The sequence below is a fragment of the Shinella lacus genome, assembly GCF_010994755.1.
Lineage (GTDB): Bacteria > Pseudomonadota > Alphaproteobacteria > Rhizobiales > Rhizobiaceae > Shinella > Shinella lacus.
Map to the genome: position 1 here is coordinate 279,428 of NZ_WHSB02000007.1, position 55,452 is coordinate 334,879.

The window sequence follows — 55,452 nt, forward strand, 5'->3', positions numbered from 1 at the left end:
TTGCGCTTTCGGCGAACTGACGACGGGACCCAAGACATGACTGCTGATACTATCCTCGCCAGCCTTCAGCTCTCGCTCCCGGAGATCATTCTTGCCGTCGGCGCGCTCGCCTTGCTGATGATCGGTGTCTTCTCCGGCGAACGCTCGGGCACCACCGTCATCGGGCTTGCCGTCGCGCTTCTGATCATCTCCGGCCTCTGGCTGGTGCTCGCCACGGGCGAGGGCCAGGCCTATGGCGGCGCCTTCGTCTCCGATGCCTTCGCCAAGTTCATGAAGGTGCTGGCGCTGATCGGCTCCATCACCGCCATGGTGATGACCGTCGGCCATGCCCGCTCGGAACAGCTCGACCGCTTCGAGTTCCCGGTGCTCATCGTGCTGTCGACGCTCGGCATGCTGTTGATGATCTCGGCCAACAGCCTGCTGTCGCTCTACCTCGCGCTGGAACTCCAGTCGCTGGCGCTCTATGTCGTCGCCGCGATCAACCGCGACAGCCTGCGCTCGACGGAAGCGGGCCTGAAATACTTTGTGCTCGGTGCACTCTCCTCCGGCATGCTGCTTTATGGCATGTCGCTGGTCTACGGCTTCACCGGCCATATCGGCTTCCAGGAAATCGCGGCAGCGCTGACCGCCGAAGGCCGTTCGCTCGGCCTCGTGTTCGGCCTGGTCTTCATCCTCGCCGGCCTTGCCTTCAAGATCTCGGCCGTGCCGTTCCACATGTGGACACCGGACGTCTATGAAGGCGCGCCGACCCCGGTCACGGCCTTCTTCGCCGCCGCCCCCAAGGTCGCCGCCATGGCCATGCTGGTGCGCATCGTCATCGAGGCCTTCGAGCCTGTCGTTGCCGACTGGCAGCAGGTCATCGTCTTCATCTCGATCGCCTCCATGCTGCTCGGTTCGTTCGCGGCCATCGGCCAGCGCAACATCAAGCGCCTGATGGCCTATTCCTCGATCGGCCACATGGGCTATGCGCTGGTCGGCCTTGCCGCCGGCTCCATGGCCGGCGTGCGCGGCGTGGCACTCTACATGCTCATCTACATGGTCATGACGCTCGGCACCTTCGCCTGCATCCTCGCCATGCGCCGCAAGGAAGGCGGCAATGTCGAGAACATCGACGATCTCGCCGGCCTGTCCACGACCAACCCCTTCATGGCGACGGTACTGACGATCCTGATGTTCTCGCTCGCCGGCATCCCGCCGATGGCAGGCTTCTTCGCAAAGTACTTCGTCTTCATGGCGGCGATCGAAGCGCATCTCTACGCGCTCGCCATCATCGGCGTGCTCGCTTCCGTCGTCGGCGCCTACTACTACCTGCGCATCATCAAGGTCATGTGGTTCGACGAGGCGACCGGCGAGTTCGCCCGCACCGCCGGCGAGTTGAAGCTGGTCTTCGGCCTCTCCGGCCTGTTCGTCGTCGGTTATGTGCTGATCGGCGGCCCGATCGGCGCGGCGGCCGAAGCCGCGGCGCGGACCTTCTTTTGAGCGGGTCCGAAAATCCTCGCCGGATGTCGCTCGACGACTTCCGGCACGAGGCGCTCGCTGAAGTGGGCTCGACCAATACGGAATGCCTGGAGCGCGCCCGAAAGGGCGCGCTTTCCGGTCTCTGGATCACCGCGGAACGCCAGACGGGCGGGCGCGGCCGGCGCGGGCGGGCCTGGTTCTCCGAGCCCGGCAATCTCTACGCCTCGCTGATGCTGATCGACCCGGCGCCGATGGACCGGCTCGGCTCCCTGCCGCTCGCCGTCGCCGTCGCCGTGCAGGCCGCCGTCAGCCGCATCATGCCGCTCGATGCACCCGATGTGCTGGTCAAGTGGCCAAACGACATTCTGGTCGACCGCCGCAAGGTCTGCGGCATCCTCATCGAGGGGGAGACGCTGCCCGATGGCCGGCATGGACTGGTGATCGGCATCGGCATCAATGTCGCCGTGGCGCCCGATGCGGGGCTCTATCCGGTCGCCACCCTGCGCGAATTCGGCGCCTCCGCTTCCCCTGACGAATTGTTCGCCTACCTCTTCCAGTCGATGGCCGAAACGCTGTCGCTGTGGGACGCCGGACGGGGGATTTCGGCCATCATGGAACGCTGGAAAAAGGTCGCCGGCGGCATCGGGGAAAACATAACGGTCAACCTTCCCGACCGTTCTATTTCCGGGCGCTTTTCCGGAATTGATGATACAGGTCTCCTGAAACTGGAGATGGATGACGGCGGCACGCGACTGATCGCGGCCGGCGACGTGTTTTTTGGATAGGAATTTTTGAAGCCGATGGCAAAAGAAGACGAACTGGTATTCCTGCCGCTGGGCGGCGTCGGCGAAATCGGCATGAACCTCGCGCTCTACGGCTACGGCCCGAAGGCCAGCCGCCAGTGGATCATGGTCGATTGCGGCGTCACCTTTCCGGGGCCGGACCTGCCGGGCGTCGATCTGGTGCTGCCCGATATCCGCTTCCTCGCCAAGGAGCGCGAGAAGCTCAAGGGCATCATCATCACCCATGCGCACGAGGACCATTACGGCGCGCTGAACGAGCTGTGGCCGGGCCTCAACGTGCCGGTCTATGCCTCTCCGTTCACCGCCGGCATGCTGGAAGCCAAGCGCAATTACGAGAAGAGCCGCACCGAAATCCCGATCACCATCTTCAAGGAAGGCGACCGCATCAATGTCGGGCCGTTCGAGATCGAGGCGATCGGCGTCAACCACTCCATCCCCGAGCCGATGTCGTTGGCGATCAAGACGCCGCTCGGCACCGTCATCCACACCGGCGACTGGAAGATCGACCTCGACCCGTCGCTCGGGCCGCTCACCGACGAGACGCGCTTTCGCAAGCTCGGCGACGAGGGCGTGCTGGCGCTGATCTGCGACAGCACGAATGCCCTTCGCGACGGCGTCTCGCCCTCCGAGCGCGAAGTCTCCGAAAGCCTCACCAAGATCATCGAGAGCGCCGAGGGCAGGGTGGGCATCACCACCTTCTCGTCCAATGTCGGCCGCATCCGGTCGATCGCGCAGGCCGCCGAAGCCGCCGGCCGCGAGGTGCTGCTGCTCGGCAGTTCCATGAAGCGCGTGACGGAAGTCGCCCGTGACATCGGCCTCATGGAAGGCCTGAAGCCCTTCATCGCGGAAGACGAGTTCGGCTATATCCCGCGCGACAAGGTCGTCGTCATCCTGACCGGCAGCCAGGGCGAGCCCCGTGCGGCGCTGGCCAAGATCGCCCGCGACGAGATGCGCAACGTCGCCTTCACGGATGGCGACACAATCATCTTTTCCTCGCGCGCCATTCCCGGCAACGAGAAGGCGATCAACGACATCAAGAACGGCCTGGTCGACCAAGGCATCAACGTCATCACCGACAGCGAGGCGCTGGTTCACGTCTCCGGCCACCCGCGCCGGCACGAACTGCAGCAGATGTACGGCTGGACGCGCCCGAAGATGGTCGTGCCCGTGCATGGCGAGGCAGCACACCTGACCGCCCATGCCCAGCTCGCCGAACAGTCCGGCATCGCGCAGGTGCCGCGCGTGCGCAACGGCGATGTCCTGAAGCTCGCCCCCGGCGTGCCCGAGGTCGTCGACCACGCGCCGTTCGGCCGCATCTTCAAGGATGGCAACCTCATCGGCGACTACGAGGAAATGGGCATCGGCGACCGCCGCAAGCTCGCCTTCGTCGGCCACGTCGCCGTCAGCATCCTGCTCGACAACCGCTTCGATTTCATGGGCGATCCCGAGGTGGAACCCTTCGGCCTGCCGCAGTTCGACGACGAGGGCGAGGACATGGGCGACACACTCTACGACGCCGTGCTCGGCGCCGTTGAAAGCATCCCGCGCGCCCGCCGCAAGGACCTGGAGATGGTGCGCGAAGCCGTGCGTCGCGCCGTGCGCTCCACGGCAAATGAGATCTGGGGCAAGAAGCCTGTGGTCACGGTGTTTTTGACGAAGGTGTGATCGGGACAAGCGCCGGCCCCTCATCCCGCTGCCGCGACCTTCTCCCCGCAGGCGGGGAGAAGGGACTTTTGGGCAACGCGTTGCCCCGCTAAGACTTTCGGGGAAAACGGCGCAACATCCCCTTCGCCCCGCTTGCGGGGAGAAGGTGCCGGCAGGCGGATGAGGGGGCTGTCCCGACGACTGCTCTGTAAGAGGAGAACCCCATGCTCGGCAAAGTCAACCACATCGCCATCGCCGTGCCGGACATGGCTGCTGCCACGGCGACCTACCGCGATACGCTCGGCGCAAAAGTCTCCCCGCCGCAGGCACTGCCGGAGCATGGCGTGACGGTGGTTTTTGTCGAGCTGCCGAACACCAAGGTGGAACTGCTGGAGCCGCTCGGTGACGCTTCGCCGATCAGCACCTTCCTCGAAAAATCCCCCGCCGGCGGCATGCACCATATCTGCTATGAGGTGGATGACATCGTCGCCGCCCGCGACCGGCTGGCGGCGAACGGTGCGCGTGTGCTGGGCGACGGCAATCCGAAGATCGGCGCTCATGGCAAGCCGGTGCTCTTCCTGCATCCCAAGGATTTTTTCGGCACGCTGGTCGAGCTCGAAGAGGTGTGACAGCACGCCGCCCTCATGCCGTTTGAACTTCACCTGCGACCGGCGTAAAAGACCGGCTGTCGCACGAGGGTCTCATCCATGCAGTGGTTTTCCTACTTCGCCGTCTATTTCATCGTCTGGTGGATGACGCTCTTTGCCGTGCTGCCCTTCGGGCTGAAGACGCAGGCCGAAGCCGAGGAGGTGGTGCCCGGCACGGTGGAAAGCGCGCCTGCGCGTTTTCGGGGCGGCCGCGTGATGCTGATCACGACGATCGTTTCCGCCGTGGTCTACGGCTGTTGGTACGTGCTGTCGGTGCGGCTGGGCTACGGCATCGACTCCATCCCGCAATTCATGCCGGATTTTAAATAGGCGCCCGCCACAAAGGTTAACGGTGTCACAACGGCCGGAAGCATGATTTTCCAGCCCCTCCGGTGAGCACTGGAAAAGTCTTTCTTTGCCCCCTGTCATAATGACCGGCAAAAACCCCGAAAAAACGGCGCATAAGCACCCCGCAAGGCGCATCGTGGCACGGCTGGCTTTACCCAGCGTGAGGCGGAGTGTCGCAGGAGCGGGGACGTGTGCGGCTTTGACGCATGGACCCGGCAGGCGGGCTTATCAAGGGAGGGGCCGTCTTGGCAAAAGGCAAAAAAAAACAAGGCTGAAAGCCTTGTTTTACAGGTATCGCGTGATCTTTATCCGTTGTGCGGTGGCAGCGTCTACGCGCGCCAAAGATCTGATCCTCCCAAGACTTGACCGCGAAATGGCAAGAATTTGTACTTCTTGCCTGTTTTGTGGCCTGAAACTAGCCCAAAGCTTAGGCGTTGTCATCCGCTTTTTTTGCATTTTTGCTACACTGGAATAAAATTTTTCCATTGACAACCTGCACGCAATTTCTGTTATTGGCGCCCCCATTTTTCCGCCACATTTGTCGCATCCGTCGGTGACGGTGGACAGTGCGCCGACTCGATGCACGGGCTGGGCCTGCCGGGTTCCCTTCCTCCGGCGAAGCGTTTATGAACGCATCAAAATCAACGTCATTTTGCCCGATTCCCCGAATAGGGCGGATCAGTCAGTCCGGAACCCGATATGCGCCTTTCCCGCTTCTTCCTGCCCATCCTCAAGGAAAACCCCAAGGAGGCCGAGATCGTCTCGCACCGGCTGATGCTACGTGCGGGCATGGTCAAGCAACAGTCCCAGGGCATCTATACCTGGCTGCCGCTGGGCAAGCGTGTCCTCGACAAGGTCAACGCCATCATCCGTGAGGAGCAGAACCGCGCCGGCGCCATCGAGCTTTTGATGCCGACGCTGCAATCCGCCGAACTCTGGCAGGAAAGCGGCCGCTACGACGCCTATGGCAAGGAGATGCTGCGCATCAAGGACCGCCAGGAGCGGCCGATGCTCTACGGCCCGACGAACGAGGAGATGATCACCGACGTCTTCCGGTCCTATGTGAAGTCCTACAAGGACCTGCCGCTCAACCTCTATCATATCCAGCTGAAGTTCCGCGACGAGATCCGTCCGCGCTTCGGCACCATGCGCTCGCGCGAGTTTCTGATGAAGGACGCCTATTCCTTCGATCTCAACCGCGAAGGCGCGGTGCACGCCTATAACCGCATGTTCGCGGCCTATCTGCGCACCTTCTCGCGCATGGGTCTGCGCGCCATTCCGATGCGTGCCGATACCGGCCCGATCGGCGGCGATCTCAGCCACGAATTCATCATCCTCGCCGATACGGGCGAATCGGAAGTCTTCTGCCACAAGGACTTCCTGAACTTCGACGTTCCGGCCGAAAACACCAACTTCGAGGACGTCGCAGGCCTGAAGGCGATCTTCGACAAGTGGACCTCGCGCTACGCCGCGACGTCGGAAATGCACGATGCCCCCGCCTTTGATGCGATCGCTGAAGGCGAGCGCCTGTCCGCCCGCGGCATCGAGGTCGGCCACATCTTCTATTTCGGCACGAAATATTCCGAAGCCATGGGCGCCAAGGTGCAGGGCCCGGACGGCAAGGAGCACATCGTGCACATGGGCTCCTACGGCATCGGCCCGACGCGCCTCGTTCCGGCAATCATCGAAGCGTCCCATGACGAGAACGGCATCATCTGGCCGAAAGCCGTCGCCCCCTTCGAGGCGATCGTCATCAACATGAAGTCCGGCGACGACGCCTGCGACGCGGCCTGCGAAAAGATCTACGCCGAACTGCTGAAGGCCGGCATCGACGTGCTTTATGACGACAAGGACGAGCGGGCAGGCGCCAAGTTCGCGACGGCCGACCTCATCGGTGCGCCGGTGCAGGTCATTGCCGGCCCGCGCGGCGTCGCCAACGGCGAAGTCGAGATCAAGGACCGCAAGACCGGTGCGCGCGAGACGCTGACCATCGAGGCGGCGATCAACCGCCTGACGTCCGGTAATTGATGCGGCGTGCCGGCGCCGGGGCAACGGGAGGGACCATGGCTGACGCAGCGAGCGGTGCATCTGCAACCGGGGCTCAAGCCTACAAGAAAAACCGCCCGTTCTCCGCTTTCGAGCGGATGGTCGCCTGGCGCTACCTGCGCTCCCGGCGCAAGGAAGCCTTCATCTCGGTCATCGCCGGCTTCTCCTTCATCGGCATCATGCTGGGCGTCGCCACGCTCATCATCGTCATGGCCGTGATGAACGGCTTTCGCACGGAGCTGATCTCGCGCATCCTCGGCATCAACGGCCACATGATCATCCAGCCGATCGACACGCCGCTGAACGACTATGCAGCGCTCGCCGATCGCCTTTCCGCCGTCGCGGGCGTCACGATGGCGATCCCGCTTGTCGAGGGCCAGACGCTGGCTTCCGGCACGGCCGGGGCCGGCACGGGCGCGCTGGTGCGCGGCATCCGCGCCGATGATCTGGCGAAGATGAAGGCCGTCTCGGACAATTTCAAGGAAGGCGACCTCGTCGGCTTCGCCTCCGGCAGCGGCGTGGCGATCGGCTCGCGCATGGCCGAACAACTCGGCTTGAGCGCCGGCGGCCAGATCACGCTCGTGGCGCCCGAAGGCGACGTGACGCCGCTCGGCGTCAACCCGCGCGTCAAGACCTACACGGTCTCGGCGATCTTCGAGATCGGCATGTCGGAATATGATGCCTCGATCATCTACATGCCGCTCGAAGAGGCACAGCTCTACTTCAACGCCGAAGGCATCGTGCAGTCGATCGAGCTTTTCGTCACCAATCCCGACGCGGTCGATGAGCTGCGCCAGCCGATCGAGGCGGCGGCCGGGCGGCAGATCTACATAACCGACTGGCGCCAGCGCAACCGCACCTTCTTCTCGGCGCTTCAGGTCGAGCGCAACGTCATGTTCATGATCCTGACGCTGATCGTGCTCGTCGCCGCGCTCAACATCATCTCCGGCCTCATCATGCTGGTGAAAGACAAGGGCAGCGACATCGCGATCCTGCGCACCATGGGCGCCACGTCGGGCGCCATCATGCGCATCTTCTTCATGACGGGGGCTGCGATCGGCACGGTCGGCACCTTCGCCGGCGTCGCGCTCGGCGTCGTCGTCTGTTTGAACGTCGAGTCGATCCGCCAGTTCTTCTCGTGGATTTCAGGCACGACGCTGTTCAACCCGGAACTCTACTTCCTGAGCCAGCTTCCGGCCGACATGAATGCCGGCGAGACGGTCACGGTCATCGTCATGGCGCTGGCGCTTTCGTTCCTCGCGACCATCTTCCCCGCCTGGCGCGCCTCCAAGCTCGATCCCGTCCAGGCCCTGCGGTACGAATAGGAACAGAACGCCATGAACGCGCGCAACGCACTGGAACTCAGGGGCATCGAACGGCACTACGGCCAGGGCGAGACCCTGCTGACGATTCTCAAGGGCGCCGATTTTACGCTGAAGAGCGGCGAGACCGTCGCACTCGTGGCGCCCTCCGGCACCGGCAAGTCGACCCTTTTGCACATTGCCGGCCTGCTCGAAAAGCCGGATGTCGGCGAGGTCTTCGTCAACGGCCATTCCTGCGCCGAGCTTGCCGACGAGGAGCGCACGACGATCCGCCGCAACGAGATCGGCTTCGTTTACCAGTTCCACCATCTGCTGCCGGAATTCAGCGCGCTGGAAAACATCATGATGCCGCAGCTCATCGGCGGCCTCACCAAGGCGGAGGCGCGCGAACGCGCCGCCCAGCTGCTCGACTATATGCGCATCGGCCATCGCGCCGAGCACCGCCCGTCGGAACTCTCCGGCGGCGAGCAGCAGCGCGTCGCCATCGCGCGTGCCGTCGCCAATGCGCCGCTGCTGCTGCTGGCCGACGAACCGACCGGCAACCTCGACCCGGAAACCGCCGGCTACGTCTTCGAGGCGCTGGAAGCGCTCGCCCGCCAGTCCGGCCTTGCGGCGCTCATCGCCACGCACAACCACGAGCTCGCCGGCCTGATGGATCGCCGCGTGACGATCGAGGACGGCCTCGTGCGCGAGCTCGCCTGAGTCACGCCTCGCGCTGATTAATTGTCCAGCCCGCAGATCGAGCGGGCGATCTCGTCGTTCCAGTCCTTCAGCAGCACGAATTGCGCCTTGCCGGTGATCGGCTGGCCGAGCGCCTTGCCCTTGCCGGTCAAGACGTTGAGGTCGCAATCGCTGACGGCGTCCGTGTCGAGCGTGTCGTAGGACGAATAGGTGTAGCCCGCGACGATGAAATCGAAATTGCGGTGTGCGATCGTCAGCGTCTGGCGCCAGCGGTCGCGGCCGATCGAGTCGTTTTTCGTCGTGAGCGTGAAGGAGCCGTTGGCGAGCGCCGCCAGCTCCGGCTCCTGGCCGAACATGGTCAGGTTGCCCCAGACCGTTCTCGGCAGGGCGAGCGCCAGCGTCAGCCGGTTTTCCTCCGGCTTGGCGACGTAGATGTAGAGCCCGTTGTCGTCTCCGCTGTCGTCGCCCGGCGTTGCCACCAGGGCGAGATCCGGCGTGCCGTCCTTGTTCCAGTCGCCGCTCGCCATGGCCATGATGCGCTCGGCGGGGAAATCCGCGGCGGCGGCAGGGGCAGCCAGGCTGGCCGAAAGCAGAAGGGCGGCAATCAACGACTTCATCTCTTTTCCTCCATGTGAGCGAGGCGACCATATTGCGCCTTCGAACGCCGGTCCAGAGGGCCTGTGGAAAGCTGTTGACATGAGAACAAGAATAGAACAAAGTGACAACATAAAAGGAAAGGGAGCCACATGACCGATTTTCTTCGTGATCTTGCTGCATTCACCTCCATGGCCATGTTCGTCGCCACCTTCTCCGTCATCCTCTTCGGAATCTGACGGCCGCATTTCATTCTTTGAAGCCGATCGTCTCTCGCCCACGCGTGCTCGCGCGTGGAAATCGGGTGTAACGGCAATAACCTTCTGGACGAGACGGGTGCGAATCCGCTTAAGCTTCCTGCCTTGACCGGAAGGAAGATGCGCATGGCGGACGAAGCTCGGAAGATGGATGGCGGCGCGGCAGCGGAGACGCCGCAATTCGTGCATCTGCGCGTGCATTCAGCCTTTTCGCTGCTCGAAGGCGCCTTGCCGATCAAGAAGATCATTGGCAAGGCGACGTCCGATCAGCAGCCGGCGATCGCCATCACCGACACGAACAACCTGTTCGCCGCGCTGGAATTTTCGCAGAAGGCGATCGGCGACGGCATCCAGCCGCTGATCGGCTGCCAGCTGTCGATCGACATGGAAGACGAGGGCGACGGCGAGCGGCGCGGCGGGCAGGCGCAGCTCGTGAAGTTGCCGTCGATCGTGCTGCTTGCCGCCACCGATGCCGGTTATGCGCGTCTCGTCGAGATCGTCAGCCGCGCCTATCTCGGCGGCGAGGGCAACCAGTCGATCCGCATCGCCTATAGCTGGCTGGAAGCGGGCATGGACGGGCTGATCGCGCTGACCGGCGCCCATGGCGGGCCGGTGGACATGGCCATTCTCGCCGGCCAGCCGGCGGTGGCGCGCGCGCGTCTTCATGCGCTGAAGCGCGTCTTCGGCGACCGGCTCTATATCGAGCTGCAGCGTCACGGGCGCTACGACAAGCAGCACGAGCGCCGCATGGTCGAGCTTGCCTATGCGGAAGATGTGCCGCTGGTCGCCACCAACGAGCCGTTCTTCCCGGCGCCCGATGACTATGACGCGCATGATGCGCTGATGGCGGTGGCGCACAATGCCATGGTCTCGGACGACAACCGTTTCCGCTTGTCGCCCGACCATTATCTGAAGAGCCGCAAGGAGATGGCAAAGCTCTTTGCCGACCTGCCGGAGGCTTTGGAGAACACGGTCGAGATCGCCCGGCGCTGCTCCTTCGTGCTGAAGACGTGCAGCCCCATCCTGCCGCGCTTCACGGGCGCGACGGACGATCCGGAAGAGGCGGACCGCGCCGAATCGGCGGAACTGCGCCGCCAGTCCGTGGAGGGTCTCGAAAGCCGCATGGAACTGCTCGGCCTGACGCCCGGTTATACCGAGCAGGATTATCGCGAACGGCTGGATTTCGAGCTCAGCGTCATCGAACGCATGAAGTTTCCCGGCTATTTCCTCATCGTTGCCGACTTCATCAAATGGGCCAAGCAGCAGAATATTCCCGTCGGACCCGGCCGCGGCTCGGGTGCTGGTTCGCTCGTCGCCTATGCGCTGACGATCACCGACGTCGATCCGCTGCGCTTCTCGCTGCTCTTCGAACGCTTCCTCAACCCGGAACGCGTCTCGATGCCCGACTTCGACATCGACTTCTGCCAGGACCGCCGCGAAGAGGTGATCCGCTACGTGCAGCAGAAATACGGCCGCGAGCAGGTGGCGCAGATCATCACTTTCGGTTCGCTGCAGGCGCGTGCGGCGCTGCGCGACGTCGGCCGCGTGCTGGAAATGCCCTACGGCCAGGTCGACAAGATCTGCAAGCTCGTGCCGAACAATCCGGCCAATCCTACGCCGCTCTCCAAGGCGATCGAGGAGGAGCCGAAGCTGCAGGAGGAGGCGGAGAAGGAGCCCGTCGTCGCGCGCCTGCTCGATATCGCCCAGAAGATCGAGGGCCTCTACCGCCACGCCTCGACGCACGCCGCCGGCATCGTCATCGGTGACCGGCCGCTCTCGCAGCTCGTGCCGATGTACCGCGATCCGCGCTCCGACATGCCGGTCACCCAGTTCAACATGAAATGGGTGGAACAGGCCGGCCTCGTCAAGTTCGACTTCCTCGGCCTGAAGACGCTGACCGTCCTGAAGACGGCGGTCGATTTTATCCGCAAGCTCGATGTCGAGGTGAAGCTCGAAAGCCTGCCGCTCGACGACCAGCCGACCTACGAGATGCTGTCGCGCGGCGAGACGGTCGGCGTGTTCCAGGTGGAAAGTGCCGGCATGCGCAAGGCGCTGATCGGCATGCGGCCCGACTGCATCGAGGACATTATCGCGCTCGTGGCGCTCTACCGCCCGGGCCCGATGGAGAATATCCCGGTCTACAACGCCCGCAAACACGGCGAGGAGGAGATCGAGTCGATCCATCCGATGATCGACCATCTGCTGAAAGAGACGCAGGGCGTTATCGTCTACCAGGAACAGGTGATGCAGATCGCCCAGGTCCTGTCCGGCTATTCGCTCGGCGAAGCCGATCTTCTGCGCCGCGCCATGGGCAAGAAGATCAAGGAGGAGATGGACAAGCAGCGCGCCCGCTTCGTCGACGGCGCCGTGAAGAACGGCGTGTCGAAGCCGCAGTCCGACCTGATCTTCGACCTCTTGGCCAAGTTCGCCAACTACGGCTTCAACAAGTCGCATGCCGCCGCCTATGCCATCGTTTCCTACCAGACAGCCTATCTGAAGGCGCATTACCCGGTCGAATTCCTGGCCGCGTCGATGACCTACGATATGTCCAACACGGACAAGCTGAACGATTTCCGCCAGGATGCCGGGCGTCTCGCCATCGCGGTCATCCCGCCTTCCGTGCAGACGTCGTTTGCCCATTTCGAGACCGGCGAAAACCGCATCTACTACGCGCTCGCCGCCATCAAGGGCGTGGGCGAGGCGGCCGTGCAGCACATCGTGCAGGTGCGCGGCGATACGCCGTTCAAGAGCCTGGAAGACTTCTGCCTGCGCATCGACCCGAAATTCGTCAACCGCCGCGTCTTCGAAAGCCTGATCGTCGCCGGCGCCTTCGATTGTTTCGGCCATGACCGCGCCGCCATGGTTGCCGGCCTCGACCGCATGCTCGGCTATGCGCAGCGCGCGCAGGAAGACAAGAACAGCGGGCAAGGCGACATCTTCGGCATGGGGGCTGCGACCGGGCCGGAGGTGATCACGCTGCCGTCCTACACGCCATGGCTTGCCTCCGAAAAGCTGCACCGCGAGTTCCAGGTGCTCGGCTTCTTCCTGTCGGCCCATCCGCTCGACACCTATGCGCCGATCTTGTCCAAGATGCGGGTGCAGACCTTTGCCGACTTCGCCATCGCCGTGAAACGCGGCGCCACCGCCGGCCGCCTTGCCGGCACGGTGACCTCCAAGCAGGAGCGCAAGACCCGCACCGGCAACAAGATGGGCATCGTCGCCTTCTCCGATTCGTCCGGCCAGTTCGAGGCGGTGCTGTTTTCGGAAATGCTGAACCAGTACCGCGACCTGCTGGAGGCCGGCAAATCGCTGGTGATGACCGTGCAGGCGGAGGAGCGGCCGGAAGGCATCGGCCTGCGCATCCAGACGCTGCGCTCGCTGGAGGAAGAATCGCTCCAGACCCAGAAGGCGCTTCGCGTCTATGTGCGCGATTCCGGCCCGCTGCGCTCCATCGCCGCCCACTTGAACACCAAGGGCGACGGCCTGGTCTCGTTCATCGTCATCAAGGACAATGGCCAGCGCGAAATCGAGGTCGAGCTCAACGAGCGTTTCCGCATCTCCCCCGAAATCGCTGCCGCCATGCGCTCCGCACCGGGCGTGCTGGATGTGGAGCTGGTCTAGTTATTTCGCCGCCGGGATGCGGGCGATGACCTTGATCTCGAAGTCGAAACCGGCGAGCCAGTTGACGCCGATGGCGGTCCAGTTCGGGTAGGGCTTCGTGTTGAAGACCTCGTGCTTGATGGCCAGGATCGTGTCGAACTGCTTTTCGGGATCCGTGTGGAACGATGTCACGTCGACGATATCGTCGAGCGTGGCGCCCGCTGCCGCCAGCGTGGCCTTGAGGTTTTCGAAGGCGAGGCGCACCTGCTGTGCGAAATCGGGTTCGGGCGTGCCGTCTGCACGGCTGCCGACCTGTCCGGAAACGAACAGGAGATCGCCGGATTTGATGGCCGCCGAATATTCGTGTTCGTCATAGAGGGCGTGCCGGCCAGCCGGATAAATTGCTTCGCGTTGGGTCATTTCGGTCTCTCTTTCTGTTTGTAGGGGCGGCTGACGGAGCAGCATCGCTTCACAGCCGCTGTAATTTCGTATACGTTGCGTATATGAAATTGGGCGCGCATGGCGCAGATGTCAAATTCATATACGGGCCGTATATCAAAAATAAGGATGAAATCGTGAATCGGCGCATCGAGATGATGGAGGAAAACCGCGTCAAGCTGATCGGCGCCGCGCGCCGTGCCTTCGGCAAGAAGGGCTATTCCGCCGCCTCCATGGACGAATTGACCGCCGATGTCGGGCTGACGCGGGGCGCGCTCTACAATATTTTTGGCGACAAGCGCGGGCTTCTCGCCGCAGTCGTCCATCAGATCGATTCCGACATGGCGACGCGCGCCAAGGAAATCGGGGAGCGCACGGGAGACGATTGGGGTGGCCTCTTGGCCGAAGGCGCGGCCTATATCGAGATGGCGCTCGATCCCGAGGTGCAGCGCATCGTGCTGCTCGACGGGCCTGCCGTGCTGGGAGACCCCTCGCAATGGCCGAGCCAGAGCGAATGCCTGCAAGTCACGCAGGCGAAAGTGGAAAAGCTGATCGGGGAGGGAATGCTCAAGCCCGTGAATGGCGAGGCCGCCGCCCGTCTCCTCAGCAGCATGGCGTTCAACGCTGCGCTTTGGATTGCGGCGAGCGATGAACCGAAAGAGGTGCTTCCCAAAGCTGTCGAAGCGTTCAAGGCTCTTGCGACGGGCCTCTTGGCCCGGCCAGCCTGACGACGTTTGTGGAATTTTTGTTTAAGGGCGTGGAAGCGGCAGGCCCACCCTTGACCTTCGGGGTCCGGGCCACAAATTCCTGATCTGTTGCCGATGAACAGGGAGCCGGGGAAACGGATGCGATTACGAACTGCTGTCTTGTGCTGCCTGTTCGCCGTCGCCGGCCTCCCGTCCATCGCCATGGCCGATCGCACCACCGTCACCATCGAGGCGCTGGGCGCACCGAGCGATGATGCCCAGCTGCGCAAACGGGTTGCTCTGATGAGCAGCCGGCTCGACGATGAAGAGGTCCAGTTCAGCGGCACGGATGCCATGGCAGAACTGAAGGTGCTCCGCAGCTATGTCGGTGAAAAGCGGGAGCTTCTCGATGAGCGGCGGGAAATTCTCTCGATGATGGGCCGCGTCACGGTACGCTCGGCGCTTCTCGGCTATGAAGACGGCATTGCGGCCTTGGAGGAGCTGGAGACCTTGAGCGAGGGTGACGATCGTCCGCTCGGCCGACGGCTGATGGACCGCTATGTTCATGCGGAACTGCTGGGCGCCTATGCGACAATTCCCGGCAACAGCGCCAGCCACGCGCTTTCCGCCGAGCAATATGGCAAGGCCGCGCTGCTTGCCGACGTCTACTCGGGATATAGCGACGACCAGCGCGCCGGCGTGCGCGAGAAGCAGGCCTTCCAATTGCACGAGGCCAAGCGCTACGAGGAAGCGCTGGCGCTCAACCAGGATGTGCTGTCGCGCGGCGAGCGGCTTTTCGGCAAGAGCCATCCGAAGCTGAAAACCGTGCTCACCAACCTCGCGCAAAATCTGCATGCCATGGGCCGCAAGCAGGAGGCGGAGCCCTATCTCGTCCGTGTCCTGGAGATCGCGGAGGCCGAGGACGACCTCGAAACCATACAGGATATGCTGTTCCAGCGCGGCGTGCTCGCCTACGAGCTCGGCCGGATGGACGACGCGAAATCCTTCATGCAAAGCAGGATCGAGCGTCTGCGCGCTGCTGGTGACACAGCGTGGCTGGCGACGGCCGAAGGCGATTACGAGGAACTGTTGCAGCGCCTCGGCGAATGATCGCCCGAAAAGAGCCACCGGTTCCCGGTGGCCCTATGCTGCGCCAGAGGTCGCGGGTTAATTGACGACCGTGACCGACGAGACCTTCTTCTTTTTCTTCTTCTTGCCGCCCTGCACGATCGAGGCGTCCGCCTTCTGCACCTTGCGGGTGACCGTGATGAAGTCCGTGCCGTCGCCGGTTTCGGGGCCAAGGCCCGTGTCGGAGATCGACAGCGAGGCGCCTTCGCCCATCAGGCCGGAAATGCGGTTGCGCATGTCTTCCGGAATGTCGAGGCGGTCGAGGGTTTTCGTCAGCGCGTCAGGGGCGGAAGCGTCGGCCTCGGTGGTGATGCCGAGGCGTTTCAGCGTGCCCTGCGGCAGCTGGTTGTCCATGCTCACGCCGTACCATTCGGCCTTGCCCTTGTCGGCATCGACTTCGCGGGCGATGAGGAAATGGGTGCCGAGCGCGATTTCCGGGTTGCGGATGGTGATCGGCTCCTCGATCAGCGGCTTGAATTTCTGGCGCACAAGGATCTGGCCGTTCGGCGGCGTACCCTTGCCGGCCTTGGCGTAGACGGCAGCGACCAGCTCCGGCGAGATCACGCCGTCTTCCGTCAGGCCCTCGGCGAGCTGGAAGGCGCGGATGGCGGTGACCGTCTGCTTGCCATGCAGGCCGTCCGGAATGCCGGCGTCATAGCCGAGCGAGGTCAGGAGCCGCTGGAGGTCCACCAGCATTTCACGCTCGCCGCGCCGCGTGACGAGAATGCGGATCGGGTCCTGTTCGGTCTTCTGCACGATGGGCGTGACGATCTCCGGCTTCGGATCGGTCATCGCCACCTCGACGCTCTTGTCGCCGGCCTCGATGAGCGACGGGCGCAGGCCCGCTTCCGACAGGAGCGGCGTATCCGGCACGACGACGACGGGCTTGAACAGCGCGGCATGCACGATGCGCTGCGGGGCAATCTCGCGGTCGGTGATCAGCACATGGCCGCCGCGCCGCGTGACGCTGAACAGCGTCTTGGCAAAATCGTTCGGCAGGCGCACGCAGCCATGCGAGGCGGGGTAGGAGGGCACGCTGTTGGAGGCGTGCAGCGCGATGCCCGACCAGGTCAGCCGCTGCATGAAGGGCATCGGCGCGCTGTCATAGAGGTTGGAGAAGTGCGTGCGCTTCTTTTCCAGGATGGAGAAGATGCCGGTCGGAGTCGAATGACCGGCCTTGCCGGTGGAGACGCGCGATGTGGCGACGATGACGCCGCCATCATAGATCTTCAGTTCCTGCAGGTCCTTCGACACCATGATCTGAAGGGGACCCTCGAGCGTTCCGCCGAGCGCCGTGGCGCAGCTCAGCATCAGGCCCAATATGCTCATGCCAGTAGCGAGGCGAAACTTCATGTAACCCATCCGTACGCAATACAAACCGAAGGGGAGCTTAGTGCATCCAGTTTAAAGAAGGCTTGATGCAGCTGGCGATCCCCCGATCTGTGCCAACCCGATGCAATGCAGAACGCTGGTTCTTCGGGATTTATTCAGTGGGGGTGTCGGTTTTCCCGGCCGATTTGAAGGTCAACTTTTCGTGAAAGCGTTCGGGGCCGGATTTGCCGAACGTATAGCCGGTTTCGACGCTCGCCTTGCCGAACTTGTCGCGCAGCGTGTTCATCGCGGCTTCCGCCGCAGCACGGCGGCTCGCGGCCGGATCGACGAGATCCGGCGGGTCGGCGCGGCCGGGATCGGCAAGCTCGGTGACGCCGATGCCGATCAGCCGGTACTTCGTGCCGTCCACTTCCTTGCGCAGCAAGTCGAGGCCGGTGCGAAAAATCCGGTCGGCGAGCATGGTCGGGTCTTCGAGCTTGCGGTTGCGCGTGCGGCCCTTGAAGTCGGCGGTCTTCAGTTTGAGCACGACCGTATAGCCGGCAATGCCGGATTTCCGAAGCCGCGAGGCGACCTTTTCGCTCAGGCGGCGCAGATGCGTGACCAGTTCGTCGTAACCCGCAATATCGTCGAAGAAGGTGGTCTCGGCCGAAACGCTCTTGGCGGCGTCGTTCGGATGCACCTCGCGGTCGTCCTGTCCGCGCGACAGGTTGAAGAGACGCTTGCCCATGACGCCATAGCGGCGCATCAGGTCGGTTTTCTCCATGGTCTGGAGCTGGCCGACGGTGCGGATGCCGTCGCGCTCCAGCGTCTCCGCAAAGGCCTTGCCGACGCCCCAGATCAGGCGAACGGACTTGTCCCGCAGGAAATCCAGCGCCTCCGCTTCGCCGATGACGGAAAAGCCGCGCGGCTTGCGCATGTCCGACGCGACCTTGGCGAGGAACTTGCAGTAGGAGAGGCCGGTCGAGATGGTGATGCCGATCTCCTTCTCGACGCGCTCGGCAAAGCGCGCGAGCACGCGGGCTGGCGGATCGTGGTGCAGGCGCTCCGTGCCGCGCAATTCCAGGAAGGCCTCGTCGATGGAGAGCGGCTGCACGAGCGGCGTCAGCTCCTGCATCATGGTGCGCACCTCGCGCCCGACCCGCACATATTTCTCCATGTTCGGGCTGATGACGACGGCGTTGGGGCAGGCCTCCAGCGCCTTGAACATCGGCATGGCCGAGCGCACGCCATGGATGCGCGCGACGTAGCAGGCCGTGGAGACGACGCCGCGTTTTCCGCCGCCGATGATCACCGGCTTGTCGGCGAGTTCCGGATTGTCGCGTTTCTCGATCGAGGCATAGAAGGCGTCGCAGTCGATATGGGCGAGCGTCAGGTCGTAAAGTTCGTCATGATAGACGAGGCGAGGGCTGCCGCAGGCGCGGCAACGGCGCAGATCGGCCGGCTGCCCGGAAAGGCAGTCACGACAGAAGCCCGGAAAACGCTGTGCGGCGGTGCTCATGAATGGAACAAATATTGAACATCGCGACATTAATGCTTAAGTTGGCGAGTCTCAAGAGGAACCGGGGCTGAAAGCATGACGACGCACAGGCTGGACGCGCGGTGTCGCACACCCGGTTTATTCCCTCAGAAATCGGTTTCGCCATATGGTCCGGAGAGGATCGCATGGGCGCGCACGACCGTCTCCGGCGTGATGCCCGTCGCCGCGCTGAAGTCGAGCAGCGTCGGCTCGTGTCCCATCAGGAAGTCGACGAGGCCGGCGAGAAAGCCGGGATCGTTGATGGCGTTGCGCACTTCCGTGGGCGCGACGCCAGTCAGCGCGAGGAAACGCGAGAGCAATTCCGGCTCGCCGGCGATCCAGCCGAGGATGGCGACAGCGGTTGCTTCCGCCTCCGCCGTCGCGGGTGTATCTTTTTGGCTTTTCATCGTTTTTCCTCGGGAAATTTACCTTTTAATCAACCAAGTGCCGCTAACGTGGCTGCGGTCAGGCTGGGTGATTTCGGCTTTGCCGCAACTTATCGATCTTCCGGAGGGTTGCAAGGCCGGTGAGAGGAACAGGGACGCACAATGCCCAAGCAAGTGATGATTGTCGAGGACAACGAGCTGAACATGAAGCTCTTCCGGGACCTCATCGAGGCGTCCGGCTACACCACCATCCAGACCAGGAATGGCATGGAAGCCCTTGATCTCGCGCGCAAATACCGCCCGGACCTGATCCTGATGGACATCCAGCTTCCGGAGGTTTCGGGCCTCGAAGTCACCAAGTGGCTGAAGGAGGACGACGAGCTGCATGTCATCCCCGTGATTGCCGTCACCGCCTTCGCGATGAAGGGTGACGAGGAGCGCATCCGGCAGGGCGGATGCGAGGCTTACGTCTCGAAACCCATCTCCGTTCCGAAATTCATCGAAACCATCAAGACCTATCTCGGCGACGCATGAGGTAGAGACCAGGGCCATGACAGCACGCATCCTCGTCGTCGATGACATTCCGGCCAACGTGAAGCTGCTCGAAGCGCGGCTGCTCGCGGAATATTTCGACGTGCTGACGGCCGATAATGGTTACGAAGCGCTGTCGATCTGCGAGCGGACCCAGGTCGATCTCATCCTGCTCGACATCATGATGCCCGGCATCGACGGGTTCGAGGTCTGCGAGCGGCTGAAGGCCAATCCGCGCACGTCGCATATTCCGGTCGTCATGGTAACCGCGCTCGACCAGCCGTCGGACCGCGTGCGCGGCCTGAAGGCCGGCGCCGACGATTTCCTGACCAAGCCGGTCAACGACCTCCAGCTCATGTCGCGGGTGAAGAGCCTGGTGCGGCTGAAGACGCTGACGGACGAGCTGCGCATGCGCGCGGCGACCGCCCGCGCCATCTCCATGGAGGAGGGGCTGGATAACGTCATGGGCGACGAGGCGGGCGACGTGCTGCTCGTCGATAGCCGCGCGAGCTCGCAGGAGCGAATTTCGCGTGCGCTGAAACCGATCGCCGACGTCACCTGCACGTCCGATCCGCAGGCGGCCCTCTTCCAGGCGGCCGAGAGCAATTATGAGCTGGTGATCGTCAACGCCAATTTCGACGATTACGATCCGCTGCGGCTCTGCTCGCAGCTTCGCTCGCTGGAGCGCACGCGCTTCCTGCCGCTGCTGCTGATCGCCGAGCAGGGCCATGACGACCTGATCGTGCGCGCGCTCGATCTCGGCGTGACGGATTACCTGATGCGGCCGATCGATCCGAACGAGCTGATCGCCCGCAGCCTCACCCAGATCCGCCGCAAGCGCTGCAACGACCGCCTGCGCGCCAGTGTGCGCCAGACGATCGAGCTGGCCGTGACGGATGGCCTCACGGGTCTGCACAACCGCCGCTACCTCGACAATCACATGAAGCTGCTGATCGACCGCGCTACGGCGCGCGGCCGCCCGCTTTCGGTCTGCATCACCGATATCGACCGCTTCAAGCTCGTCAACGATACCTACGGCCACGATGCCGGCGATGCCGTGCTGCGCGAATTCGCCAACCGCGTCCGTTCCGCCGTGCGCGGCGCCGATCTCGCCTGCCGTTACGGTGGGGAGGAGTTCGTTCTCGTGATGCCCGACACGTCGGCCGACATGGCGGCGGGTGTGGCGGAGCGTCTTCGCACGATCGTCGAGCGTGAGCCCTTCCGCATTCCCGGCACCGATGTCTTCCTGCCGATCACCGCCTCGCTCGGCCTCGCCTCCGCGCTGCCTTCGGGCGACAGCCCGGAAACATTGCTGAAACGCGCCGATGCCGCGCTCTACGAGGCCAAACGCTCCGGACGGAATCGCGTCGTGGCTGCCGCCGCCTGATTCGGGTGGTTCGCCGGCTGTTGGCGGTAGGTTGTCCACAGGCCAGATTGCACTTTGGCTATTTGGCTTGAAGTCCGGGCGGTTCCCGCACGCGGCCGGAAGACGGATTTCGGACCCTTGCGGCTCATGCCCGCGGCGAAATTTCGCTATAAATCCTACTATTTATTTTTGGCCAGCCTTATCAACGGGTTGTGCTGACTGCAATCTACCCGTGTGGCTTCGCGGCATTTTATCAGGGTTGTGGGTGGTTCGCGCTATGGTTGACGTAACGTGGACCCGCCGTTGTTGTGATCCATAACGTAACTGGAACCCAATGAGACAAGCGTCGGCGCCGCGGTTAACTATGAGACAAGGAGCGGCGAGGGGAGCGTTAAGAATTCGTTGATTTTTTTTCTTTTTCGCGCGATGTTCAACTCATGGGCGGCAAACAAGCCCGCACAACCGGTTACCCCATGATGCTAGGTCCGCCGCATCTCCTGGGTCGTGGGGTCGGTCGGCTGGTTACGACACAAACGGAATCCTCGTGCCGTCGTCGTATCTGGCCGACCCCCGTTCAGCGCCGCTCCCGTCAAGGGAGCGGCGTTTTTGATTCGCGAATCTCTGAAGAGTTTGCAGCGACCCGGCCCAAAAGGAAAGGCGCCGGACGTTTCCGCCCAGCGCCTTTGCGAACCGAAAGGGTTGCCAAGATTACTTGATCTTGGTTTCCTTGAATTCGACGTGCTTCTTGACGACCGGATCGTACTTCGTCTTGGTCATCTTGTCGGTCATCGTACGGCTGTTCTTCGTCGTTACGTAGAAGAAACCGGTGTCGGCCGTCGACAGCAGCTTGATCTTGATGGTGGTAGCCTTGGCCATGGTCGTCCTGCCTTTATGAAAAACGAAGCCGCGGACAGCCAGTCTGCTCCACGGCTTAAATCTGGGCGGAAACTACAAATCGCGCCCGAAAAGTCAAGCCCGTTTCGGTCGGAAAACGATCCGGGCCAGTGAAAGTACCAGGTAAAAGCCGAAGAAGGACACGATCGCCCAGGCAAAACCGTCATTGCCGGAGACGTCCATCGCCGCACCGATCGCCTGCGGACCCACCACCGTGCCGACCGCATAACAGAAGATGAAGGCGGCATTGGCGGCCGCGAGGTCTGCACCGACGAGTCGCGAGCCGAGATGGCTGAGGCCGACCGTATAGAGGCCGGCGACGCAGCCGCCCCACACCAGCAGCACCACGGCCATCAGCACCCAGTTCTGCGACACCAGCGGCAGCGAGAGCGCACCGACGAGGCCGATGACGGCCATGATCGTCAAGAGGCTCCTGCGGTCCTTCATGCGGTCGGAGAGCATGCCAAGCGGGATCTGGAAGGCCATGTTGCCGATGCCCATGACGGTGAGCAGCAGCGCCGCCTGCGGCTCGCTGAAGCCGGCACGGGTGGCGTAGATCGGGAAGAGCGAAAGACCGCCCACTTCCACCGCGCCAAAAATGAAGACCGCGGCCGTCGCCGTCGGCACGAGTAGCACGTAGCGCATGAAATGCAGTTCCGGCTTCTCGTCGATGATCGGGCTTTCGGCACGCGCGATGTAGATCGGGATCGCCGCAAGCAGGATGATCGCGGCGCCGACCGCAAACGGAAGCACGCCGTCGCTGCCGAGGATGGAGAAGAGCAGGGGGCCGGTGGCGAAGCCAAGCGACAGCACGGTCGCGTAGATGCCGAGCACCAGGCCGCGCCGGCGGGGCGGGGCTGCGGCGTTGATCCAGAATTCCGAGAGGATGAAGAGCGTGGTGATCGCGCCGTGGAAGACCAGGCGCAACGGGAACCACAGCCAGAAATTCTCGATGTAATAGAAGCCGAGGCCGCTGATCGCGGAAAGCAGGATGGCAAGTAGCATCGTCGTCGACGTGCCCCAGGCATGGGCAAGCCGGGTGGTGAAGGGCGCTGCGGCCATGGCGGCGACACCGGCCATGGCGGAGTTGATGCCGATCATCGTGGAGGAGATGCCGCGCTTCTCCATGATGATGGAGAGCAGCGGCAGGCCAAGGCCTATGGCGATGCCGACTGCGGAAATGGCGGCGACGGCTGCAATGAGAGACCTCCAGTGGATGCTCTCCACCGGGCCGGAGGTGCCGGATTGCGGCTGCGTCATATGCGATCGATCCTCAAAGAATATCCCGTAGGTGACGCCCGCGCTGGGCGTAGAACAGCGGCGCGGGCCTTCCGAAGGGCAGAGACTTGTCTTCCTGAATGCTTTTTTTAAGCTCTTCAAGGATCAATACGGTTATGTCGGGCATGTCGATGCCCTTGTGGTCAAAAATATCTACCCAGCGCAGGTCTTCCAGCTCATGGCTGGCCTTGGCGCCGGCCGGATCGACGTTCGCCTCGTCGGCAAAGAGCGTGAAGAAGCGTGTGTCGAAGCGCCGCACCATGCCGGCGGGCGTGATGGCGCGGGCGAGAAAGCGCAGGTGAGAGAGGTCCGGCCGGAAGGGAAGCGCGCCTTCCGCAGGCTCGGCGAGCGGTGCGCCGACCGGAATGCCGGCCTCCTCGTAGAGCTCGCGGACCGCCGCGACGCCGAGCGCGCGCAGCCGCGAATTGGAACAGCGCGTGCCGGCCTTCAGCGCAAGCCGCTCGTTGGCGAGCGGGTTCAGCGGGTTGGCGATGGAGACCAGGCGATCACCGGCGTCGCGCCGGCCGCCGGGGAAGACGTAGACGTCAGGCATGAAGACATGTTTGCTGCTGCGTCGGCCGACGAGCACGCGCACGCCGGCCCCCGACCGGTCGAGAAGCAGGATCGAGGCTGCATCGACAGGCCGGACAGATGTCATGCCGTCCGGTCGCCATAGGCTGGAGCGGCCTCCGTCTCGGCGGGCTTGTCGTTGAAGCCGTGCATCTTCAGCGCCCATTGCAGGCCGATTGTGCCGCCCTTGATGGGCTGCATCATGAGAAGCGCCAGGATGAGGGTGATCGGCGTCCAGATGGCGAGATGCTGCCAGGTGGAGAGCGGCCAGACGAGGTCCGTCATCATGTAGCCGCCGACGACGATATGGCCGACGATGGTGATGACGAGATAGGGCGGCAGGTCGTCGGCACGCTGGTGCGTATAGTCCTCGCCGCAGGCCGCACAGTTGTCGACCGGCTTCAGGAACGAGCGGAAAAGGCGGCCGGTGCCGCAGGCCGGGCAGCGGTTCAGCATGCCGCGCTTGATGGCGCGGCCGAGCGGGCGCTCCGCCGGTGCGGTGCTCGCGGTGTCGCCGAATTGCAGCGTGCTGCTGGTCTCGTTCGCCTGCATGGTTCAGTCCTTCCTGCCGGCGGTCTTCACCGGCCTAGCGTCTCCCGCGGGGAGGGCGGGTGCCCGGCTGGCGCCGCGGTTCGCCGCCCTTGCGCCGGCCCGACTTGTGGAAGGAGCGCACTGCCGTCGGCATCTTGCGTCCTTCGCTCAACATGTCGAACCGGAGCGAACCGGCGAGCGGCACCGCTTCCGCGAGCCTCACGCGCACCATATCCCCGAGGCGGTAGCCGAGCCCGGTTTTTTCGCCGGACAGCGCCTGATGGGCCTCGTCATAGATAAAGTAATCGCGTCCCAGCAAAGATATAGGCACGAAGCCGTCGGCGCCATACTCCGGCAGGGTGACAAATAGTCCCGCCTTGGTGACGCCCGAGACGCGGCCGTCGAATTCCTCGCCGATACGCCCGGCAAGGTGGTGCGCGATCAGCCGGTCGACCGTGTCGCGCTCGGCCGCCATGGCGCGCCGCTCGAAGGTCGAGATCTCGGCGGCGATGTCGTCGAGCACCGCTTCCTCGTCCGGCGTGATGCCGCCTTCGCCGAGCCCGAGCGAGCCCACCAGCGCCCGGTGCACGATCAGGTCCGCATAGCGGCGGATCGGCGAAGTGAAATGGGCGTATTTCATCAGGTTCAGGCCGAAATGGCCGATGTTTTCCGGGCTGTAGATCGCCTGGCTCTGCGAGCGCAGCACCATCTCGTTGACCATCTGCTGGAACGGTTTGTCCTGCGCCTTGGCAAGCACGCCGTTGAAATGGTTGGAGCGCATGCTGCCGCCCTTGACGAGCGAGATGTCGAGCGTTTGCAGGAATTCGCGCAGCACCTCCTGCTTGGCAAGCGAGGGCGCGTCGTGCACGCGGTAGATCAGGACCTGCTTCTTCTTCTCCAGCGTCTCGGCGGCCGCGACATTCGCCTGGATCATCATCTCTTCGATGAGCTTGTGCGCATCGAGCCGCGGCGGCACATGGACGCGGTCCACCGTGCCATCCGGCTTCAGCAGGATTTTTCGCTCTGGCATGTCGAGTTCGAGCGGCTGGCGACGGTTCCGGCCGACCGTCATGATGCGGTAGGCCTCCCACAGCGGCTTCAGGATGGTGTCGAGGATCGGTCCGGTCTTGTCGTCCGGCGCGCCGTCGATGGCCGCCTGCGCCTGCTGGTAGGAGAGTTTCGCCGCGCTCTTCATCATGATGCGGTGGAAGGTGTGGCTCGCCTTGCGGCCTTCGTGCGAGAAGACCATGCGCACGGCGAGCGCAGGACGGTCGACGCCTTCCTTCAGCGAGCAGAGGTCGTTTGAGATGCGCTCCGGCAGCATCGGCACGACGCGATCCGGGAAATAGACCGAGTTGCCGCGCTTCTGCGCTTCACGGTCCAGCGCGGATTTCGGTCGCACATAATAGCTGACATCGGCGATGGCGACGGTGACGATCACGCCGCCCGGATTGTCGGGAGAGGTATCCGGCTCGGCATAGACCGCGTCGTCATGGTCCTTGGCGTCATGCGGGTCGATGGTGATGAGGGGGAGGCTGCGCCAGTCCTCGCGGTGCGACATGGTGGCCGCACCGGCAGCCTCCGCCTCGCGGATCACCGCATCGGGAAAGACATGCGGAATGCCGTGGGCGTGGATGGCGATCATCGAGATCGCCTTTTCCGAGGCGACCGAGCCGACGACGCTCTTGATCTGCGCCTTCGCCAGGCCGAAGCGGCCCATGCGCACGACATCGATCTCCACGAGGTCGCCATCCTTGGCGCCCGCCGTGAACGCGGCGTCGACTTCCATCTCCTCGCCGCGGCGATCGATCGGCATGATGCGCCCGCCGCTGCCCGCTTGCGCGGCGCGGAACACGCCCATGCCGGAATTCTTGCGCTTGTCGAGCACCTTGATGATGCGCGCCGTATAGGCCGGCCCGCCGCGTTCCTTTGCCGGGAAGATCTTGGCGAGCACGCGGTCGCCGAGGCCGGCGACGGGCGCCTTGCCCTTGCTGCCGACGGTGGACTGGCGGATCGCCACGGCGGGCGCCACGCCCGCATCGTCGAGCCATTCCGCCGGGCGGCCGATCAACTCGCCGTCCACGTCGCGCGTGGTGATGTCGAGCACGGCGACAGGCGGCAGCGCGCCTGGGCGCACGAGCGACTTTCGACGCTTTTCCAGGAGCCCGTCTTCCTCGAAGGATTTGAGCAGCGCCTTCAGCTCCACGCGCGTCTCGCCCTTCAGCCCGAAGGCCTTGGCGATCTCGCGCTTGGAGGCCTGTTCGGGGTTTTCCGCGATGAAGCGCAGCAGCACGTCGCGCGGCGGCAGGACGCCGTGGATGATCGGGATATTGTCCGTCGGCGGCACGTCACGACCCGCGCGGCCGGGCCGCTTGGATTGTCCTGCCCGGCTGCGTGGTTCCCTTGTCATGTCGTCAGGCCTTCTTCGCCTTGGCTGCGGTCTTGCTGGCCGCGGTCTTGCTGGCTGCGGTTTTGGGTTTCGCCTTCGCCTTCGGCTTTGCCGCCTTGGCGTCGTCGGATTTCGCTGCCTTCGTCGCCTTGGCCTTGCCGCCCTTGACAGGCGTCTTGCCGGCCTTTTCGGCGATCAGCACCAGCGCTTCCTCCATGGTCACGCTGTCGGCCGCCTTGCCCTTCGGCAGGGTGGCATTGACCTTGCCCCAGTTCACATAGGGGCCGTATTTGCCATCCCGCACGGTGATGGGGCCGCCATCCGGATGGTCGCCGAGCGTCTTCAGCGCGGCCGGCGTGCCGCGCGAGCGGCCGCCTGGACCCTTCGACGCCTTGTCGGCGATGACGGTGACGGCGCGGTTGAGGCCGACGGAGAACACGTCCTCGACGGTTTCGAGATTGGCGTAGCCGCCATCATGCAACAGGAAGGGCCCGTAGCGACCGATGCCGGCGGAAATCATCTTGCCGGTTTCCGGATGCTGGCCGATGTCGCGCGGCAGCGAGAGGAGTGCGAGCGCCTTCTCGTGGTCGATGCTCGCCGGCGTCCAGCCCTTGGGCAGGCTCGAACGCTTCGCCTCCTTGCCGTCGCCACGCTGCACATAGGGGCCGAAACGGCCGGATCGGAGCGTGATTTCCTCGCCGGTATGCGGGTCCTTGCCGAGGCTTTGCGGCTCGTTGGAGACGTTTGCCTCCGCATCCGAGCCGTTATCGGCGGAAAGCTGGCGGGTGAAATTGCATTCCGGATAGTTCGAGCAGCCGACGAAGGCGCCGAACTTGCCGAGCTTCAGCGAGAGTTTTCCGGTGCCGCAGACCTGGCAGATGCGCGGATCGCTGCCGTCCTCGCGCTTCGGGAAGACCAGCGGCGCCAGTTCCTCGTTCAGCGCATCGAGCACGTTGGTGACGCGCAGCTCCTTGGTGTCCTCGATCTGGGCGAAGAAGTCCTTCCAGAAATCGCGGAGGACCTGCTTCCAGTCGAGTTCGCCGGCCGAGATCTTGTCGAGCTTTTCTTCGAGATCCGCGGTGAAGTCATATTCGACATAGCGCGTGAAAAAGCTCTCGAGGAAGGCCGTGACGAGGCGGCCCTTGGTTTCCGGGATCAGCTTGCGCTTGTCGATGAGGATATATTCGCGGTCGCGCAGCGTCGCGAGTGTCGCGGCATAGGTGGACGGGCGGCCGATGCCGAGCTCTTCCATCTTCTTGATGAGCGAGGCTTCGGAGTAGCGCGGCGGCGGCTCGGTGAAGTGCTGGGTGGCGTTCACCTTCTGCTTGGCGACCGCCTCTTGGGCGTTGATCTCCGGCAGGCGGCCATCGTCGTCACCGTCGTCCGATTGCTCGCCGTCTTCCTTCTGGTCGGTATAGGCGGCGATGAAGCCGTCGAAGCGGATGACGGAGCCGGTGGCGCGCAGGCCCGCCTTGCGGCCGCCATTGTCCGCCTCGATCTCGACCGTCGTGCGCTCGATTTCGGCCGATGCCATCTGGCTGGCGATGCCGCGCTTCCAGACGAGGTCGTAGAGCCGGAGCTGGTCCGGATCGAGATAACGCTTCACCTGGTCCGGCGTGCGGTCGAAGGAGGTCGGGCGGATCGCCTCGTGGGCTTCCTGCGCATTCTTCGCCTTGGTGGAATAGAGGCGGGGCTTATCCGGCACGTAGCGCGCGCCGAACTGTTCTGCCACGGCCTGGCGCGCGGCATCGATCGCCTCGGGCGCCATCTGCACGCCGTCGGTACGCATATAGGTAATGAGACCGACGGTCTCGCCGCCGATATCGATGCCTTCATAGAGCTTCTGGGCAACCTGCATGGTGCGCGAGGCGGAGAAGCCGAGCTTCGAGGAGGCGGCCTGCTGCAGCGTGGAGGTCGTGAAGGGCGGCGAAGGGTTGCGCTTCATCGGCTTGGCTTCGACGCTCTCGACCCGGTAGGTCGCGCCTTCGAGCAGCGCCTTGAGGCGGTTCGCCTCTTCGCCATTGTTGATGGATTTCGCCTGAAGGCGCTTGCCTTCGGCCGAAGAGAGGCGGGCCTCGAACTCGTCGCCGCGCGGCGTCTTCAGCAGGGCCGAGAGATTCCAGTATTCTTCCGAGACGAAACGTTCGATCTCGGATTCCCGGTCGCAGACGAGGCGCAGCGCCACCGACTGCACGCGGCCGGCCGAGCGTGCGCCCGGCAGCTTGCGCCACAGCACCGGCGACAGGTTGAAGCCGACGAGATAATCGAGCGCACGGCGGGCGAGATAGGCATCCACCAGCGCGATGTCGATATCGCGCGGGTTGCGCATGGCTTCGAGCACGGCGGACTTTGTAATGGCGTTGAAGACGACGCGCTGCACCGGCTTGTCGCCGAGAACGCGCTTCTTCTTCAGGACGTCGAGAACGTGCCAGGAGATCGCTTCCCCTTCGCGATCCGGGTCAGTCGCGAGAATGAGACCGTCGGAGGATTTCACCGCATCGGCGATGTCTTTCATACGCTTGGCGGAGGCGCTGTCCACTTCCCAGGTCATCTCGAAGTCTTCGTCCGGACGCACGGAGCCGTCCTTGGCCGGCAGGTCGCGTACATGGCCGAAGGAAGCGAGCACGGTGTAACCGGGGCCGAGATACTTGTTGATCGTCTTGGCTTTGGCAGGCGATTCCACAACTACAACATTCATCGTCATTTTTCTCTGAGTACCGGGTGCCGCGCGGTTGGGTGCCGGCGAAACGGGCGCAATGCGCCGGAAAGTCGTGTCTCGACATGAACAGACAAAGCGTTCCGGTCAAGAGGTAGGGGTGAAATAAGTGGGATGCAACGCGATGCAACCGATGCGCGATCAATCAATTCTTGCAATTATAAATAATCGTTGTATCGTTTCCTAGGCATAGGAATTACAACCTAGCGGTGATTCTGAATCATTGGCACAACGGATAAGCCATGAACTCGAAACCTTCAAAGCCCGCTCTCCCACCTCACACGGCAGAGGAGAACATCGCTTACACCCGCCAGATGCTGGCCGAGTTACGGACCGTCGCGAACAATGAAGGCGCGGATATGCTGCGCTATTTCATCGAGATGGCCTATGTGGAGGCGGGAGACATCCTGGCCGGCATACGGCCGCTGTCACTCCGGGGTCAGCGAGACCCCGCCATTGCCATGCCGCTGAAGCCGGCCGGCAAGGTCAAGTTCTAGGAGCACGAGGTAGACGGTCGCAGCCGCGATGCCGGTATGGCGGATGACCTCGTCGATCTCGGCCGGCACCTGGCTCAGCGCTTCCGCGATCCGTTCGCGCTCGCCGTCGCTTGGTGGCAGGCGAAGTGCTGGCGGCGTGTCCTCCGGCGGCTCACCGGCATGCGGTCGCGGGGTGAAGAGGTCGGGTTCCGAGAGGGGCCGCAGGCTTTCCAGCACGTCGTCGGCCGTCGTCGTGATCGTCGCGCCGTCCTTCAGAAGGCCGTTCGTGCCCTCGCAGCGCATGTCGAGCGGCGAGCCCGGCACCGCAAAGACCAGCCGGCCGAAATCCGCGGCGTTGCGCGCGGTGATCAGCGAGCCGGAGCGCACCGCCGCTTCCACCACCACCAGCCCAAGCGCCATGCCGGCGATCAGCCGGTTGCGGCGCGGGAAGTCGCGTGCGCGGGGCTCCCAGCCGAAGGGCATTTCGCTGATGGCAAGGCCTTGCCCATCGGTCATTTCGCCGAGCAGGCCGATATTTTCCGGCGGATAGGGCTTGTCGAGCCCGCCGGCCATGGCGGCGATCGTGCCGGTGTCGAGGCTCGCGCGGTGGGCGGCCGTATCGATGCCGCGCGCGAGACCCGAGACGATGGAATAGCCGGCCCGCCCGATCTCGCGCGCCAGCAGGCCGGCGAATTTCATGCCGGAAATCGAGGCGTTGCGCGCGCCGACGATGCCGACGGCCGGTGCGGACGCGACGTTCAGGTTGCCCTTTACGGCAAGGAGCGGCGGGGCGCCGACGATCTGGCGCAGCAGCGGCGGATAATCCGGCTCGCCGATGCCGACGAAGGTGGCGCCATGCCTGTCGGCGAGGTCCAGCTCGCGCTCAGCCTCGGCCTGGCTCGCGACGCGGATCACGCGCGACGCGCCGCCGCGGCGGGAGAGTTCGGGCAGCATCTCCAGAGCGGTCTCGGCGCTGCCGAAATGGTTGATGAGTTCGCGAAAGGTGACCGGCCCGACATTGTCGCTGCGGATGAGGCGCAGCCAGGCGATCCTCTGTCTTTCCGTCAGCGCAATTCCCCGTGTCCTTGCGCTGCGGTCGTGCATGGCTATCCCTTGCTGCCGATCTTGCTTTCGGTGCCGCTCATCAGGCGGCTGATATTGGCCCGGTGTTTCCACCATGTGATAATGGTGAGCACGAGAAAGAGCAGCGCCACCTTCTCGTGACCGAGAAACCACAATACAACCGGAGATACCGCAGTTGCAACTAGGGCTGAAAGCGAAGAATAGCGCGTGAGATAGGCAAGGCCGATCCACACGGCTGCGAAGACGGCGAGCATGACCGGCACGAGGCCGAGCAGGAGGCCGACATAGGTCGCGACGCCCTTGCCGCCCTTGAAGCCGAGCCAGACGGGAAAGAGATGGCCGAGGAAGGCGGCAAAGCCCGCGGCAATGCCGGCGTCCAGTCCCCAGCGCGAGGCGATGGCGGCCGCCGCCGTGCCTTTCAGCGCGTCGAGCAACAGGGTCGCGGCGGCGAGCTTCTTGTTGCCGGTGCGCAGCACGTTGGTCGCGCCGATATTGCCGGAACCGATCTGGCGCACGTCGCCCAGCCCCGCCATGCGGGTCAGGATCAGGCCGAACGGAATGGAGCCGAGAAGATAGCCGAAGGCCAGCGCGGCAAGCGTCGGCAGGGCGCCGAGCTGCCAGGTAAAGATGTCGGACACGTCAGTTTTCCCCCGAAACCATGCCTTGATATGCCGCCGCCGGAATCGTCCCTTCCGGCGGGCGAGGGGGCAGACGCCTAAGCCAGCGAATGCACCCGTTTGCCGGCAACATAGGTGCTAACCGCGCGCCCCGTAAAGCGGGCATCTTCGAAAGGCGTGTTCTTCGAGCGCGAGACGAAGGTGTCCTTGGTGGCAAGCCATGGTTCGTCCGGGTCGATCAGCACGATATCGGCGCGCGCGCCCGGTGCCAGCGTACCGGCATCGAGGCCGAAGATTTTTGCCGGGCGCGTCGAGAGCGCATCGATGAGGCGCATCAGCGGGACTTCGCCGCTGTGATGCAGCCGCAGCGCCGCCGCCAGCATGGTTTCGAGCCCGATCGCGCCATCCGCCGCATCGGCAAAGGGCAGGCGCTTGGTGTCGACGTCCTGGGGATCATGCGCCGAGACGATGATGTCGACCTCGCCCCGGGCAAGCGCATCGACCATGGCCTTGCGGTCGTCTTCGCCGCGCAGCGGCGGCGACAGCTTGAAGAAGGTGCGGTATTCGCCGATGTCGTTTTCGTTCAGCGTCAGATGGTTGATCGAGATGCCGCAGGTGACGTTCGCGCCGCGCTCGCGGGCGATCTTCACGGCTTCCGCCGATTCCGGCACCGAGATCTGCGCGGCATGGTAGGCGCCGCGGGTGAGGCCGGCGATGCGCAGGTCCCGTTCGAGCGGGATCAGTTCCGCCTCGCGCGGGCTTCCCGAAAGGCCGAGCCAGCTTGCCAGCAGCCCCTCGTTCATCACGCCACCGGCACCGAGATACTTGTCGCGGGTTTCGAGCGCGATGACGCCGCCGAACTCGCGGGCATAGGTCATGGCGCGGCGCAGCACCTGCGCATTGTGCATCGGGTTGCGGCCATTGGTGAAGGCGACGGCACCGGCGGCCTGGAGCAGGCCGAACTCGGTCATCTCCTCGCCCTTCAGCCCCTTGGTGAGGGCCGCGGCCGGATGGATGTTGACGATCGCCTTGTCGCGGGCGTTCTTCAGCACGAATTCGACCAGCGCGATGTCGTCGATCACCGGATCGGTGTCGGGCATGGTGATGAAGGTCGTCACACCGCCTGCGGCTGCCGCGCGCGACGCGGATTCGATCGTCTCGCGGTGTTCGCCACCCGGCTCGCCGACGAAGACGCGGGCATCGACCAGGCCGGGAGCGGCGATCAGGCCCTTGCCGTCGACGATCTCGGCACCGTCCGGCGCGCCCTGGTTCTGTGCGCCGCTGCCGATCCCGGCAATCTTGCCGTTCACGATGACGATCGAGCCGTTTTCGTCGACGTTGCGCGAGGGGTCCAGGATGTGGACGTTCTTGAGGACGGTCGTGCGGCTCATGCGCGGGGTCCCTGGTTCTGCGAAAGAAGAAGCGTTTCCATCACGGCCATGCGCACGGCGACGCCCATCTCGACCTGCTGTTCGATGACGCTCTGCGGCCCGTCGGCAATCTCCGAGGCGATCTCGACGCCGCGGTTCATCGGGCCGGGATGCATGACGAGAGCATCCTCCTTCGCCGCCTTCAGCTTTTCCGCGTCGAGCCCGTAATAATGGAAATATTCGCGCACCGACGGCACGAAGGCGCCGGACATGCGCTCGCGCTGCAGGCGCAGCATCATCACGACATCCGCATCCTTCAGGCCCTCCGCCATGGAATGGTAGACCTCGGCGCCCATGTCGGCGATGCCCGAAGGCAGCAGCGTTGCGGGGGCGACGACGCGCACGCGCGCGCCCATGGCGTTGAGCAGCAGGATGTTCGAGCGGGCGACACGCGAATGCAGCACGTCGCCGCAGATCGCCACGATGATGCGCGAGAGCTTGCCCTTGGCGCGGCGGATGGTCAGCGCGTCGAGCAGCGCCTGTGTCGGGTGCTCGTGCTGGCCGTCGCCGGCATTGACCACCGCGCAGGAGACTTTTTGCGCCAGAAGCGCTGCGGCACCGGCGGAGGAGTGGCGCACCACCAGCACATCCGGATGCATGGCGTTCAGCGTCATCGCCGTGTCGATCAGCGTTTCGCCTTTTTTCACCGATGAATTGCCGACGGACATGTTCATCACGTCGGCGCCGAGGCGTTTTCCGGCAAGCTCGAAGGAGGATTGCGTGCGCGTGGAGGCTTCGAAGAACAGGTTGATCTGCGTCAGGCCGCGCAGCGTCGACGTTTTCTTCTCCCGCTGCCGGGAGATTTTGACCGCCTCGTCGGCGCGGTCGAGCAGCAGGGTGATGTCCCGCTCGGTCAAACCCTTGATGCCGAGAAGGTGGCGATGCGGAAAGAAGTCCATAAAACTCCGCCTCAACTGTCGTGGATACGCGGGGTCTATAGAGTGTCGGTTCCGCCGCGGCAAGGCTGACAGCGGCGGCCGTCATGCATTCCCACGCTTTTGTGAGCGTCGAGGTGCCACAGGCCGCAACGCCCCGTTTCGCCCCGCCGCGACTTGGGCTAGAACCCGCTCATGACTCGCGACACCCGCACCGAACAGAAATTCGCCGATCTCAACCAGCCATCGCTCTGGTCGGGCATCAATGCCTATCGTTCCGACCCGCTGCTGGTCGATGCTACGGACGCGATGCCGAAGGGCCTGCGCGACGAGTTCGACACGATCGGCCGCTACGTGACCTCGCCGGAAGCCCAGGAACTCGCGCGTATGGCGAACGAGAGCCCGCCGCAACTGCGCACGCACGGTCCGCGCGGCGAGCGACTGGATGTCGTCGATTTCCACCCGGCCTGGCACGCCCTGATGCGCCGCTCCATGGCGACGGGCCTGCATTCCTCGCTGTGGGAGAACGTGCCGGATGAGCAGGGCAGGGCGCACCGGGCGCGTGCCGTGCGCTTCTACCTGACGGCCCAGCTCGAATGCGGCCATCTCTGCCCGCTGACCATGACGAGCGCTTCGGTTGCCGCCCTTTCCACCTCGCCGCAGGTGCAGCGCGAATGGGGCCGGAAGATCCTGTCGCGGAAATACGATTCGACCAACAAGCCCGCCATGCAGAAGACCGCCGTCACCATCGGCATGGGCATGACGGAAAAGCAGGGCGGCACGGATGTGCGCGCCAACACCTCGACCGCCGAACGCCTCGGCGAGGGCATCTACCGGCTGACGGGCCACAAGTGGTTCATGTCCGCGCCGATGAGCGACGGTTTCGTGATGCTGGCACAGACCCGCGAGGGCGTCGGCTGCTTCCTCGTGCCGCGCCTGCTGGAGGATGGGTCCACCAACGGCCTGCGCTTCCAGCGCCTGAAGAACAAGATCGGCAACCGCTCGAATGCCTCCTCCGAGGTCGAGTTCTCCGAAACCTTCGGCTTCCTGCTCGGCACGCCCGATGCCGGCATCCGCACCATCCTCGACATGGTGACGCTGACGCGGCTCGACTGCGCGCTGGCCTCCTCCGGCATCATGCGTGCGTCGCTGGCCGAAGCTGTGCACCACACCCGCGGCCGCAACGCCTTCGGCAAGCCGCTCGTCGCCCAGCCGATCATGACGCGCGTGCTCGCCGACATGGCGCTCGACGTCGCCGCCGCCACCGCGCTCTCGCTTCGCCTCGCGGAAGCCTTCGACAAGGCGCGCGACAGTGCCGAAGACGCCGCTTATGCCCGCATCATGACGCCGGTGACGAAATACTGGTGCTGCAAGATCGCGCCGGCGCTGATCTACGAGGCGATGGAATGCATCGGCGGCAGCGGCTATGTCGAGGAGCGCCCGATTGCCCGGCACTACCGCGAGGCGCCGGTCAACGCGATCTGGGAAGGCTCGGGTAATGTGATGGCGCTCGACCTGATGCGTGTCATCGGCCGGGGCAGGGACCTGTTCGAAATGCTCTTCGCCGGACTTGCCCGCGACCTCGGCTCGGCAGGCAAGAAGACGGTGGACGTATTGCGCGCAGCGCTGTCGCTCTGCGAACGCGACGAGGGTGCCGCTCGTATGCTCGTCGAGCAGCTGGCGCTCGCCTCGGCGGCGGCCGAACTCTACCGCGCCGGTGCCGGCCGCATCGCCGATGCCTTCCTCGAAACGCGCCTCGCCTCCGGCTGGCGCTCGACCTACGGCATGCTCGATTCGCGCTTCGATTCGGCCTATATCGTCGACCTGCTCTATCCGCCGGCGAGGTAAGCCGTCGCCGCCAGCACCATGGGAATGGTGAAGAAGGACGCGATCGTCTGGAGCGTCGCGACGGCGGCGTAGAGCGGCGCGTCGCCACCCATCTGTTTTGCCAGCACATAGCCGTTCATCGCGGTGGGCACGCTGGCACCCATGGCGATGGTCAGCAGCGGCTCACCGCGCATGCCGAGCGCATAGGCGGCCCATGTCATCACCAGCGGCATGAAGATCAGCTTCAGCACGACCGGCAGCATTGCCAATGGGCGCGGCCTCAGCGCATCGGCGAGCTTCAGCCCCGCACCGACCATGATGAGGCCGAGACTAAGCGAGGCGTCCGCAACCTGTTCCGCTGCCTGCATCAGCGGGTCGTAGATCCGGATTCCCGCAAGGTTGACGGCGACGCCGAGCACGGAGCCGATGATCATGGGATTGGTGACGATCTTGTGCAGGAAGGTTTTTAGGCTACGCGTGCCGCCGCCAAACCAGACGAGAATGCCGATATTGTAGAAATTGATCGGGATGATGATCAGCGTCGCCACCAGCGCGACGAGCGCAAGGCTTTGCGGGCCGTAGAGCTTTTCGGCGATCGCCAGCGCGATGAAGGCATTCCAGCGCGTCGAGGTCTGGAAGATCGAGGTATAGGCCGGTCCCGAGACGTTCGCCGCGCGAAAGAGCGGCCAGCAAATGGCCAGAAGCAAGGCGATAAGCGTGACCGAGCCGATCGAACCGAGCGCCACGCTGCCGGCGGCGATGCCGGAAAATTCCGCATTGGCGAGCGTCGTGAACAGCAGGCAGGGGAACAGCACGAAGAAGCCGAGCTGCTCGAGCCCGTTCCACATGTCGCGGTCGATCTGCCGCCAGCGCTTGAGCAGCACTCCCAGCACGACGAGCAGGAAGACGGGGAGGATGCTTTCGAAGATGGGGAGCATGGAACCGGATCGGCAGAGGAATGATCTCCGCTCATTCCATGCCTTGGCGGGTCTGGCAAGGCACTCGCCCGCCGGCGGCCGTGTGGATATTAACCTTAATGAAGGGTTTACGTTGCGCGATCAGGGTTAACGGGTGAAGGTGGCGTTTACCTGGTGTTAACCATGTGAGCGAGTGCTGAGTATGGCCAGAACGGCCCGGATTTCGGTCATGACGACCCTGTTTTGCTTCGTGGCGGTGGATATTGCCGTGCCGCTTCTCGTGCTTGTCGCGGGCGTGGCGGTGAGCGAGATCATCTTCGCGGCCGGCGACCTTCTCGTGATGAAGAGGAGGGCGGCATGAAGTGGTTCCTGTTCCTGTGGGCCGGCCCGATCGCGCTTCTGGGCAGCTGGTACGGGCTCTCCTATTACGACATGAATTTCGGCGTCTTCATGCTGACGCGCGATGCGCATGACCTGGTGTTCCAGATCTACGGCCACATCCTCGGCATTCCGCCGGAAGACCTGCCGCCGCTCGTGCTGCGCGCCATCATCTTCGACAGTTTCCTGGTGCTCGGCCTCATCGCCTTCCGCCGGCGCAAGAAGATCTGGGCCTGGTGGCAGGCCCGCCGTCAGTCGTCTTCGGACGCCCTTGCCAGCGACGAAAGCCTGTCCAGCGCGCCCTGAAGGATGAAGGAGGCGGCGGCCGAATCGATGCGTTCGGCCCGCTTCCTGCGCGACACATCCATCTCGATCAGCGTGCGCTCCGCCGCCACCGTCGACAGCCGCTCGTCCCAGTAGACGAAGGGAATATCGGTCTTGTCGGCCATGGAACGCACGAAGGCGCGCGTCGCCTGGACGCGCGGGCCGGCGCTTCCGTCCATGTTCACCGGCAGGCCGATGACGAAGGCGACGACCTTTTCCTTCGCGGCAAAGGCCAGCAGCACCTCGGCATCCTGCGTGAATTTCACGCGCTTCAGCACCGGCCGCGGCGTGGCGAGCCTGCGGCCGAGATCGGAAACCGAAAGGCCGATGGTCTTGGTGCCGAGGTCGAGTCCGGCGATGGGCTGGCCCGGGGCGAGAATGCCTGCCAGTTCTTCCAGTGTCAGCGTCGCCATGGCCAGAACCTTCTCAGCGCTTGCGGACGAATTCGGTGCGCAGCACCAGGCCCTTGATGGCATCGTGCCGGCAGTCGATCTCTTCCGGGTTTTCGGTGAGGCGGATCGTCTTGATGACGGTGCCCTGTTTCAGCGTCTGCCCGGCGCCCTTCACCTTCAGGTCCTTGATCAGCACGACCGAATCGCCATCCGCAAGCACGGTGCCGCTGGCATCGCGCACCACGTTGCCCGCCGCCTTCTCCGCCGCGATCTCGGACGCCGGGCGCCATTCGCCTGTCACTTCGTCGTAGATATAATCGTCGTCGGCCATGGTGGGCTCCTTGTGAGGACATTGCTCCATCTCGAAAGCCACGCTTATAACGATCGCGCGGCGGATGGAAACGACAATCGCCGGGCCTATATTCTGCAAGCATTCAAACAGGAGACCCTCCATGAAGATTACCTGGCTCGGCCATTCCGCCTTCCGCATCGAAACGGCGAAAGCCAAGATCCTCATCGACCCGTTCTTCACCGGCAACCCCGCCTTCGACGAATCGACCCGCCAGGACGCCGTCGCCGGCCTCACCCATGTGCTGCTCACCCACGGCCACGGCGACCATGTCGGCGACACCATCCAGATCGCCCGGGAAACCGGCGCGACGGTGCTGGCAAATGCCGACCTTGCCTCCTGGCTCGGCAACAAGGGCGTCGAAAAGCTCGAAATGGGCAATACCGGCGGCACCGTGCATTTCGACGGCTTTTCCACCACCTTCGTCAACGCGCTGCATTCCTCCGCGCAGATCACCGAGGACGGCGTTTCCCATTCGCTCGGCAGCGCCAACGGCCTCGTCCTGCATTTCGAGAACGACCCGACGCTCTACCACATGGGCGACACGGACATCTTCTCCGACATGGCGCTGATCCAGGAACTGCACCAGCCGGAAATCGGCCTCGTGCCGATCGGCGATCGCTTCACCATGGGCGGTGCCGTAGCGGCACTCGCCTGCCAGCGCTTCTTCAAGTTCGACACCGTCATTCCCTGCCACTACGGTTCCTTCGGCATCATCGACCAGACGGCCGACCTCTTCGTGCAGGCGATGGAGGGCGCATCGGCGAAGATCGAGGTGCCGGGCGTGGGCAGCGTGGTCTCGCGCTGAGCTGCCGGAAAACGGGCGAGGGGGCGCGGAAGGGGCCATTCCCCCGTTGCGCCCCTTGGGCTTGGTCATTATAGCGGGTAGGAAATTTCCTATCGGAGACCATCCATGTCCGTAGATCTAGCCACCGTGAAGCGCGTCGCGCGCCTTGCCCGCATCGCCGTCAGCGAGGAAGAGGCAAACCGCATGACGGGCGAGCTGAACGGCATCCTCGGCTTCGTCGAGCAGCTTTCCGAAGTGAATGTCGAGGGCGTCGAGCCGATGACCTCGGTCACGCCGATGGTGATGCGCAAGCGCGAAGACGTCGTCAACGACGGCAGCAAGGCCGATGACATCGTCGCCAACGCGCCGGCCACCGACCGCAATTTCTTCCAGGTTCCGAAGGTTGTGGAGTAATCCTTGGCCGTCACCATCGCCGTCGAAAGCCCGTTGCAGGATGAGGTTCGCACGCTGATCGCGGAGCTGAACACGGTCCTGCTCGCGCTGTCGCCACCGGAGGCCTGCTACCACCTGACCGTCGAGCAGATGGCCGAGCCGACCGTCACGGTCTGGATCGCCCGCGACGGCGACACCGTCGTCGGCTGCGGCGCGCTGAAGCGCCATTCCGAGACCACGGGCGAGGTGAAGCGCATGTTCACCCGGCCGGCCTGGCAGGGGCAAGGCATCGGCCGGCGCATCCTCGGCGAAATCCTTAGCGTCGCCGAACGGGAGGAGCTGACGACGCTCGTGCTCGAAACCGGCGACCAGCACCCGGCGGCCTGGGCGATCTACGAGAAGGCCGGCTTTTCCCGCTGCGGCCCCGTGCTCGACTATCCGGCTTCACCGTTTTCCGTATTTTACCAAAAGCAGCTTCTCGCTGCCTGACCCGAAGTGACCGCACCATGACCGATCTGACTCGCCTGACCATTGCCGAAGCCCGCGAACAGCTCGGCGCCAAGGAGATCACCGCCGTCGAACTGACGGACGCCTATCTCAGCGCGATCGAGGCGGCGAACCCGGCAATCAATGCTTATGTCACCGTCACGCCGGAAAAGGCGCGCGACATGGCCAAGGCCTCCGACGGCCGCATCGCTGCCGGCCAGGCCGGCGCGCTGGAAGGCATCCCGCTCGGCATCAAGGACCTGTTCGCCACCGAAGGCGTACACACCCAGGCCTGCAGCCATATCCTCGACGGTTTCGAGCCGAAATACGAATCGACCGTCACCCAGAACCTCTGGAACGACGGCGCCGTCATGCTCGGCAAGCTGAACATGGACGAATTCGCCATGGGCTCCTCCAACGAGTCGTCCTATTACGGCCCGGTCAAGAACCCGTGGCGCGCCACCGGCTCCAACCTCGATCTCGTGCCCGGCGGCTCGTCCGGCGGCTCGGCCGCAGCCGTCGCCGCGTTCCTGTGCGCCGGCGCCACGGCGACGGATACCGGCGGCTCGATCCGCCAGCCCGCCGCCTTCACCGGCACCGTCGGCATCAAGCCGACCTATGGCCGCTGCTCGCGCTGGGGCATCGTCGCCTTCGCCTCGTCGCTCGATCAGGCCGGCCCGATCGCCCGCGATGTGCGCGATGCTGCAATCCTCCTGAAGTCCATGGCCAGCGTCGACGCCAAGGACACGACCTCCGTCGATCTGCCGGTGCCGGATTACGAAGCCGCGCTCGGCCAGTCGCTGAAGGGCATGCGCATCGGCATCCCGCGCGAATACCGCGTGGATGGCATGCCGGAGGAGATCGAGGCGCTCTGGCAGCAGGGCATCGCCTGGCTGAAGGATGCCGGCGCCGAGATCGTCGATATTTCCCTGCCGCACACGAAATACGCGCTTCCGGCCTACTACATCGTGGCGCCTGCGGAAGCCTCGTCGAACCTCGCCCGCTATGACGGCGTGCGCTACGGCCTGCGCATCGACGGCAAGGACATCGTCGACATGTACGAGAAGACGCGCGCCGCCGGCTTCGGCACCGAGGTCAAGCGCCGCATCATGATCGGCACCTACGTGCTGTCGGCCGGCTACTACGACGCCTATTACCTCCAGGCCCAGAAGGTCCGCACGCTGATCAAGCGCGATTTCGAACTGGCCTTCAACGCCGGCGTCGACGCGATCCTCACCCCCGCCACCCCGTCCTCGGCCTTCGGCATCGCCGACGAGGACCTCGCGTCCGATCCGGTCAAGATGTATCTCCAGGACATCTTCACCGTCACGGTGAACATGGCGGGCCTGCCGGGCCTCTCCGTTCCCGCCGGTCTCGACCACAAGGGCCTGCCCCTCAGCCTCCAGCTCATCGGCAAGCCCTTCGAGGAGGAAATCCTCTTCAAGACCGCGCACGTCATCGAAAAGGCCGCCGGCCGCTTCTCGCCGAACAAGTGGTGGTAAGGGGCGCTTTCGCCCTCCACCTCGGCCATCGCCAAAACGTGTCGTAACGGCAACACCTGCCGTTACGAGAGGCGTGCCTGCGCCTTTTTCGCTTGATCTCCGCATGAGTGGAGAATAAACGCGCCCTCCCGGTCGTTCAGCCGGTGCGGATGTCAACGGATGGAGTTTTACCCTCCTCCCGCGCGAGGCGGCCCTGCCGTCGTCGTGTACGGATGCCGCACCATGAAGACTGGTTTGCGGACCTAGCTCAGCGGTAGAGCACCGGACATTCCTCCGGAGGTCGCGGGTTCGATTCCCGTTGTCTGCTCCATTGGATAGCTCAGTGGTAGAGCATCAGACTGTTACTCTGACTGTGGAAGGTTCGAATCCTTCTCCAAACAGCCTTCCAAGCTGTCTCGATATCCGGTCCGGGGACCGGACTGCGGATGGCGGACCGGGGAAACCCGGAAAGCCCGACGCCGGACGTTTGCGGTCCGGTTCGCGGTGACGGCCAAGCCGCCTTCCGGCCAGCGAGGGAGCGTGACGCTCCCGAGCCCGTCGAGAGGCTGCGCGGTCCTCTCCCGAAAACCCGCCGCCGATGGCCGCCATCCGGTCCTCGGATCACTCTTTGCATGCCCCGCCCGCGGGTTCCCCGGGCGATCAGGGTTTCTCTGGGAACTGACAAGACAACTTGCCGATGCCAAACGACATCATCAACGAAAGGAAGATCGGTTCGTGACGTAGCGTATGACCCGAAGGAGCAAGAACAATGACGACGTTTCTCGATATGATTTTGGGGCGCCAGCGCGTCCTCGTGAAGGCCAACGAACGCGTGCTCGCCCTCTACAGGGGAGAGGTGCTCGGCATTTTCGGACCGGGCGAACACGCCCTGCCGAACCGCCGCGGCATGCTCGAACTGGAGCGCCACGACGTGAACCGCCCGGCCTTCGCTTCCGCCTATGAGAAGCCGTTGTTCGACACGCTCCCGGAGGTGGCAACCCGCGAACTGAGGGTCTTCCGGACGGCAAGCCGCGAGGTGGCGGTCGTAGAGCGCGACGGCGAGCTCTTTTCGGTGCTTGCGCCGAACCAGAAGCTCGTGGTGTGGAACGCGGCAGGTCCGTGGACGGAGACGCGCGTCGATCTCAAGGATCGGCTCGACATCGATCCGGAGCTGATGCGCCGGCTGACGCGCGCCCGCCGCACGGAGCTGACGACGGCCTTCATCGTCAACGACGGCCAGGTCGGCCTGCTCTTCGTCGATGGCACGCACCAGCGCATGCTGGAGCCGGGCGCGCACGCCTTCTGGAACGTCGGCAAGACGATCCAGGTGCGCGTGGTCGATCTGAAGCGCCAGTCGCTCGACGTGACCGGTCAGGAACTGCTTACCCGGGACAAGGTCACGATCCGGGTGAACATTTCCGCCGAATACCGCGTCGCCGACCCGCTGAAGGCGGTTTCGGAGGTGAAGGACTTTGCCGATGCTTTGTACCGGGCGCTGCAATTCGCCTTCCGCCAGACGCTCGGCACGCTGACGCTCGACCAGATCCTTGAGCGCAAGGTGACGGTCAACGCGGAAGCTGCCGAGAAGGTGCGCGCCGACATGGCGGCGATCGGGATCGAGGTCTCGGCCATCGAGCTCAAGGACGTGATCCTGCCGGGCGAGATGCGCGACCTCCTCAACCAGGTCGTCGCTGCGGAAAAGCAGGCCGAAGCCAACATCATCCGCCGCCGCGAGGAAACGAACGCCACCCGTTCGCTGCTCAACACGGCAAAGGTGATGGCGGAAAACCCGGTCATGCTGCGATTGAAGGAGCTCGAAGCCCTCGAAGCCATCGCCGGAAAGGTGGAGCGCCTGACCATCCACAACGGGACGGCGGGCCTGATGAACGATATCGTTCAGCTCCGCGACAAGTAAGGGATCGCCCGGCCGGCAAGGCCGGGCGGTTCCGCTTTGCGACAACGCTCCCCATCATCTCCGTGGATAGACCTTTGGCTCTCTCGCCAAGGGCGGGGCGCAATGCTTTGATGGCGGCATGATCACCGTTCGCAACGCCCGTGAGGAGGATGTTCCGGCCATCGTCGAAATCGGCGTTCGGGCCTGGGAGCAGGCCGTCGTCGGTGTCGCCGACCTTCAGGTGCGGCGCGAGCATGCCCGCAATGCCTTTCAGCAGTTCCTCGCCCGCCATTGGCTGCGGGTCAGCGTCGCCGAATTCGACGGCGGGCTTGCCGGCTGGGCCTCGCGCGAATCCCTCGACGACGAGATCACCGACCTCTGGGTCGATCCGCTTCATCAGAAGAAGGGCGTCGGCGCGGCGCTGCTTGCGGTCATGGAGGCGGAAATCGTTGCCGCCGACTTCGAGGCCGCACGCCTCCAGACCCATGCGCGCAACACGGCGGCCGTGGGGTTCTTCCAGAAGCATGGCTATTCCGTCAGCTGGCTTTCCGTCGACTATTCCGAGCGCCTCGACAGGGATGTGGAATCGATCGGCCTGCGCCGGCAGCTCGTCGAGGATGCGCCGATCGGCTACGGGCCGGACGGGTTTTGAGGCGGGGAGGCGGGGCTTTCGCCGCGCCTCCCGCCCTTCCTATTGATTGTCCAGTTGCGAGCGCACCAGCTCCAGCCCACGCTGCGTGATGCGGTAGGGCCTGCCGCCGGAGGAGGCGATGCTGCGCCGACGCTTCAGTTTGCGGAAGAGTTCGATATCGAGCCCGCTGGCGCGCCAGCCGTCCCGCGTGATGCAGGCGACGCTGACGATCTTGCGGTTTTCGTCTTTTTCGATGTCGATCCTGCCGCCCTGGGCGAGCAGGTGGAGAATGCGCTGTTCGGCGCGGGAAATGTCCATTGTCTTGAGAAGTCCGTCTGGCGTTCGAATGAACGCGAAAAAACGTTCCGCCACCCACGGGTGGCAGGGTTCATCGTTTTTTCTGACCCTGCGCGCATTAATGAGCGGGCAGGGTCCTCAGCAGGTCTCTGACGAGTTGGACATCAAAACTCCACAAGCGTGTCGCGCAAAAGTGTTTGCGGTTTTGCGAGAACGACATGCTCAACGAACATTCCTAAATCGGATCCCGCCTTGAAAAGGTGGAATCCGATTTAGCCGGATGTCCCGAAATAACCGGGACGCCTGCGAACGTCAATGCGTCGGCCAGATCAGCGAGTGATGCAGCATGACGCCGGTCTTCACGCCATCGGCGGCGGCAAGCGTGATGTTTCCCGGGCCGAGCGCGATGTCGCCGGCGGCATAAAGCCCGGGGAGCGACGTCTGGCCGGTCTCGTCCGTCTGGATGATCTTGCCGACCGGCGTTTCCTTCAGCGTGAGGCCGCGATCGCCGGGGATCGCGCTGCGCACCCGCGCTTCCGGCATGACGAAGATTGCCTTGACCAGCGTCGGAATGCCCGGCCCGGTCTCGACGGAAAGCATACCGTTCGGCCCGTCCGCGATGGCCGTGACGCGGCCCGGCCGCAGCTTTACGGCGCGCTGTTCCAGCAAGGAGAGGGTTGCGTCGTCCGGCTCGGGCGTCGCGTTGGTGAAGAGCGTGACGCCGCCCCAATCGGCGACGAGCGCCGCGAAGCGCGCGGCATCCGCCGTGCGGGCCAGCACGCCGACCGGCCCGCCGCCGACCTCGTAGCCGTGGCAATAGGGGCAATGCAGCACCGTCTTGCCCCAGCGCTCGGCAAGGCCGGGCACATCCGGCAGCTGGTCCTCGAAGCCGGTGGCGAGCAGAACGCGCCGGGCGTCGATCCGCCCGCCATCGCCGGTGAGGATGGAAAAGCCGTCGATCTCGCCCTCCAGCTTTTCGGCCGGCGCGTCGCGGAAGGTGACGGTCTCGTAGGCGGCAAGCTGGCGGCGGGCATCCGCCAGAATATCGCGCCCCGGCCGGCCATCCTGCGCGAGGAAGCCATGGGAATGCGGGGAGAAGCGGTTGCGCGGCTCGCCGGTGTCGAGAATGGTGATGCGACGGCGGGCGCGGGCGAGCTGCATGGCAGCGGAAAGGCCGGCAAAGCCCCCGCCGATGATGATGGCATCTTCGGTCATGATAGATCCTTTCATGGAACGTGCGGCATCGTTCGCCCGGCGGGTGCCGGTCGTTCGATGCGGGTCTTTGGAGTTGGCTGCCGTCAGCCCGTATCGGCCCGGCAGAGTTTTGCCGCCACCCGAAAGTCGGCGGCGAGATCGGCAAGCGTCGTGCCGGCAAAACGCGCCATCAGGATTGCCTCCGCATCCTTCAGCGCATCGCCGATCACCCGGTTGACGGATTGCTCGACCACGCAGCCCGGCATTTCCGTCGCCGGGCCGATCTGGAAGACGATCGGCTCGCCGAGCGCATTGTAGATGTCGAGCAGCGATATCTCGGCTAGCGGCCTGGCAAAGTGCCAGCCGCCGCCATGGCCGCGGCCGGATTGCACGATGCCGGCATCGCGAAGCCCGGCCATGGTGCGCCGGACGACCACGGCGTTGGTATCGAGGCAGAGCGCGAGATCGTCCGAGGTCATCGGCGTTTCGCGCTCGGCCATGTGCATGAGGGCGTGAAGCACGGCGGAAAGGCGGCTGTTTCTTTTCATGTAACAATAATAGTTACGAAGCGCGCCTCATGTCAACCTTGCCGACGAGAGGGTGATCTCAGCCGGCGCGCAGCATCTGGTAAAGGGAAGGGCCGAAGATCAGCGCCGCCGGGATCAGCGCCGCGTGCAGGATCAGGATCGCCATCAACTGCGTGCGAAACGGCTCCTTGCGCGTCTTGTGCCGCAGCAACCGTTGTGCAGCGAAGGCGCCGAGGCTGCCGCCGATGAACGCGAATTGCAGCAGCCGCGCTTCGGAAACGCGCCAATGGCCATCCCGCGCGGCCTCCTTGTCCCACCAGAAGACGCAGAACGTCACGACGTTCACGAGAAGGAAAATCATCAGAAGCGTTGTAGCCGTGCTCATCGCCTGTCTTTAGCCGATCATCCTTGCGGCTTGGCTAACGACGGCGCGCCGCACCCGCTGAAAACCTTGCGCGGCATGCCCATATGTTCTACCGAGACAGCAACCGAAGACACCCGAGCCAAGAGCCTGCCATGACCCTCGTCGACGTCCGCACCCCCGATCCGAAACGCTTCATTCCCGGCGCCACCGGCGATTGGGAAGTCATCATCGGCATGGAGGTGCACGCGCAGGTTCTCTCCAATTCCAAGCTCTTCTCCGGCGCCTCCACCGAGTTCGGCAAAGCGCCGAATGCCAACGTTTCGCTCGTCGATGCCGCCATGCCCGGCATGCTGCCGGTCATCAACGAGGAATGCGTGCGCCAGGCCGTGCGCACCGGCCTCGGCCTCAAGGCGCAGATCAACCACCGCTCGATCTTCGACCGCAAGAACTATTTTTATCCGGACCTGCCGCAGGGTTACCAGATCTCGCAGTTCAAGGACCCGATTGTCGGCGAGGGCAAGATCGTCATCTCGCTCGGCCCCGACCGCCAGGGCAATTTTGAAGATATCGAAATCGGCATCGAGCGCCTGCACCTGGAACAGGATGCCGGCAAGTCGATGCACGACCAGCATCCGACCATGTCCTATGTCGACCTCAACCGCTCGGGCGTGGCGCTGATGGAGATCGTCTCCAAGCCGGACATGCGCTCGTCCGACGAGGCCAAGGCCTATATGACGAAGCTGCGTTCCATCGTGCGCTACCTCGGCACCTGCGATGGCAACATGGACGAAGGCTCGATGCGCGCCGACGTCAACGTCTCCGTGCGCCGTCCGGGCGAAGGGTTTGGCACGCGCTGCGAGATCAAGAACGTCAACTCCATCCGCTTCATCGGCCAGGCGATCGAATACGAAGCCCGTCGCCAGATCGGCATTCTGGAAGATGGCGGTTCGATCGATCAGGAAACCCGTCTGTTCGATCCGGGCAAGGGCGAGACGCGCTCCATGCGCTCGAAGGAAGACGCGCACGATTACCGCTACTTCCCCGATCCCGACCTGCTGCCGCTGGAATTCGACAACGAATTCGTCGGCAAGCTTCTGGCCGACCTGCCGGAACTGCCGGACGACAAGAAGATTCGCTTCGTCAAGGATTTGGGCCTCTCGGTCTACGACGCCTCGGTGCTCGTCTCGGAAAAAGCGATCGCCGACTATTACGAGGCCGTGGCCGCCGGCCGCGACGGCAAGATTGCCGCCAACTGGGTGATCAACGACTTGCTGGGCGCCTTGAACAAGGACGGCAAAGCCATTGAAGAGACTCCGGTTTCGCCCGATCAGCTCGGCGGCATCATCGATCTCATCAAGGACGGCACCATCTCCGGCAAGATCGCCAAGGACCTCTTCGAGATCGTCTGGACCGAAGGCGGCAATCCGGCGGATATCGTCGAATCGCGCGGCATGAAGCAGGTGACGGACACCGGCGCCATCGAGAAGGCCGTCGACGAGATTATTGCTGCCAACCCCGACCAGGTCGCCAAGGTTCTGGCCAAGCCGACGCTTGCCGGCTGGTTCGTCGGCCAGGTGATGAAGGCGACGGGCGGCAAGGCCAATCCGCAGGCCGTACAGGCCCTCGTCAAGGCCAAGCTCGGGCTGGAGGACTGATCCCGTGTTCTTCGTCCGCACGGCGTCCGAGGGCGATCTGGTCAAGGTCAGCGCGCTGCTGGCCGAGACCTGGCACGCGACCTATGACGCGCTCTACGGTGCCGACAAGGTAAGCCAGATCACCGCGCGCTGGCATGCTGTGCCGGCGCTCAAAAGCCGGCTGGAGCGCAAGGACGCGGAATTCGTCGTGGCCGACAACGGCAAGGAACTCGCCGGCATGGGCTTTGCGGCCATGTGGAAGGAACGGCCGAAGACCGTGCTGCTGCACCAGCTCTATGTGCTGCCGCGCTACCAGCGCCAGGGTATCGGCCGCGACATGTTCGCCGAGCTGGAAACCTGCTTTCCCGATGCCAATGCGATGATCCTCGAAGTCGATCCGCGCAACGATGCGGCTATCGCCTTCTATTCGGCGCACGGCTTCGTCAAGGTCGGTGAAGCCAAGCACACGGCGGACGACGTTTCCGGCGTGCCGCTGCATGTCTACGAGAAGCCGCTCGGCGCCTGAGTGCGGCGAAAAGGCGTGTGCGAAGGCGTGGGAATCGCTGGACATTCCGGCGCCCGCGCGCCATAAGCGGAAGAATATTCAGTCGCGGGCCGCGCTTTCGGCATGGCCCTGCCAAGGACGCCAGCCCATGAACCTCCTCACGCAGATTTTCACCTGGTGGAACGGTCAGACGATCGGCACCCGTTTTCACACCTGGCGCTTCGGCACCAAGGTCGGCGAAGACGAATTGGGCAATGTCTACTACCAGGGCACGGCCAAGGATTCCGAAGGCCGCACGCGCCGCTGGGTGATCTACAAAGGCTATGCCGAAGCCTCCGCCATCCCGCCGGGCTGGCACGGCTGGATGCACCACCGCACGGATGTTTCCCCCGCCGACGAGACCTATAAGGCGCGCGAATGGGAAAAGCCGCACCGCCCGAACGGCACCGGCAGCGCGCAGGCCTATCGCCCGCCGGGCTCGATTGCCGTTGCCGGCGAGCGTCCGCGCGTGACGGGCGACTACGACGCCTGGACGCCGGGCAACTGATACCGATTTGGCCACAATTCGCCGGTAGCTCCAAGCGGCCGGCGAAAACCGGTGCAGATCGCAGGAGACGGCATTCATGACATTCGGGTTTTTTCGGGCAAACGCCGGACGGCGGTTCGTTTCGGTCGCGCTTGCGGCCGTCGGCGTCGTTGCGACACCCGTCCTGTCCCAGGCCGCGCGGGTGGAAAACCCGGTCGCCGTCTTCTCCGGCATCGACAAGATCACCGGCCGCATCACCAATTTCGACGTCTATATCGGCGAGACGGTGCAGTTCGGCGCGCTCCAGGTGACGCCGAAGGTCTGCTACAGCCGCGACGACACCGAGGCGCAGAAGGTCACCACCTTCGTCGAGGTCGACGAAATCACACTCGATCGAAAAATCCGCCGCATCTTCACCGGGTGGATGTTCGCCGACAGCCCCGGCCTCAACGCCGTCGAGCACCCCGTCTATGACGTCTGGCTCATCGAGTGCAAGGCAAAGTCCGACGTCCCGCCCCCGGAAGACGCAGAGACGAAGGCCGATACGCAATGAGCTTACAGACTTCCAATCGGTTCAATCCGTTCTGGAAGGCTCTATCGCTTAGCGACGTCGAAACCGTCAAACAATCGCTGCAAGCAGCTGTTGAGGGGCGCTTCTTTGCCGACTGGGAGTTTTCTACCCTGTTGGGTGCCGATCGAGAAACCGCTCGCAAGGTGCTTTCGGACTGGCCCCTCATCACGATCGAACCGGCCGATGGCGTTGCTATCGTGATGAATGCACTCAACAACCTGCTGGCATATCCGCATGGCCGTGAGGCAGAGCTTTTGTCTTATGTTCCGAAGGGCAGAATCGGCATAAGCGAGACTCTCGATCGCCTCGGCGAGTTGCTCACCGAGAAATCCGCATCTCTCTGAAAACGCTGCACCTAGAGCACACTACCTGTGTCAGAACGGCAGATGGGGTGACGCCAGCGCGTTCGCCAGCATGTCCTCGTATTCGATCTTCGGCACGTCGATCGCGCCGAACGACTTCAGGTGCTCGGTGGTGAACTGTGTGTCGAGCAGGCGGAAGCCGCGGGCCTTTAGCCGCTCCACGAGATGCACGAGGCAGATTTTCGAGGCGTCGGTGCGCCGGGAGAACATGCTCTCGCCGAAGAAGGCCGCGCCCAGCGAGACGCCGTAGAGGCCGCCGACGAGGCGATCGCCCTCCCATGCTTCCACCGAATGGGCGTGGCCCATGCGGTGCAGCGTTCCGTAGAGCGAGCGGATCTTTGCGTTGATCCAGGTCGACGGCCGATCGGGTGCTGCTTCGGCGCAGGCGGCCATCACCGCGTCGAAGGCGGTGTCGAAGCGGATGTCGAAGGGGTTTTTGCGGATGGTTTTTGCAAGGCTGCGCGAGACGTGGAACTCATCCAGCGGGATGACGCCCCGCATGTCCGGCTCGACCCAGAAGAGCTCCGGGTCGTCCGCCGAATCGGCCATCGGGAAGAGCCCGATGGAATAGGCGCGCAAAAGCAGTTCCGGCGTGATTTCCGGGTGCCGGCCGCGACGCCCTGCCATAACCGACGCCCCTCAGGCGTCGGTCTTATCGGCCAGATAATTCTCCAGCCAATGGATGTCGTAATCGCCGTTGGCGATGTCCTGGTTGCCGATCAGGTCCTGGAACAGCGGCAGCGTCGTTTTGATGCCGTCGATGACGAATTCGTCGAGCACGCGGCGCAGGCGCATCATGCATTCCACGCGGGTGCGCCCGTGCACGATGAGCTTGCCGATCAGGCTGTCGTAGTAGGGCGGGATCTTGTAGCCCTGATAGGCGCCCGAATCGACGCGCACGCCAAGGCCGCCCGGCGCATGGAAATGCGTGATCGTGCCCGGCGAGGGCACGAAGGTGCGCGGGTCTTCCGCATTGATGCGGCACTCGATGGCGTGGCCGGAGAAGACGATGTCTTCCTGGCGCACCGAGAGGCCGGCACCCGAGGCGACGCGGATCTGCTCGTGGACGAGGTCGATGCCGGTGATCGCTTCGGTGATCGGGTGCTCCACCTGGAGGCGGGTGTTCATTTCGATGAAATAAAACTCGCCGTTCTCGTAGAGGAACTCGACCGTGCCGGCGCCGCGATATTTCAGCTTCATCATGGCATCGGCGCAGATCTGGCCGATCTTCATACGCTGCTCGACATTGAGGGCCGGGGAGTTCGCCTCTTCCCAGACCTTCTGGTGGCGACGCTGCAAGGAGCAGTCGCGTTCACCCAGATGCACCGCATTGCCCATGCCGTCGCCGACGACCTGGATTTCGATATGGCGCGGCTTGCCGAGGTACTTTTCCATGTAGACGGCATCGTTGCCGAAGGCGGCGAGCGCCTCGGAACGGGCGGTAGAGACGGCTTCCTCGAGATCGTCCTCGTTCTTGGCGACCTTCATGCCGCGGCCGCCGCCGCCCGCGGTTGCCTTGATGAGCACGGGGAAGCCGATCTGGCGGGCGATCTCCAGCGCGTTCTCCGGCTTCACCTCGCCTTCGGAGCCCGGAACGACCGGAATGCCGAGCGCTTCCGCCGTCTTCTTGGCGGTGATCTTGTCGCCCATGATGCGGATGTGTTCCGCCGTCGGGCCGATGAAGGTGATGCCGTGCGCGTCGAGGATTTCCGCGAACTTGGCGTTTTCCGACAGGAAGCCGTAGCCCGGATGCACGGCGTCGGCGCCGGTGATCTCGCAGGCGGCGACGATCTGGTGGATGTTCAGGTAGCTTTCGCGCGACGGCGGCGGGCCGATGCACACGCTCTCGTCGGCAAGGCGGACATGCATGGCGTCGGCATCCGCCGTCGAATGCACGGCAACCGTGGCGATGCCCAGCTCCTTGCAGGCCCGAAGGACCCGGAGCGCGATCTCGCCGCGGTTGGCAATGAGGACTTTGGAGATCATCTGAGCCACCTTATTCGATGACGATGAGCGGTTCGCCGTACTCGACCGGGCTCGAATCCTGCACGAGGATTTCGGTGACCTTGCCCGAGCGCGGCGCCGGGATCTGGTTCATCGTCTTCATGGCTTCGATGATGAGGATGGTCTGGCCTTCCTTGACCGTCGCGCCGACCTCGATGAAGGGGCGCGAGCCCGGGGCGGGCGAGAGATAGGCCGTGCCGACCATCGGGGCCGTGACGGCGTTCTTGTTGTTGCGCGCGTCGACGACGACCGGGGCGGCTGCCGCTGCGGCTGGCGCAGCATAGGCGGCCGGAGCTGCGATCGGCGCCTGGACATATTGCGGGGTGCCGGCACGCGAGACGCGGATGCGCAGGTCGTCCTGCTCCACTTCGATCTCGGTCAGGTCCGTCTCGTTGAGGATGTTGGCGAGATCGCGGATCAGACCCTGATCGATGCCGTGTTTCTTGTCAGCCATGGAAGTGAGCCTCTGTTTTTTCTTATTTCGTGATGGACGAAAGCGCGTGGAGCGCGAGGATGTAGCTGTGCGCCCCGAAACCGCAGATGACGCCCTTCACAGCGGGCGCGATCATCGATTTGTGGCGGAATTCTTCGCGGGCATGCACATTGGAAAGGTGCAGCTCGACCACCGGGATCTTGATGGCGCGGATGGCGTCATGCAGCGCGATCGAGGTGTGGGTATAGGCACCGGCATTGATGGCGATGCCGACGGCCGTGTCGCCGGCCTCATGGATCCAGTCGACCAGGTCACCTTCGTGATTGGACTGGCGGAAATCCACGGCAAAGCCCAGCTTCTCGCCCTCGGCCGTGCAGAGCGCTTCGATATCGGCAAGCGTATGCCCGCCATAGATACCGGGCTCGCGCTTGCCGAGTGCGTTCAGGTTGGGGCCGTTGAGCACAAAAAGGGGTGAAGCCATTCGCAATTCCGCATGCTGGATAGAGGATTACCTATAGACCGGCGGTTCCCGCAGGGAAAGCCCCAAGGGCAGGGGCTTTGCCGGTCGAAAGAGGCGATGTCCACAAGCAGCACAGGCTGAATACGGTGAGCGTGGCAAGAAGATGGCGTCCGTCAGCAGCTCGCCTTGCCGCAGGCGCGCACATTGGCGATTTTTGCCCGCAGGTCGTCCGCGCCGACCGCGCCGAACACCATCTCGTTGCCGAGAACGTAGGACGGCGTGCCGGTGATGCCGAGGTCGTTTGCCAGCGAATAGGCCTCTCGCACCGCGTCGTCATGCGGCTTCTCGGCCATGGTCTTGCGGATATCCGCTTCGGAAAGGCCCATGCCGGCGGCAAGCGCGATAGCGCTTTCCTCCGTCGCCCGGCCTTCGCCGCCAAGCAGCGTGCGGTGGAATTCGCCGTACTTTTCCGGCGAAAGATCGCGCACGGCAGCACTCACCTTGTGGGCGGCGAGCGAATCGGGGCCGAGGATCGGCAGTTCCTTCAGCACGAAGCGGACGTTCTTGTCTTCCTTCAGGATCGCGTCCATGTCGGAGAGCGCGCGCTTGCAGTAGCCGCAGTTGTAGTCGAAGAACTCAACGATCGTGACGTCGCCCTTCGGGTTGCCGAGCGCGATGTCATAGGGCGAGGAGAAGATCGCCTTCTCGTTGTCGGTAATCGCGCCTTGCGCCTTCGCCTGCTGCTGGGCTTCCTGCTTCTTCTGCAGGGCTTCCTGCACTTCCACCAGGATTTCCGGGTTCTCGACGAGGTATTCCTTGATGAATTCGCCGATCTCCTTCTTCTGCGCATCGTCAAGGGCGAACGCGGGAAGGGGGGCTGCGACCGCGAGTGCGAGAGCGACGGTGGCCGCGAGCTTCGTCTTGAATGTCATGTCTGTGCTGTCCTCGTCGTGATGCGCCGATGAGTGCCATTGGCGGCACCCGCGCGTCAATGCGGACGTGGGTGCTTTCAACGACCTTATGGCCGGCAAAGCGCAAACGATAGGGCAAAAGCGGCGGATTTTCGGCCCTCGCGGGATTGTGAATATGGGCGCGTTGCGGCACACAGGCACGATCTCAGAATTGGAAGGCAGGCTCATGAAACTCTCGTCGCGCGGCGCCGTCGAACCCTTCCACGCCATGGACGTGCTCGCCGAGGCGACGAAGCGGCGCGCCGCCGGCCGCCCGGTGATCTCCATGGCCGTCGGCCAGCCGGTGCATCCGGCGCCGGAAGCCGCGCGCGAAGCGGCCCGCCGGGCGCTCGATGTGGGACGCATCGGCTATACGGATGCGCTCGGACTTCTGTCGCTCCGCCGCGCCATTTCGGATTTCTACAAGAGCCGTCACGGCGTTTCCGTCGATCCGGGCCGAATCGCCATCACCACGGGTTCTTCCGCCGGCTTCAACCTGGCCTTCCTGGCGCTCTTCGATGCCGGCGACCGTGTCGCCATCGCGCGTCCGGGCTATCCCGCTTACCGCAACATCCTGGCGGCACTCGGCATCGAGACGGTGGAGATCGAGGTCGATGCGGACAATGGCTTCACGCTGACTCCCGAAGCCCTGCAAGCCCATGGCCGCATCGACGGCGTGCTGCTGGCAAGCCCGGCGAACCCGACCGGCACGGTGACAGGCCGCGCCAATCTTGCGGCGCTCTCCGCCTATTGCCGCGACAACGGCATCGCCTTCATCTCGGACGAGATCTATCACGGCCTTACCTTCGTCGGCGAAGAGGCGACGGCGCTGGAATTCGGCGACGAGGCGGTGATCATCAACTCGTTCTCGAAATATTATTGCATGACCGGCTGGCGCATCGGCTGGATGGTGCTGCCGGAGGCGCTGGTGCGCCCGGTCGAGCGCATCGCCCAGAGCCTCTACATTTCCGCGCCCGAACTCTCGCAGATCGCGGCGGAGGCCGCACTTGGCGCTGAGGCGGAGCTCAACGTCTATCGCGATGCCTACCGGGTGAACCGCGATTTCCTGGTCAAGCGCCTGCCGGAACTTGGCTTCTCCATCGCCTCGCCGATGGACGGCGCCTTCTACGCCTATGTCGACGTCAGCCGCTTCACCAATGACAGCATGGCTTTTGCCCGCCGCATGCTGGCCGAGACCGATGTCGCGGCGACGCCCGGCATCGACTTCGACCCGAAGGACGGCCAGCACACGATGCGCTTCTCCTATGCCGGCTCCTTCGAGGAGATGAACGAGGCGGTCGACCGCCTCGCACGCTGGCTGGCCTGAGGACGAAAAACGATTCCGTTTCAGGGTCTTGCTGCCAGGAGCGGATTCGATCTCGCAGCCAGGTGAATCGCTTTCTCAGACCCGGTTGATCGACACGCCGCCGTCGACGAGCATGGCCGTGCCGGTGGTGAAGCTGGAGGCGTCCGAGCACAGGAAGAGCGCGGCCTGCGCGATTTCCTCCGGGGCGGCAATGCGCTTGAAGGCGTTCAACTCTGCAATGAACTGACGCGCTTCCGGCGTGTTCGCCACCTCGCGACCCATGGGCGTATCCGTCGCACCGGGCAGCAGCGCGTTCACGCGAATGCCCTTCGGACCGTATTCGGAGGCGAGTACCTGCACGAGGCCGATCAGGCCCGACTTCGATGCCGCATAGGCCGCAAGTCCCGGAAAGCCCGCTGTGTAGCCGACGAAGGTCGAGGTGAAGACGATGGCGCCGCCGCCGCGCGCTTCCATGGCCGGCAGTTGGTATTTGGCCGCCAGGAAGCCGCTGGTCAGGTTGACGCCGAGCACGTCTTGCCAATCCGCCAGGGCGAGATCGGGCAGCGCCCCGACCGGCCCGGTGGTGCCGGCATTGTTGAAGGCGATGTCGAGGCCGCCGAATTCACGCTGCGCCGCATCGACCAGCGCCCGGTGATGGGTTTCTTCGCTGACATTACCGGCAACGGTGATGACCGCGCCGCCGCCGGAACGGATCTCGCGGGCGACCTCGTCCAGCCGTTCGCGCCCGCGGGCCGAGAGCACGAGCCGGACGCCCTGCTCGGCGAAAAGCAGCGCGGCGGCGCGGCCGATGCCGGAGC

Annotated in this window: 58 protein-coding genes and 1 tRNA gene (2 of these 59 only partly in view); 31 read left to right on the forward strand and 28 right to left on the reverse strand. The window is 64.1% G+C overall.

The features are described 5' to 3' along the window. The 9 genes from GB927_RS20190 to GB927_RS20230 form a co-directional block, all read left to right on the forward strand. Positions 1–20, forward strand: the 3' end of a protein-coding gene (locus tag GB927_RS20190; protein ID WP_256119005.1) for an NADH-quinone oxidoreductase subunit M. 1,492 nt of this gene lie to the left of the window's left edge; 20 of the gene's 1,512 nt are visible here — the last part of the coding sequence; its start codon lies off the left edge, out of view; it ends in the stop codon at positions 18–20. 16 nt (positions 21–36) lie between these two features. After that, positions 37–1,479 carry an NADH-quinone oxidoreductase subunit NuoN gene (gene nuoN / locus GB927_RS20195; RefSeq protein WP_256119006.1) on the forward strand — a complete coding sequence of 481 codons (1,443 nt, stop codon included), beginning with the start codon at positions 37–39 and terminating at the stop codon, positions 1,477–1,479. A 23-nt stretch (positions 1,480–1,502) separates the two neighbouring features. Continuing rightward, complete coding sequence (locus GB927_RS20200) at positions 1,503–2,243, forward strand: biotin--[acetyl-CoA-carboxylase] ligase (RefSeq protein ID WP_256119007.1); 741 nt, start codon at positions 1,503–1,505, stop codon at positions 2,241–2,243. Between the two features lie 15 nt (positions 2,244–2,258). Next, the gene (locus tag GB927_RS20205; protein WP_256119008.1) at positions 2,259–3,926 is read left to right on the forward strand and encodes a ribonuclease J; all 1,668 of its coding nucleotides are present in this window, start codon (positions 2,259–2,261) and stop codon (positions 3,924–3,926) included. A 203-nt stretch (positions 3,927–4,129) separates the two neighbouring features. Further along, entirely contained in the window at positions 4,130–4,534 is a 405-nt protein-coding gene (gene mce, locus GB927_RS20210; protein WP_256119009.1) for a methylmalonyl-CoA epimerase, read from the forward strand. Positions 4,535–4,612: 78 nt separating this feature from the next. Then, entirely contained in the window at positions 4,613–4,882 is a 270-nt protein-coding gene (locus tag GB927_RS20215) for a DUF1467 family protein (protein ID WP_256119010.1), read from the forward strand. 717 nt (positions 4,883–5,599) lie between these two features. After that, positions 5,600–6,928 (forward strand): proline--tRNA ligase, encoded by a 1,329-nt coding sequence (proS, locus tag GB927_RS20220; protein ID WP_256119012.1) that lies wholly within the window; start codon positions 5,600–5,602, stop codon positions 6,926–6,928. A 35-nt stretch (positions 6,929–6,963) separates the two neighbouring features. Next, on the forward strand, positions 6,964–8,271 hold the full coding sequence (locus GB927_RS20225) for a lipoprotein-releasing ABC transporter permease subunit (RefSeq protein WP_256119013.1): 1,308 nt from the start codon (positions 6,964–6,966) through the stop codon (positions 8,269–8,271). A 12-nt stretch (positions 8,272–8,283) separates the two neighbouring features. Next, a complete protein-coding gene (locus GB927_RS20230; RefSeq protein WP_256119014.1) occupies positions 8,284–8,970 on the forward strand; it encodes an ABC transporter ATP-binding protein in 687 nt (228 codons plus the stop codon). Between the two features lie 17 nt (positions 8,971–8,987). On the opposite strand, the gene GB927_RS20235 is transcribed toward GB927_RS20230, so the two are convergent. Then, entirely contained in the window at positions 8,988–9,566 is a 579-nt protein-coding gene (locus GB927_RS20235) for a hypothetical protein (RefSeq protein WP_256119015.1), read from the reverse strand. A 360-nt stretch (positions 9,567–9,926) separates the two neighbouring features. Between GB927_RS20235 and dnaE the strand changes: the two genes are divergently transcribed. Next, a complete protein-coding gene (dnaE, locus tag GB927_RS20240) occupies positions 9,927–13,421 on the forward strand; it encodes a DNA polymerase III subunit alpha (protein WP_256119016.1) in 3,495 nt (1,164 codons plus the stop codon). Here the strand turns inward: dnaE and GB927_RS20245 are convergent, their stop codons facing one another. Further along, positions 13,422–13,820 carry a RidA family protein gene (locus GB927_RS20245; protein ID WP_256119017.1) on the reverse strand — a complete coding sequence of 133 codons (399 nt, stop codon included), beginning with the start codon at positions 13,818–13,820 and terminating at the stop codon, positions 13,422–13,424. Positions 13,821–13,972: 152 nt separating this feature from the next. Between GB927_RS20245 and GB927_RS20250 the strand changes: the two genes are divergently transcribed. After that, positions 13,973–14,566, forward strand: coding sequence for a TetR/AcrR family transcriptional regulator (locus GB927_RS20250; protein ID WP_500809273.1), 594 nt, complete (start codon positions 13,973–13,975; stop codon positions 14,564–14,566). A 117-nt stretch (positions 14,567–14,683) separates the two neighbouring features. After that, complete coding sequence (locus GB927_RS20255; RefSeq protein ID WP_256119018.1) at positions 14,684–15,634, forward strand: tetratricopeptide repeat protein; 951 nt, start codon at positions 14,684–14,686, stop codon at positions 15,632–15,634. Positions 15,635–15,691: 57 nt separating this feature from the next. On the opposite strand, the gene GB927_RS20260 is transcribed toward GB927_RS20255, so the two are convergent. From GB927_RS20260 to GB927_RS20270, 3 genes are all read right to left on the reverse strand, one after another. Then, a complete protein-coding gene (locus GB927_RS20260) occupies positions 15,692–17,005 on the reverse strand; it encodes a L,D-transpeptidase family protein (RefSeq protein ID WP_256119019.1) in 1,314 nt (437 codons plus the stop codon). A 130-nt stretch (positions 17,006–17,135) separates the two neighbouring features. After that, the gene (locus tag GB927_RS20265) at positions 17,136–18,482 is read right to left on the reverse strand and encodes a DNA polymerase IV (RefSeq protein ID WP_256119020.1); all 1,347 of its coding nucleotides are present in this window, start codon (positions 18,480–18,482) and stop codon (positions 17,136–17,138) included. 125 nt (positions 18,483–18,607) lie between these two features. Continuing rightward, positions 18,608–18,907 (reverse strand): DUF3572 domain-containing protein, encoded by a 300-nt coding sequence (locus GB927_RS20270; protein WP_256119021.1) that lies wholly within the window; start codon positions 18,905–18,907, stop codon positions 18,608–18,610. Between the two features lie 141 nt (positions 18,908–19,048). On the opposite strand from GB927_RS20270, the gene GB927_RS20275 reads away from it, so the two are divergent. Further along, positions 19,049–19,420 carry a response regulator gene (locus GB927_RS20275; RefSeq protein WP_010065708.1) on the forward strand — a complete coding sequence of 124 codons (372 nt, stop codon included), beginning with the start codon at positions 19,049–19,051 and terminating at the stop codon, positions 19,418–19,420. 16 nt (positions 19,421–19,436) lie between these two features. Continuing rightward, positions 19,437–20,804, forward strand: coding sequence for a PleD family two-component system response regulator (locus GB927_RS20280; RefSeq protein WP_256119022.1), 1,368 nt, complete (start codon positions 19,437–19,439; stop codon positions 20,802–20,804). Between the two features lie 687 nt (positions 20,805–21,491). Here the strand turns inward: GB927_RS20280 and rpmG are convergent. The 6 genes from rpmG to topA form a co-directional block, all read right to left on the reverse strand. Next, positions 21,492–21,659 (reverse strand): 50S ribosomal protein L33, encoded by a 168-nt coding sequence (gene rpmG / locus GB927_RS20285; protein WP_023512792.1) that lies wholly within the window; start codon positions 21,657–21,659, stop codon positions 21,492–21,494. A gap of 93 nt (positions 21,660–21,752) precedes the next feature. Beyond that, positions 21,753–22,937, reverse strand: a complete 1,185-nt coding sequence (locus tag GB927_RS20290; RefSeq protein WP_256119023.1) for an MFS transporter — start codon at positions 22,935–22,937, stop codon at positions 21,753–21,755. A gap of 13 nt (positions 22,938–22,950) precedes the next feature. Then, positions 22,951–23,613, reverse strand: coding sequence for an NUDIX hydrolase (locus GB927_RS20295; RefSeq protein ID WP_256119024.1), 663 nt, complete (start codon positions 23,611–23,613; stop codon positions 22,951–22,953). After that, positions 23,610–24,077: a DUF983 domain-containing protein gene (locus GB927_RS20300; RefSeq protein ID WP_256119025.1), complete on the reverse strand. Its 468-nt coding sequence runs from the start codon at positions 24,075–24,077 to the stop codon at positions 23,610–23,612. Before GB927_RS20300 ends, GB927_RS20295 begins: the two co-directional genes overlap by 4 nt. Positions 24,078–24,111: 34 nt before the next feature. Further along, a complete protein-coding gene (gene rnr, locus GB927_RS20305) occupies positions 24,112–26,466 on the reverse strand; it encodes a ribonuclease R (protein ID WP_256119026.1) in 2,355 nt (784 codons plus the stop codon). 4 nt (positions 26,467–26,470) lie between these two features. Then, on the reverse strand, positions 26,471–29,143 hold the full coding sequence (gene topA, locus GB927_RS20310) for a type I DNA topoisomerase (protein WP_256119027.1): 2,673 nt from the start codon (positions 29,141–29,143) through the stop codon (positions 26,471–26,473). A gap of 260 nt (positions 29,144–29,403) precedes the next feature. On the opposite strand from topA, the gene GB927_RS20315 reads away from it, so the two are divergent. Then, the gene (locus tag GB927_RS20315) at positions 29,404–29,658 is read left to right on the forward strand and encodes a hypothetical protein (protein ID WP_256119028.1); all 255 of its coding nucleotides are present in this window, start codon (positions 29,404–29,406) and stop codon (positions 29,656–29,658) included. Here GB927_RS20315 and dprA read toward each other — a convergent pair. The 4 genes from dprA to GB927_RS20335 all read right to left on the reverse strand — a co-directional run bounded on the left by dprA (position 29,590) and on the right by GB927_RS20335 (position 33,666). Continuing rightward, complete coding sequence (gene dprA, locus GB927_RS20320; protein WP_256119029.1) at positions 29,590–30,741, reverse strand: DNA-processing protein DprA; 1,152 nt, start codon at positions 30,739–30,741, stop codon at positions 29,590–29,592. The genes GB927_RS20315 and dprA overlap by 69 nt on opposite strands. Positions 30,742–30,743: 2 nt before the next feature. Continuing rightward, entirely contained in the window at positions 30,744–31,349 is a 606-nt protein-coding gene (gene plsY, locus GB927_RS20325) for a glycerol-3-phosphate 1-O-acyltransferase PlsY (RefSeq protein WP_256119085.1), read from the reverse strand. Between the two features lie 86 nt (positions 31,350–31,435). Further along, positions 31,436–32,728, reverse strand: a complete 1,293-nt coding sequence (locus GB927_RS20330) for a dihydroorotase (RefSeq protein ID WP_256119030.1) — start codon at positions 32,726–32,728, stop codon at positions 31,436–31,438. Then, the gene (locus GB927_RS20335) at positions 32,725–33,666 is read right to left on the reverse strand and encodes an aspartate carbamoyltransferase catalytic subunit (RefSeq protein WP_256119031.1); all 942 of its coding nucleotides are present in this window, start codon (positions 33,664–33,666) and stop codon (positions 32,725–32,727) included. The genes GB927_RS20330 and GB927_RS20335 overlap by 4 nt, the downstream gene beginning before the upstream one ends. Before the next feature lie 171 nt (positions 33,667–33,837). Here GB927_RS20335 and GB927_RS20340 point away from each other — a divergent pair, with 171 nt between their 5' ends. After that, a complete protein-coding gene (locus GB927_RS20340; protein WP_256119032.1) occupies positions 33,838–35,490 on the forward strand; it encodes an acyl-CoA dehydrogenase family protein in 1,653 nt (550 codons plus the stop codon). Here the strand turns inward: GB927_RS20340 and GB927_RS20345 are convergent. After that, complete coding sequence (locus tag GB927_RS20345) at positions 35,472–36,407, reverse strand: AEC family transporter (protein WP_256119033.1); 936 nt, start codon at positions 36,405–36,407, stop codon at positions 35,472–35,474. The two genes, GB927_RS20340 and GB927_RS20345, sit on opposite strands and share 19 nt — an antisense overlap. Before the next feature lie 208 nt (positions 36,408–36,615). On the opposite strand from GB927_RS20345, the gene GB927_RS20350 reads away from it, so the two are divergent. Both GB927_RS20350 and GB927_RS20355 read left to right on the forward strand, forming a co-directional pair. Beyond that, positions 36,616–36,747: a hypothetical protein gene (locus GB927_RS20350; protein WP_256119034.1), complete on the forward strand. Its 132-nt coding sequence runs from the start codon at positions 36,616–36,618 to the stop codon at positions 36,745–36,747. After that, on the forward strand, positions 36,744–37,070 hold the full coding sequence (locus GB927_RS20355) for a DUF6105 family protein (RefSeq protein WP_256119035.1): 327 nt from the start codon (positions 36,744–36,746) through the stop codon (positions 37,068–37,070). The genes GB927_RS20350 and GB927_RS20355 overlap by 4 nt, the downstream gene beginning before the upstream one ends. Here the strand turns inward: GB927_RS20355 and ruvX are convergent. Together ruvX and GB927_RS20365 are read right to left on the reverse strand one after the other, a co-directional pair. Then, positions 37,016–37,501: a Holliday junction resolvase RuvX gene (gene ruvX, locus GB927_RS20360; protein ID WP_256119036.1), complete on the reverse strand. Its 486-nt coding sequence runs from the start codon at positions 37,499–37,501 to the stop codon at positions 37,016–37,018. The genes GB927_RS20355 and ruvX overlap by 55 nt on opposite strands. Before the next feature lie 13 nt (positions 37,502–37,514). After that, the gene (locus GB927_RS20365) at positions 37,515–37,811 is read right to left on the reverse strand and encodes an alkylphosphonate utilization protein (protein WP_256119037.1); all 297 of its coding nucleotides are present in this window, start codon (positions 37,809–37,811) and stop codon (positions 37,515–37,517) included. A gap of 121 nt (positions 37,812–37,932) precedes the next feature. Here GB927_RS20365 and GB927_RS20370 point away from each other — a divergent pair, with 121 nt between their 5' ends. From GB927_RS20370 to GB927_RS20400, 7 genes are all read left to right on the forward strand, one after another. Next, positions 37,933–38,637 carry a metal-dependent hydrolase gene (locus GB927_RS20370; protein ID WP_256119039.1) on the forward strand — a complete coding sequence of 235 codons (705 nt, stop codon included), beginning with the start codon at positions 37,933–37,935 and terminating at the stop codon, positions 38,635–38,637. A gap of 105 nt (positions 38,638–38,742) precedes the next feature. After that, positions 38,743–39,030: an Asp-tRNA(Asn)/Glu-tRNA(Gln) amidotransferase subunit GatC gene (gatC, locus tag GB927_RS20375; RefSeq protein WP_256119040.1), complete on the forward strand. Its 288-nt coding sequence runs from the start codon at positions 38,743–38,745 to the stop codon at positions 39,028–39,030. A gap of 3 nt (positions 39,031–39,033) precedes the next feature. Beyond that, the gene (locus GB927_RS20380) at positions 39,034–39,498 is read left to right on the forward strand and encodes a GNAT family N-acetyltransferase (protein WP_256119041.1); all 465 of its coding nucleotides are present in this window, start codon (positions 39,034–39,036) and stop codon (positions 39,496–39,498) included. A gap of 17 nt (positions 39,499–39,515) precedes the next feature. Further along, entirely contained in the window at positions 39,516–40,997 is a 1,482-nt protein-coding gene (gatA, locus tag GB927_RS20385) for an Asp-tRNA(Asn)/Glu-tRNA(Gln) amidotransferase subunit GatA (protein ID WP_256119042.1), read from the forward strand. Between the two features lie 236 nt (positions 40,998–41,233). Beyond that, positions 41,234–41,307, forward strand: a tRNA-OTHER gene (locus GB927_RS20390). Between the two features lie 438 nt (positions 41,308–41,745). After that, entirely contained in the window at positions 41,746–42,891 is a 1,146-nt protein-coding gene (locus GB927_RS20395; protein ID WP_256119043.1) for a slipin family protein, read from the forward strand. A gap of 118 nt (positions 42,892–43,009) precedes the next feature. Then, positions 43,010–43,522, forward strand: a complete 513-nt coding sequence (locus GB927_RS20400) for a GNAT family N-acetyltransferase (protein WP_256119044.1) — start codon at positions 43,010–43,012, stop codon at positions 43,520–43,522. 39 nt (positions 43,523–43,561) lie between these two features. Here the strand turns inward: GB927_RS20400 and GB927_RS20405 are convergent, their stop codons facing one another. The 4 genes from GB927_RS20405 to GB927_RS20420 form a co-directional block, all read right to left on the reverse strand. Continuing rightward, positions 43,562–43,819, reverse strand: coding sequence for a YjhX family toxin (locus GB927_RS20405; protein ID WP_256119045.1), 258 nt, complete (start codon positions 43,817–43,819; stop codon positions 43,562–43,564). A gap of 291 nt (positions 43,820–44,110) precedes the next feature. Next, the gene (locus GB927_RS20410) at positions 44,111–45,013 is read right to left on the reverse strand and encodes an NAD(P)/FAD-dependent oxidoreductase (protein ID WP_256119046.1); all 903 of its coding nucleotides are present in this window, start codon (positions 45,011–45,013) and stop codon (positions 44,111–44,113) included. Between the two features lie 83 nt (positions 45,014–45,096). Then, on the reverse strand, positions 45,097–45,540 hold the full coding sequence (locus tag GB927_RS20415; RefSeq protein WP_256119047.1) for an RrF2 family transcriptional regulator: 444 nt from the start codon (positions 45,538–45,540) through the stop codon (positions 45,097–45,099). Positions 45,541–45,598: 58 nt separating this feature from the next. Further along, positions 45,599–45,904 carry a DUF1294 domain-containing protein gene (locus tag GB927_RS20420; protein WP_256119048.1) on the reverse strand — a complete coding sequence of 102 codons (306 nt, stop codon included), beginning with the start codon at positions 45,902–45,904 and terminating at the stop codon, positions 45,599–45,601. Positions 45,905–46,035: 131 nt separating this feature from the next. Between GB927_RS20420 and gatB the strand changes: the two genes are divergently transcribed. The 5 genes from gatB to GB927_RS20445 all read left to right on the forward strand — a co-directional run bounded on the left by gatB (position 46,036) and on the right by GB927_RS20445 (position 49,463). Next, entirely contained in the window at positions 46,036–47,538 is a 1,503-nt protein-coding gene (gene gatB, locus GB927_RS20425) for an Asp-tRNA(Asn)/Glu-tRNA(Gln) amidotransferase subunit GatB (RefSeq protein ID WP_256119049.1), read from the forward strand. A 4-nt stretch (positions 47,539–47,542) separates the two neighbouring features. Next, positions 47,543–48,043: a GNAT family N-acetyltransferase gene (locus tag GB927_RS20430; RefSeq protein ID WP_256119050.1), complete on the forward strand. Its 501-nt coding sequence runs from the start codon at positions 47,543–47,545 to the stop codon at positions 48,041–48,043. A 127-nt stretch (positions 48,044–48,170) separates the two neighbouring features. Further along, the gene (locus tag GB927_RS20435; RefSeq protein WP_256119051.1) at positions 48,171–48,569 is read left to right on the forward strand and encodes an NADH:ubiquinone oxidoreductase subunit NDUFA12; all 399 of its coding nucleotides are present in this window, start codon (positions 48,171–48,173) and stop codon (positions 48,567–48,569) included. Between the two features lie 76 nt (positions 48,570–48,645). Beyond that, positions 48,646–49,101 (forward strand): DUF2155 domain-containing protein, encoded by a 456-nt coding sequence (locus GB927_RS20440; RefSeq protein ID WP_256119052.1) that lies wholly within the window; start codon positions 48,646–48,648, stop codon positions 49,099–49,101. Continuing rightward, the gene (locus GB927_RS20445; protein WP_256119053.1) at positions 49,098–49,463 is read left to right on the forward strand and encodes a hypothetical protein; all 366 of its coding nucleotides are present in this window, start codon (positions 49,098–49,100) and stop codon (positions 49,461–49,463) included. The genes GB927_RS20440 and GB927_RS20445 overlap by 4 nt, the downstream gene beginning before the upstream one ends. A gap of 30 nt (positions 49,464–49,493) precedes the next feature. On the opposite strand, the gene aat is transcribed toward GB927_RS20445, so the two are convergent. The 5 genes from aat to GB927_RS20470 form a co-directional block, all read right to left on the reverse strand. Then, complete coding sequence (aat, locus tag GB927_RS20450; RefSeq protein WP_256119054.1) at positions 49,494–50,108, reverse strand: leucyl/phenylalanyl-tRNA--protein transferase; 615 nt, start codon at positions 50,106–50,108, stop codon at positions 49,494–49,496. Between the two features lie 12 nt (positions 50,109–50,120). Continuing rightward, positions 50,121–51,467, reverse strand: a complete 1,347-nt coding sequence (gene accC, locus GB927_RS20455; protein WP_256119055.1) for an acetyl-CoA carboxylase biotin carboxylase subunit — start codon at positions 51,465–51,467, stop codon at positions 50,121–50,123. 10 nt (positions 51,468–51,477) lie between these two features. Then, positions 51,478–51,939 carry an acetyl-CoA carboxylase biotin carboxyl carrier protein gene (gene accB, locus GB927_RS20460; RefSeq protein ID WP_256119056.1) on the reverse strand — a complete coding sequence of 154 codons (462 nt, stop codon included), beginning with the start codon at positions 51,937–51,939 and terminating at the stop codon, positions 51,478–51,480. A 22-nt stretch (positions 51,940–51,961) separates the two neighbouring features. Next, a complete protein-coding gene (gene aroQ, locus GB927_RS20465; RefSeq protein ID WP_256119057.1) occupies positions 51,962–52,399 on the reverse strand; it encodes a type II 3-dehydroquinate dehydratase in 438 nt (145 codons plus the stop codon). A 152-nt stretch (positions 52,400–52,551) separates the two neighbouring features. Then, positions 52,552–53,310, reverse strand: coding sequence for a DsbA family protein (locus tag GB927_RS20470; protein WP_256119058.1), 759 nt, complete (start codon positions 53,308–53,310; stop codon positions 52,552–52,554). Positions 53,311–53,515: 205 nt separating this feature from the next. On the opposite strand from GB927_RS20470, the gene GB927_RS20475 reads away from it, so the two are divergent. Further along, positions 53,516–54,655 (forward strand): pyridoxal phosphate-dependent aminotransferase, encoded by a 1,140-nt coding sequence (locus GB927_RS20475; protein WP_256119059.1) that lies wholly within the window; start codon positions 53,516–53,518, stop codon positions 54,653–54,655. A gap of 75 nt (positions 54,656–54,730) precedes the next feature. Here GB927_RS20475 and GB927_RS20480 read toward each other — a convergent pair whose 3' ends face one another. Beyond that, a protein-coding gene (locus tag GB927_RS20480; protein ID WP_256119060.1) for an SDR family oxidoreductase crosses the window boundary here: on the reverse strand, positions 54,731–55,452 show its 3' portion. Its footprint extends 43 nt past the window's final position; 722 of the gene's 765 nt are visible here — the last part of the coding sequence; its start codon lies off the right edge, out of view — the gene reads right to left on this strand; its stop codon occupies positions 54,731–54,733.

Coding starts and splice junctions, on each gene's coding strand:
- GB927_RS20475 (WP_256119059.1), top strand. CDS start 53,516: ATGAAACTCTCGTCGCGCGGCGCCGTCGAACCCTTCCACGCCATGGAC.
- gatB (WP_256119049.1), top strand. CDS start 46,036: ATGACCCTCGTCGACGTCCGCACCCCCGATCCGAAACGCTTCATTCCC.
- GB927_RS20200 (WP_256119007.1), top strand. CDS start 1,503: ATGTCGCTCGACGACTTCCGGCACGAGGCGCTCGCTGAAGTGGGCTCG.
- GB927_RS20205 (WP_256119008.1), top strand. CDS start 2,259: ATGGCAAAAGAAGACGAACTGGTATTCCTGCCGCTGGGCGGCGTCGGC.
- GB927_RS20300 (WP_256119025.1), bottom strand. CDS start 24,077: ATGCAGGCGAACGAGACCAGCAGCACGCTGCAATTCGGCGACACCGCG.
- accB (WP_256119056.1), bottom strand. CDS start 51,939: ATGGCTGACAAGAAACACGGCATCGATCAGGGTCTGATCCGCGATCTC.
- GB927_RS20290 (WP_256119023.1), bottom strand. CDS start 22,937: ATGACGCAGCCGCAATCCGGCACCTCCGGCCCGGTGGAGAGCATCCAC.
- dnaE (WP_256119016.1), top strand. CDS start 9,927: ATGGCGGACGAAGCTCGGAAGATGGATGGCGGCGCGGCAGCGGAGACG.
- GB927_RS20255 (WP_256119018.1), top strand. CDS start 14,684: ATGCGATTACGAACTGCTGTCTTGTGCTGCCTGTTCGCCGTCGCCGGC.
- GB927_RS20340 (WP_256119032.1), top strand. CDS start 33,838: ATGACTCGCGACACCCGCACCGAACAGAAATTCGCCGATCTCAACCAG.
- GB927_RS20335 (WP_256119031.1), bottom strand. CDS start 33,666: ATGGACTTCTTTCCGCATCGCCACCTTCTCGGCATCAAGGGTTTGACC.
- GB927_RS20275 (WP_010065708.1), top strand. CDS start 19,049: ATGCCCAAGCAAGTGATGATTGTCGAGGACAACGAGCTGAACATGAAG.
- GB927_RS20235 (WP_256119015.1), bottom strand. CDS start 9,566: ATGAAGTCGTTGATTGCCGCCCTTCTGCTTTCGGCCAGCCTGGCTGCC.
- GB927_RS20350 (WP_256119034.1), top strand. CDS start 36,616: ATGACGACCCTGTTTTGCTTCGTGGCGGTGGATATTGCCGTGCCGCTT.
- aat (WP_256119054.1), bottom strand. CDS start 50,108: ATGGCAGGGCGTCGCGGCCGGCACCCGGAAATCACGCCGGAACTGCTT.
- GB927_RS20365 (WP_256119037.1), bottom strand. CDS start 37,811: ATGGCCGACGACGATTATATCTACGACGAAGTGACAGGCGAATGGCGC.
- GB927_RS20435 (WP_256119051.1), top strand. CDS start 48,171: ATGAACCTCCTCACGCAGATTTTCACCTGGTGGAACGGTCAGACGATC.
- GB927_RS20265 (WP_256119020.1), bottom strand. CDS start 18,482: ATGAGCACCGCCGCACAGCGTTTTCCGGGCTTCTGTCGTGACTGCCTT.
- GB927_RS20470 (WP_256119058.1), bottom strand. CDS start 53,310: ATGACATTCAAGACGAAGCTCGCGGCCACCGTCGCTCTCGCACTCGCG.
- GB927_RS20280 (WP_256119022.1), top strand. CDS start 19,437: ATGACAGCACGCATCCTCGTCGTCGATGACATTCCGGCCAACGTGAAG.
- rnr (WP_256119026.1), bottom strand. CDS start 26,466: ATGACAAGGGAACCACGCAGCCGGGCAGGACAATCCAAGCGGCCCGGC.
- GB927_RS20370 (WP_256119039.1), top strand. CDS start 37,933: ATGAAGATTACCTGGCTCGGCCATTCCGCCTTCCGCATCGAAACGGCG.
- GB927_RS20295 (WP_256119024.1), bottom strand. CDS start 23,613: ATGACATCTGTCCGGCCTGTCGATGCAGCCTCGATCCTGCTTCTCGAC.
- GB927_RS20445 (WP_256119053.1), top strand. CDS start 49,098: ATGAGCTTACAGACTTCCAATCGGTTCAATCCGTTCTGGAAGGCTCTA.
- nuoN (WP_256119006.1), top strand. CDS start 37: ATGACTGCTGATACTATCCTCGCCAGCCTTCAGCTCTCGCTCCCGGAG.
- GB927_RS20330 (WP_256119030.1), bottom strand. CDS start 32,728: ATGAGCCGCACGACCGTCCTCAAGAACGTCCACATCCTGGACCCCTCG.
- GB927_RS20415 (WP_256119047.1), bottom strand. CDS start 45,540: ATGAAAAGAAACAGCCGCCTTTCCGCCGTGCTTCACGCCCTCATGCAC.
- GB927_RS20345 (WP_256119033.1), bottom strand. CDS start 36,407: ATGCTCCCCATCTTCGAAAGCATCCTCCCCGTCTTCCTGCTCGTCGTG.
- gatC (WP_256119040.1), top strand. CDS start 38,743: ATGTCCGTAGATCTAGCCACCGTGAAGCGCGTCGCGCGCCTTGCCCGC.
- GB927_RS20440 (WP_256119052.1), top strand. CDS start 48,646: ATGACATTCGGGTTTTTTCGGGCAAACGCCGGACGGCGGTTCGTTTCG.
- GB927_RS20410 (WP_256119046.1), bottom strand. CDS start 45,013: ATGACCGAAGATGCCATCATCATCGGCGGGGGCTTTGCCGGCCTTTCC.
- rpmG (WP_023512792.1), bottom strand. CDS start 21,659: ATGGCCAAGGCTACCACCATCAAGATCAAGCTGCTGTCGACGGCCGAC.
- dprA (WP_256119029.1), bottom strand. CDS start 30,741: ATGCACGACCGCAGCGCAAGGACACGGGGAATTGCGCTGACGGAAAGA.
- GB927_RS20395 (WP_256119043.1), top strand. CDS start 41,746: ATGACGACGTTTCTCGATATGATTTTGGGGCGCCAGCGCGTCCTCGTG.
- GB927_RS20225 (WP_256119013.1), top strand. CDS start 6,964: ATGGCTGACGCAGCGAGCGGTGCATCTGCAACCGGGGCTCAAGCCTAC.
- mce (WP_256119009.1), top strand. CDS start 4,130: ATGCTCGGCAAAGTCAACCACATCGCCATCGCCGTGCCGGACATGGCT.
- GB927_RS20405 (WP_256119045.1), bottom strand. CDS start 43,819: ATGGACATTTCCCGCGCCGAACAGCGCATTCTCCACCTGCTCGCCCAG.
- GB927_RS20355 (WP_256119035.1), top strand. CDS start 36,744: ATGAAGTGGTTCCTGTTCCTGTGGGCCGGCCCGATCGCGCTTCTGGGC.
- topA (WP_256119027.1), bottom strand. CDS start 29,143: ATGAATGTTGTAGTTGTGGAATCGCCTGCCAAAGCCAAGACGATCAAC.
- GB927_RS20260 (WP_256119019.1), bottom strand. CDS start 17,005: ATGAAGTTTCGCCTCGCTACTGGCATGAGCATATTGGGCCTGATGCTG.
- GB927_RS20315 (WP_256119028.1), top strand. CDS start 29,404: ATGAACTCGAAACCTTCAAAGCCCGCTCTCCCACCTCACACGGCAGAG.
- proS (WP_256119012.1), top strand. CDS start 5,600: ATGCGCCTTTCCCGCTTCTTCCTGCCCATCCTCAAGGAAAACCCCAAG.
- accC (WP_256119055.1), bottom strand. CDS start 51,467: ATGATCTCCAAAGTCCTCATTGCCAACCGCGGCGAGATCGCGCTCCGG.
- ruvX (WP_256119036.1), bottom strand. CDS start 37,501: ATGGCGACGCTGACACTGGAAGAACTGGCAGGCATTCTCGCCCCGGGC.
- aroQ (WP_256119057.1), bottom strand. CDS start 52,399: ATGGCTTCACCCCTTTTTGTGCTCAACGGCCCCAACCTGAACGCACTC.
- GB927_RS20270 (WP_256119021.1), bottom strand. CDS start 18,907: ATGAAAAGCCAAAAAGATACACCCGCGACGGCGGAGGCGGAAGCAACC.
- GB927_RS20400 (WP_256119044.1), top strand. CDS start 43,010: ATGATCACCGTTCGCAACGCCCGTGAGGAGGATGTTCCGGCCATCGTC.
- GB927_RS20420 (WP_256119048.1), bottom strand. CDS start 45,904: ATGAGCACGGCTACAACGCTTCTGATGATTTTCCTTCTCGTGAACGTC.
- GB927_RS20230 (WP_256119014.1), top strand. CDS start 8,284: ATGAACGCGCGCAACGCACTGGAACTCAGGGGCATCGAACGGCACTAC.
- GB927_RS20215 (WP_256119010.1), top strand. CDS start 4,613: ATGCAGTGGTTTTCCTACTTCGCCGTCTATTTCATCGTCTGGTGGATG.
- GB927_RS20245 (WP_256119017.1), bottom strand. CDS start 13,820: ATGACCCAACGCGAAGCAATTTATCCGGCTGGCCGGCACGCCCTCTAT.
- gatA (WP_256119042.1), top strand. CDS start 39,516: ATGACCGATCTGACTCGCCTGACCATTGCCGAAGCCCGCGAACAGCTC.